The 57,212-nt window shown below is 68.1% G+C and carries 47 protein-coding genes (1 of these 47 only partly in view); 33 read left to right on the plus strand and 14 right to left on the minus strand.

Features of this window, described 5'->3' with window-relative positions:
- The first annotated feature begins 246 nt into the window (after positions 1–246).
- The 4 genes from AC1DFU_RS09360 (at position 247) to AC1DFU_RS09375 (ending at position 5,090) form a co-directional block, all read left to right on the plus strand.
- Positions 247–1,503, plus strand: coding sequence for a cytochrome P450 (locus AC1DFU_RS09360; protein ID WP_441592811.1), 1,257 nt, complete (start codon positions 247–249; stop codon positions 1,501–1,503).
- 66 nt (positions 1,504–1,569) lie between these two features.
- A complete protein-coding gene (gene selD, locus AC1DFU_RS09365) occupies positions 1,570–2,637 on the plus strand; it encodes a selenide, water dikinase SelD (protein ID WP_092294630.1) in 1,068 nt (355 codons plus the stop codon).
- Positions 2,634–3,704 carry a tRNA 2-selenouridine(34) synthase MnmH gene (gene mnmH / locus AC1DFU_RS09370; RefSeq protein ID WP_441592812.1) on the plus strand — a complete coding sequence of 357 codons (1,071 nt, stop codon included), beginning with the start codon at positions 2,634–2,636 and terminating at the stop codon, positions 3,702–3,704. Before selD ends, mnmH begins: the two co-directional genes overlap by 4 nt.
- Before the next feature lie 141 nt (positions 3,705–3,845).
- Positions 3,846–5,090: an MFS transporter gene (locus tag AC1DFU_RS09375; protein ID WP_441592813.1), complete on the plus strand. Its 1,245-nt coding sequence runs from the start codon at positions 3,846–3,848 to the stop codon at positions 5,088–5,090.
- Here AC1DFU_RS09375 and AC1DFU_RS09380 read toward each other — a convergent pair.
- On the minus strand, positions 5,074–6,141 hold the full coding sequence (locus tag AC1DFU_RS09380; protein WP_092294624.1) for a zinc-binding metallopeptidase family protein: 1,068 nt from the start codon (positions 6,139–6,141) through the stop codon (positions 5,074–5,076). The genes AC1DFU_RS09375 and AC1DFU_RS09380 overlap by 17 nt on opposite strands.
- 279 nt (positions 6,142–6,420) lie before the next feature.
- Here AC1DFU_RS09380 and AC1DFU_RS09385 point away from each other — a divergent pair, with 279 nt between their 5' ends.
- The 5 genes from AC1DFU_RS09385 (at position 6,421) to AC1DFU_RS09405 (ending at position 11,668) form a co-directional block, all read left to right on the plus strand.
- The gene (locus tag AC1DFU_RS09385; protein ID WP_441592814.1) at positions 6,421–8,853 is read left to right on the plus strand and encodes a DUF3772 domain-containing protein; all 2,433 of its coding nucleotides are present in this window, start codon (positions 6,421–6,423) and stop codon (positions 8,851–8,853) included.
- Between the two features lie 87 nt (positions 8,854–8,940).
- Positions 8,941–9,351, plus strand: coding sequence for a VOC family protein (locus AC1DFU_RS09390; RefSeq protein WP_441592815.1), 411 nt, complete (start codon positions 8,941–8,943; stop codon positions 9,349–9,351).
- 85 nt (positions 9,352–9,436) lie between these two features.
- Positions 9,437–10,102, plus strand: coding sequence for a DUF2076 family protein (locus AC1DFU_RS09395; RefSeq protein ID WP_092294618.1), 666 nt, complete (start codon positions 9,437–9,439; stop codon positions 10,100–10,102).
- A gap of 55 nt (positions 10,103–10,157) precedes the next feature.
- Positions 10,158–11,114: a prolyl aminopeptidase gene (gene pip / locus AC1DFU_RS09400; protein WP_092294616.1), complete on the plus strand. Its 957-nt coding sequence runs from the start codon at positions 10,158–10,160 to the stop codon at positions 11,112–11,114.
- 203 nt (positions 11,115–11,317) lie between these two features.
- Positions 11,318–11,668 carry a hypothetical protein gene (locus AC1DFU_RS09405; protein WP_092294614.1) on the plus strand — a complete coding sequence of 117 codons (351 nt, stop codon included), beginning with the start codon at positions 11,318–11,320 and terminating at the stop codon, positions 11,666–11,668.
- 45 nt (positions 11,669–11,713) lie between these two features.
- Here AC1DFU_RS09405 and AC1DFU_RS09410 read toward each other — a convergent pair whose 3' ends face one another.
- From AC1DFU_RS09410 to AC1DFU_RS09425, 4 genes are all read right to left on the minus strand, one after another.
- Entirely contained in the window at positions 11,714–13,459 is a 1,746-nt protein-coding gene (locus tag AC1DFU_RS09410; protein WP_477159856.1) for a tannase/feruloyl esterase family alpha/beta hydrolase, read from the minus strand.
- 143 nt (positions 13,460–13,602) lie between these two features.
- On the minus strand, positions 13,603–14,928 hold the full coding sequence (locus AC1DFU_RS09415; protein WP_477159769.1) for a gallate dioxygenase: 1,326 nt from the start codon (positions 14,926–14,928) through the stop codon (positions 13,603–13,605).
- A 9-nt stretch (positions 14,929–14,937) separates the two neighbouring features.
- Positions 14,938–16,266 carry an MFS transporter gene (locus AC1DFU_RS09420; RefSeq protein WP_092294609.1) on the minus strand — a complete coding sequence of 443 codons (1,329 nt, stop codon included), beginning with the start codon at positions 16,264–16,266 and terminating at the stop codon, positions 14,938–14,940.
- 234 nt (positions 16,267–16,500) lie between these two features.
- The gene (locus AC1DFU_RS09425; protein WP_092294607.1) at positions 16,501–17,715 is read right to left on the minus strand and encodes a LysR family transcriptional regulator; all 1,215 of its coding nucleotides are present in this window, start codon (positions 17,713–17,715) and stop codon (positions 16,501–16,503) included.
- A 154-nt stretch (positions 17,716–17,869) separates the two neighbouring features.
- On the opposite strand from AC1DFU_RS09425, the gene AC1DFU_RS09430 reads away from it, so the two are divergent.
- The 11 genes from AC1DFU_RS09430 to AC1DFU_RS09480 all read left to right on the plus strand — a co-directional run bounded on the left by AC1DFU_RS09430 (position 17,870) and on the right by AC1DFU_RS09480 (position 29,987).
- Entirely contained in the window at positions 17,870–19,018 is a 1,149-nt protein-coding gene (locus AC1DFU_RS09430; RefSeq protein WP_441592818.1) for a 4-oxalomesaconate tautomerase, read from the plus strand.
- Between the two features lie 27 nt (positions 19,019–19,045).
- Positions 19,046–20,095 (plus strand): amidohydrolase family protein, encoded by a 1,050-nt coding sequence (locus AC1DFU_RS09435; protein WP_092294604.1) that lies wholly within the window; start codon positions 19,046–19,048, stop codon positions 20,093–20,095.
- 46 nt (positions 20,096–20,141) lie between these two features.
- A complete protein-coding gene (locus AC1DFU_RS09440; RefSeq protein ID WP_092294602.1) occupies positions 20,142–21,257 on the plus strand; it encodes a porin in 1,116 nt (371 codons plus the stop codon).
- Between the two features lie 221 nt (positions 21,258–21,478).
- On the plus strand, positions 21,479–22,648 hold the full coding sequence (locus AC1DFU_RS09445) for an AI-2E family transporter (protein WP_092294600.1): 1,170 nt from the start codon (positions 21,479–21,481) through the stop codon (positions 22,646–22,648).
- A gap of 17 nt (positions 22,649–22,665) precedes the next feature.
- Positions 22,666–24,195, plus strand: a complete 1,530-nt coding sequence (locus tag AC1DFU_RS09450) for an efflux transporter outer membrane subunit (protein WP_441592819.1) — start codon at positions 22,666–22,668, stop codon at positions 24,193–24,195.
- The gene (locus AC1DFU_RS09455; RefSeq protein ID WP_441592820.1) at positions 24,192–25,322 is read left to right on the plus strand and encodes an HlyD family secretion protein; all 1,131 of its coding nucleotides are present in this window, start codon (positions 24,192–24,194) and stop codon (positions 25,320–25,322) included. The genes AC1DFU_RS09450 and AC1DFU_RS09455 overlap by 4 nt, the downstream gene beginning before the upstream one ends.
- Positions 25,323–25,338: 16 nt before the next feature.
- On the plus strand, positions 25,339–26,385 hold the full coding sequence (locus tag AC1DFU_RS09460) for a DUF2955 domain-containing protein (protein ID WP_092294595.1): 1,047 nt from the start codon (positions 25,339–25,341) through the stop codon (positions 26,383–26,385).
- A 120-nt stretch (positions 26,386–26,505) separates the two neighbouring features.
- Positions 26,506–27,786, plus strand: a complete 1,281-nt coding sequence (locus tag AC1DFU_RS09465; protein WP_441592821.1) for a flavin-dependent oxidoreductase — start codon at positions 26,506–26,508, stop codon at positions 27,784–27,786.
- 25 nt (positions 27,787–27,811) lie between these two features.
- Positions 27,812–28,957 carry an ABC transporter substrate-binding protein gene (locus AC1DFU_RS09470; protein ID WP_092294591.1) on the plus strand — a complete coding sequence of 382 codons (1,146 nt, stop codon included), beginning with the start codon at positions 27,812–27,814 and terminating at the stop codon, positions 28,955–28,957.
- On the plus strand, positions 28,954–29,439 hold the full coding sequence (locus AC1DFU_RS09475; RefSeq protein WP_441592822.1) for a DUF3237 domain-containing protein: 486 nt from the start codon (positions 28,954–28,956) through the stop codon (positions 29,437–29,439). The genes AC1DFU_RS09470 and AC1DFU_RS09475 overlap by 4 nt, the downstream gene beginning before the upstream one ends.
- Positions 29,440–29,441: 2 nt before the next feature.
- Positions 29,442–29,987: a MarR family winged helix-turn-helix transcriptional regulator gene (locus AC1DFU_RS09480; RefSeq protein ID WP_092294587.1), complete on the plus strand. Its 546-nt coding sequence runs from the start codon at positions 29,442–29,444 to the stop codon at positions 29,985–29,987.
- Between the two features lie 5 nt (positions 29,988–29,992).
- Here the strand turns inward: AC1DFU_RS09480 and AC1DFU_RS09485 are convergent, their stop codons facing one another.
- A complete protein-coding gene (locus AC1DFU_RS09485; RefSeq protein ID WP_255370811.1) occupies positions 29,993–30,568 on the minus strand; it encodes a cupin domain-containing protein in 576 nt (191 codons plus the stop codon).
- A gap of 163 nt (positions 30,569–30,731) precedes the next feature.
- Between AC1DFU_RS09485 and AC1DFU_RS09490 the strand changes: the two genes are divergently transcribed.
- Both AC1DFU_RS09490 and AC1DFU_RS09495 read left to right on the plus strand, forming a co-directional pair.
- A complete protein-coding gene (locus AC1DFU_RS09490) occupies positions 30,732–31,460 on the plus strand; it encodes a 2OG-Fe(II) oxygenase (protein WP_441592823.1) in 729 nt (242 codons plus the stop codon).
- Positions 31,461–31,511: 51 nt separating this feature from the next.
- Positions 31,512–31,769, plus strand: coding sequence for a DUF3820 family protein (locus AC1DFU_RS09495; RefSeq protein ID WP_092294585.1), 258 nt, complete (start codon positions 31,512–31,514; stop codon positions 31,767–31,769).
- Between the two features lie 40 nt (positions 31,770–31,809).
- Here AC1DFU_RS09495 and AC1DFU_RS09500 read toward each other — a convergent pair whose 3' ends face one another.
- Positions 31,810–33,357: a glucan biosynthesis protein G gene (locus AC1DFU_RS09500; protein ID WP_177219914.1), complete on the minus strand. Its 1,548-nt coding sequence runs from the start codon at positions 33,355–33,357 to the stop codon at positions 31,810–31,812.
- A gap of 273 nt (positions 33,358–33,630) precedes the next feature.
- Between AC1DFU_RS09500 and bglX the strand changes: the two genes are divergently transcribed.
- Complete coding sequence (gene bglX / locus AC1DFU_RS09505; protein ID WP_441592824.1) at positions 33,631–35,928, plus strand: beta-glucosidase BglX; 2,298 nt, start codon at positions 33,631–33,633, stop codon at positions 35,926–35,928.
- A gap of 18 nt (positions 35,929–35,946) precedes the next feature.
- Here bglX and AC1DFU_RS09510 read toward each other — a convergent pair whose 3' ends face one another.
- Complete coding sequence (locus AC1DFU_RS09510; RefSeq protein WP_092294580.1) at positions 35,947–36,180, minus strand: hypothetical protein; 234 nt, start codon at positions 36,178–36,180, stop codon at positions 35,947–35,949.
- Positions 36,181–36,312: 132 nt separating this feature from the next.
- Here AC1DFU_RS09510 and AC1DFU_RS09515 point away from each other — a divergent pair, with 132 nt between their 5' ends.
- From AC1DFU_RS09515 to AC1DFU_RS09535, 5 genes are all read left to right on the plus strand, one after another.
- The gene (locus AC1DFU_RS09515; RefSeq protein ID WP_441592825.1) at positions 36,313–37,239 is read left to right on the plus strand and encodes an alpha/beta hydrolase; all 927 of its coding nucleotides are present in this window, start codon (positions 36,313–36,315) and stop codon (positions 37,237–37,239) included.
- A gap of 10 nt (positions 37,240–37,249) precedes the next feature.
- Positions 37,250–39,316: a penicillin-binding protein 1A gene (locus AC1DFU_RS09520; RefSeq protein WP_441592826.1), complete on the plus strand. Its 2,067-nt coding sequence runs from the start codon at positions 37,250–37,252 to the stop codon at positions 39,314–39,316.
- Between the two features lie 21 nt (positions 39,317–39,337).
- Positions 39,338–40,606, plus strand: a complete 1,269-nt coding sequence (locus AC1DFU_RS09525; RefSeq protein WP_092294574.1) for an arsenic transporter — start codon at positions 39,338–39,340, stop codon at positions 40,604–40,606.
- 90 nt (positions 40,607–40,696) lie between these two features.
- The gene (gene folE / locus AC1DFU_RS09530) at positions 40,697–41,422 is read left to right on the plus strand and encodes a GTP cyclohydrolase I (protein ID WP_441592827.1); all 726 of its coding nucleotides are present in this window, start codon (positions 40,697–40,699) and stop codon (positions 41,420–41,422) included.
- A 10-nt stretch (positions 41,423–41,432) separates the two neighbouring features.
- Positions 41,433–41,882 carry a BLUF domain-containing protein gene (locus tag AC1DFU_RS09535; RefSeq protein ID WP_092294570.1) on the plus strand — a complete coding sequence of 150 codons (450 nt, stop codon included), beginning with the start codon at positions 41,433–41,435 and terminating at the stop codon, positions 41,880–41,882.
- A gap of 62 nt (positions 41,883–41,944) precedes the next feature.
- Here the strand turns inward: AC1DFU_RS09535 and AC1DFU_RS09540 are convergent, their stop codons facing one another.
- The gene (locus AC1DFU_RS09540; protein ID WP_092294568.1) at positions 41,945–42,196 is read right to left on the minus strand and encodes a hypothetical protein; all 252 of its coding nucleotides are present in this window, start codon (positions 42,194–42,196) and stop codon (positions 41,945–41,947) included.
- A gap of 574 nt (positions 42,197–42,770) precedes the next feature.
- Between AC1DFU_RS09540 and AC1DFU_RS09545 the strand changes: the two genes are divergently transcribed.
- From AC1DFU_RS09545 to AC1DFU_RS09555, 3 genes are all read left to right on the plus strand, one after another.
- Positions 42,771–43,415: a response regulator gene (locus tag AC1DFU_RS09545; RefSeq protein ID WP_092294566.1), complete on the plus strand. Its 645-nt coding sequence runs from the start codon at positions 42,771–42,773 to the stop codon at positions 43,413–43,415.
- A gap of 6 nt (positions 43,416–43,421) precedes the next feature.
- The gene (locus AC1DFU_RS09550) at positions 43,422–46,853 is read left to right on the plus strand and encodes an ATP-binding protein (RefSeq protein ID WP_092294564.1); all 3,432 of its coding nucleotides are present in this window, start codon (positions 43,422–43,424) and stop codon (positions 46,851–46,853) included.
- 129 nt (positions 46,854–46,982) lie between these two features.
- Complete coding sequence (locus tag AC1DFU_RS09555; RefSeq protein ID WP_092294562.1) at positions 46,983–48,383, plus strand: MFS transporter; 1,401 nt, start codon at positions 46,983–46,985, stop codon at positions 48,381–48,383.
- Between the two features lie 364 nt (positions 48,384–48,747).
- Here AC1DFU_RS09555 and AC1DFU_RS09560 read toward each other — a convergent pair whose 3' ends face one another.
- The gene (locus AC1DFU_RS09560; RefSeq protein WP_092294560.1) at positions 48,748–51,438 is read right to left on the minus strand and encodes a glycoside hydrolase family 18 protein; all 2,691 of its coding nucleotides are present in this window, start codon (positions 51,436–51,438) and stop codon (positions 48,748–48,750) included.
- Positions 51,439–51,995: 557 nt separating this feature from the next.
- Here AC1DFU_RS09560 and AC1DFU_RS09565 point away from each other — a divergent pair.
- Positions 51,996–52,739, plus strand: coding sequence for a winged helix-turn-helix domain-containing protein (locus AC1DFU_RS09565; RefSeq protein WP_441592828.1), 744 nt, complete (start codon positions 51,996–51,998; stop codon positions 52,737–52,739).
- 9 nt (positions 52,740–52,748) lie between these two features.
- Here the strand turns inward: AC1DFU_RS09565 and AC1DFU_RS09570 are convergent, their stop codons facing one another.
- The 4 genes from AC1DFU_RS09570 to AC1DFU_RS09585 form a co-directional block, all read right to left on the minus strand.
- On the minus strand, positions 52,749–53,723 hold the full coding sequence (locus tag AC1DFU_RS09570; protein WP_369823434.1) for a Bug family tripartite tricarboxylate transporter substrate binding protein: 975 nt from the start codon (positions 53,721–53,723) through the stop codon (positions 52,749–52,751).
- Between the two features lie 107 nt (positions 53,724–53,830).
- Complete coding sequence (locus AC1DFU_RS09575) at positions 53,831–54,643, minus strand: SDR family oxidoreductase (RefSeq protein WP_092294554.1); 813 nt, start codon at positions 54,641–54,643, stop codon at positions 53,831–53,833.
- 50 nt (positions 54,644–54,693) lie between these two features.
- Positions 54,694–55,536, minus strand: coding sequence for an IclR family transcriptional regulator (locus AC1DFU_RS09580; RefSeq protein ID WP_092294552.1), 843 nt, complete (start codon positions 55,534–55,536; stop codon positions 54,694–54,696).
- A 148-nt stretch (positions 55,537–55,684) separates the two neighbouring features.
- Positions 55,685–56,536: a LysR substrate-binding domain-containing protein gene (locus AC1DFU_RS09585; RefSeq protein WP_441592829.1), complete on the minus strand. Its 852-nt coding sequence runs from the start codon at positions 56,534–56,536 to the stop codon at positions 55,685–55,687.
- A gap of 97 nt (positions 56,537–56,633) precedes the next feature.
- Here AC1DFU_RS09585 and AC1DFU_RS09590 point away from each other — a divergent pair, with 97 nt between their 5' ends.
- On the plus strand, positions 56,634–57,212 hold the 5' portion of the coding sequence (locus AC1DFU_RS09590; protein WP_177219912.1) for a LysE family translocator. The gene runs 42 nt beyond the window's last position; the window shows 579 of its 621 coding nt (coding positions 1–579); the start codon lies at positions 56,634–56,636; the stop codon falls past the right edge of the window.

The raw sequence follows: 57,212 nt of genomic DNA on the forward strand, positions 1-57,212 counted from the left end.
GGTTGATTCGCCCAATGCAAAGAAGTGGGCTTGTACGGGGCTTGTACGAACCCACGCAGTGTGACCGCCAAGTGCCCGCCCAACGTGTCGCCAATGCACGGTTTTGGCTCGCCATGTATCCTCACGCGGCCAGATACATTGCGATACAGAGTCGGATGGATGGCGCGCCGGCCGGCTGATATAAATGGCCCGAAATTCGGCACCGGTATTCCCTTCGTCCCCCTCCTCAAGACCAAGAAAAAAGTGATGAACTTCGAATCATTCGCCTCCCCCGCCTTTTTCACGAATCCGTATCCGCTGTACGACCAGATCCGCAGCGCGGGCGCCCTGCTGCCGCTCGGGCGCAACATCTTTGTCACCGGCCACTTCGCGGTCATCGATGCCCTGCTGCGCGACCGCCGCATGGGCAAGACCTACCTCCAGAGCGTGGAGGCGCGCTACGGCGAAGCCGCCACGCAGGACCCGGTGTTCCAGGCGCTGAGCCGCACCTTCCTGATGATGAATCCGCCGGCGCATACCCGGCTGCGCGCGCTGCTCATGCAGGCGTTCAACCGCAAGCAGGTGGAGGGGCTGCGAGAGATTGTCGAAACCACCACGCAGGCGCTGCTCGACCGTATCGGCGACAAACTCGGCGACAAACTCGGCGACAAACTCGGCGACAACCCCGGCGACAACCCCGAATTCGACCTGATTGCGGATTTCGCCTTGCCGCTGCCGGTGGAGATCATCTGCCGGCTGCTGAATATCCCTGCCGCCGATGGCGTCGCACTCGGCACGGCCGCCAGCCGGCTGGCCTCCGCGCTCGACCTCGCGCCGCTCAACGCCACCCAGCTCGCGGCGGCGAACCAAGCCGCGCTCGAGCTGGAGGCCTACTTCCAGACCGTGGTGGCGCAGCGGCGCGCGCATCCCGGGGAGGATCTGATCTCCAGCCTGCTCGGCGCGGAGGACGACGGCGCCACCCTGAGCGAGGCCGAGATCATCTCGAACGTGATCCTGCTGTTCGTGGCCGGCCATGAAACCACCTCGAACATGATCGGCAACAGCATGATTGCGTTGTTCCGGGCGCCCGCCGAGCTGGCGCGCCTGAAGTCGCAGTTGTCTGACGCCACGGCGGTCTCGCAAGCCGTGGCGGAATGCCTGCGCTACGACGGTGCGGTGCAGATGGTGGTGCGCACGGCGTTCGAGGACGTCACGGTCGAAGACGTGACCGTACCGCGCGGCAGCATCGTCTTTATGCTGATCGGCGCCGCCAACCGCGATCCGGCCGTGTACACCGACCCCGACCGCCTCGACCTCGCCCGCGACGCCACGCCCTCGCTCGCCTTCGGCGGCGGCATTCACTACTGCCTCGGCACCCGGCTGGCCACGCTCGAACTCGAATCGGCGATTGCCGGCGTGCTCGCCCGCTTCCCAGCCCTCCAGCCGGTTGACCTCGATCAACTGTCCTGGCACCGCCGCAACAACCTGCGCGGCGTGGAGACGCTGCGGGTTCGCACGCGGTAACGCGGGCGGCGGCTCCCCGGGGCTGGGGTATCCTTGCGTGTCCCTTCCGCACCTACCCCAGCCACCATGACCACCCCCACGCCCAGCACGCCCCCCGATATCCGCCTGACCAGCTTTTCCCATGGGGGCGGGTGCGGGTGCAAGATCGCGCCGGGGGTGCTGTCCGAGATCCTGCGGAGTAGTGGCGGGTTGCCGATGCCGCCGGAGTTGCTGGTCGGCATCGAGACCGCCGATGACGCGGCGGTCTACCAGTTGAACGACGACCAGGCGCTGATCGCGACCACCGATTTCTTCATGCCGATTGTCGACGACCCGTTCGACTTCGGCCGCATTGCCGCCACCAATGCCATCAGCGACGTCTACGCCATGGGCGGGCGGCCGATCATGGCGCTGGCGCTGGTGGCGATGCCGGTGAACCAGTTGCCGTTGGAGGTGATCGGCCGGGTGATGGAAGGTGGGCAGGCGGTGTGCCGGGCGGCCGGCATTCCGATTGCCGGCGGACACACCATCGACTCGGTCGAGCCGATCTACGGGCTGGTGGTGATGGGTCTCGCGCATCCGTCGAAGATCCGCCGCAACCGCGACGCCCGCGCCGGCGACGTGCTCGTGCTCGGCAAGCCGCTCGGCGTGGGCGTGCTGTCCGCCGCGCTGAAGAAAGGCCAGCTTGCCGATGACGGCTACGCGCGGCTGATTGACACCACCACGCGCCTGAACACCCCCGGCATGGCCCTCGCGGCGTTGGACGGCGTGCATGCGCTGACCGACGTCACCGGCTTCGGCATCGCCGGCCACACGCTGGAGCTGGCGCGCGGCGCCGGGCTGCGCGCGGTGCTGGACTGGTCCGCCCTGCCCCTGCTGCCCGAGGTGGCGGCGCTGGCCGGGCAAGGCCATGTCACCGGGGCGTCGCGCCGGAACTGGGAGGGCTATGGCGCCGAGGTGCAACTCGATGCCGGCCTGCCTGCCATCGCCCAGGCTCTGCTGACCGACCCGCAGACCAGCGGCGGCCTGCTGGTCAGTTGCGCGCCGCAGGCGGTGGATGCCGTGCTGCGCATCTTCCGGGAACAGGGTTTCGGCGAGGCCGCCGTGGTCGGCCGCATGGAGGCCGGCACCCCCGGCCTGACGGTCCGCGCATGAAGCCCGTCGTCCGTGTGGAGGATCGGCACGCCTTCGATACGCTGATCGATGCCCGCTCGCCCGCCGAGTTCGCCATCGATCACATTCCCGGGGCCGTGAACTACCCGGTGCTGGACAACGAGGAGCGCCGCATCGTCGGCACGCTCTACAAGCAGGCCGGCGCCTTCGAGGCCCGGCGGGTAGGCGGCGCGATGGTGGCGGCCAACCTCGCCCGCCATCTGCGTGAAGCCTTCGCGGATCGCCCGGCGAACTGGAAGCCGCTGATTTATTGCTGGCGCGGCGGGCTGCGCAGCGGGTCGATGACGACGTGGCTGCGCCTGGTCGGCTGGGATGCCCAGCAACTGGCCGGCGGCTACAAGTCCTGGCGCCGGCATGTCATCGACACCCTCGCCGTGCAGGCCCCGCTGCTGCCGCTGGTGGTGGTGTGCGGCGCCACGGGCAGTGCCAAGACGCGGCTGCTGCATGCGCTGGCCGCGCAGGGCGAGCAAACCCTGGACCTGGAGGGGATGGCGCGGCACAAGGGATCGCTGCTGGGCGCCCTGCCGGATCACCCCCAGCCCTCGCAGACCGCCTTCGAAACCGCCCTCGCGGCGGGGGTCGAAGGGCTGGATTTTTCGCGCCCTCTATATATAGAGGGCGAAGGCCCGCGGATCGGCCAGCTGAACCTGCCGGTGCCGCTGGTCGCCCGGATGCGCGCCGCCCCCTGCGTGGAGATCCAGGCGGCGCTGCCGGCGCGGCTGGACTTCCTGCTGCGGGACTACGCCTACCTCGGCGAGCGGCCCCAATGGCTGGCCGACCAGCTCGCGCATCTCAAGCCGCTGCATGGCAAGGACACCATCACCGCCTGGCAGGCCATGGCCCACGCCGGCAACCTGCCCCAGTTGTTCGCCGAACTGGCGACGCGGCACTACGACCCGGCCTACGCGCGCTCCCAGCGCAAGCACTTCTATGCGTGGGATGCGCGCACCGTGATCACGGCGGACGACCTGTCCCCCGAGGGGATCGTGGCCCTGGCACGGGAGATTGCAGCAAGAGAAGCGGCAAAGCGAGCAAAACAGGGCGGATAAGCCACCGCCAGCAAGCCGGGCGAACTTCCTTCACAATAGCGCCCTGACGCCACACCGGAGCACGCTGGCAGCCCCGAGGCAGGACACAGATCCCGCCCGCCAGTGCGTGGTGATCCATAAATGCTTGCGATCTCTCTCCTTATGTCCGCGCCCTCCGGAAACTTCGACACCCTACCCGACCTCTCCTCCGACTCCGACGCCTCCACCCCCCGCAACCGCTCGGCCGACCGCCGCGCGCTGCTGGCATTGGGCGTGGGCAGCTTCGCCATCGGCACCGGCGAATTCGTCATCATGGGCCTGCTGCCCGATGCCGCCCGCGACCTGGCCATCTCCATTCCCGAAGCCGGCCACCTGATCAGCGCCTACGCGCTGGGCGTGGTCGTCGGCGCCCCGCTGCTGGCCGTGCTCGGCGCGCGCTGGCCGCGCCGCAACCTGCTGATCGCGCTGATGGCGTTCTTCGCCGTCGGCAACTTCGCCAGCGCGCTGGCGCCGTCCTATGCGTCGATGATCGTCGCGCGGCTGGTGACCGGTTTCCCGCATGGCACCTACTTCGGGGTGGCCGCGCTGGTGGCCGCCGGCCTGGTCCCGCGCGAGAAACGCGCGCAGGCCGTGGGGCTGGTCATGCTCGGGCTGACCATCGCCACACTGATCGGGGTGCCGATTGCCGCCGCCATCGGCACATGGCTCGGCTGGCGCGCGGCTTTTGTGATCGTGGGCGCCATCGGCGTGCTGACGGTGCTGCTGGTGCTGGCCTGGGTGCCCTTCGTGCCGGCTGACCGCCACGCCAGCCCGCTGCGGGAGCTGGGCGCGCTGGCGCGCAAGCAGGTCTGGCTGACGCTCGGCATCGGCGCCATCGGCTTCGGCGGCCTGTTCGCCGTGTTCAGCTATATCAAACCGACCATGCTCGAAGTCGCCCACCTGCCCGCCGGCGGCATCCCCGTGGTACTGGCGCTGTTCGGCGTGGGCATGGTGGCGGGCAACCTCGCCGGCGCCAAGCTGGCGGACAAGGCGCTGATGCCGACCATCGGCGGCGTGCTGGTCTGGTCGGCGCTGGTGCTGGCGGCCTTTGTCTTCACCGCGCCGCATCCGTGGCTGGCGTCGATCAACGTGCTGCTGATCGGCACGGGCGTCGCGCTGGGACCGGCCTTGCAGATCCGGCTGATGGATGTGGCGGGGGATGCACAAACCCTGGCCGCCGCGCTCAATCACTCTGCCTTCAACCTGGCCAACGCGCTGGGCGCATGGCTCGGCGGCGTGACGATTGCCGCAGGCTACGGCTGGACCTCCACCGGCTGGGTGGGCCTGCTGCTGGCACTGGGCGGGCTGCTGGTCTTCGGGTGGTCGCTGCGCAGCACGTCCCGCCGGGGCGTTACGGCCGCTGCATAGCGGCGTCTTCCACCACGCGGTGGACGAATTCCAGCTTGGCCACCACCTGCGGGGACAGCGTGAACGGGTAGCTGTCCGGCACGCCCAGGCTCCGGTTCAGGCTGTTCAGCGCGTAGGTGAGCGGAAACCAGCGGTTCATCAGGCTGCGGAAGGACGAATCCTCCACCGGCGTCTGATCGGTCAGCGTCGGCTCCTGCGCCCCCTCGGGCCGCAGCACTAGCCCGCAGGACACGGCGGTATCGAGCGTATCGACGATATGGAGGTAGTGGGCCCAGGTTTCGGCCCAGTCCTCCCACGGATGCATGGTGGCGTAAGCGCTGATGAAGGCGTCCTGCCAGTCTGGCGGCAGGTTGCCCTCGTAGTAGTGCTGCAGGGCCGTGTTGTAGTCCACCCGCTCGTCGCCGAAGCGCGCGCGGAACGGCTCAACCCAGCGCGTGCCCACCACCAGCCGCGTGAAGTAGTAGTGCCCCACCTCGTGCCGGAAGTGGCCCAGCAGCGTGCGATAAGGCTCGTGCATGGCGGTGCGGGTCTGCTCGCGATGGGCGTCATCGGCCTCGGCGATGTTGATCGTGATGCGGCCGTTGTCGTGGCCAGTCAGGACCCTGCTGTGGTCGTCGGCGTCCTGGAGGAAGTCGAACTGCAGGCCGCCATCGGGGTCATCGTCGCGCGAGTCGATCGGCAGGTTCAGGGCCAGCAGGGTATAGAGCAGGCGCCGCTTGGCCACCTCCAGCCGGTACCAGTAGAGCCGGTTGTCCGGCACATCGAGGTTGGGGATGGTATCGGTCAGCACGCAGGACTGGCACAGGGTCTCCTCGTTGTTCGCCGGCACCATCCAGTTGCAGACCGCCTCCACGCGATAGTTATGGCAACGCCGGTAGATCGTGCCGGCCGTGTCCGGTTGCAGGCTGCGCCAACCGGCGTCGTCATCGCCCTCGAACGCGGCGATCTGGGAAATATCCGGCAGGAAACCGAGCGTGGCGTTGCAGCGCTCGCAGGTAACGTTTTCAAAAAAGACGAGGTTGCCGCAGCGATTGCAGTGGAATGTCTTCATGGTCAGAGAGTGTTGGCCAGTCGGACCCGGCCCCGGGTCAGCATATCGCAAGAGCCATGCCGGAGCGGCATGATCGACGCAAGATGACCGAAAAAGCCGTGTGATCCATTCGCTTGCGTATAATCCGGGCTTCCGTGGCCAACGCGCCACGGACCGGCCCCGGGCCATTTCAATACCGGTCGGCGCGCAGCGCCGCCCACCTTCGCGGAAGTGCATCAGCCCCCCCGGCGGCCGTCACTTCTTGTTGTTCCCCTTGTTGCTCCCCTTCGTGCCCCCGACATGCGCAAACTTCCCAGGCTCGCCCTCAGCCTTGTGCTGGTTGCTCTGATCCAGCTACTCCCGTTCTCGTACTCGTCAGCCTTCGCCGCCGAATCGGCGTCGGCCGCCGAGGCCCCCGCAGCCGTCACCCTGACCCACGTCGAGGCGATGGCCGAACTGAAGCGCCTGCAGATTGCGCAGGACGAGATCAAGCAGCAGGCCTCCGGCAATTCGAACAACCCCAAGCTCGACGGGCTGGACGACGCCCTGCGCCAGCTGGCCGCCGATGTGGACAAACTGACCGCCACGCTGACCGCCCAGCGCGCGGCGCTGCAGGCCCAGCTCGATGTGCTGGGTCCGCCACCTGACGCGGGCACAGCCAAGGAAGCGCCCGCCGTGGCGCGGCAGCGTGCCGAGCTGAACGCGCGCAAGGCGCAGCTCGACGAGGAACGCAAGCAGACCGCCGACAGCCAGGAAAACATCGCCAACCTGAAGGATCAGGTGGCCAAGCTGCACCGCAGCCAGTTGCGCGACCAGCTCGCGCTGCGCTCGGACAGCATCCTCAATCCGCAGTTCTGGGCGCCGCTGGTCAAGCGCTCCGCCGAAGACCGCGAGCGGCTGGGCGCGCTGCGGGACGATGTGGTGCCGCTGCTGGCGCTGGCGTGGGAGCCCGCACAGCGCGTGGGCACGGTGCTGTGGCTGGTGTTCGCGCTGGCGGTGTGGTCGCTCGGTCGCCGGCTTTTGGAGCGCGGCGCGGCGTGGTTCTGCCTCACCCAGTTGCCCGAGACCCGGCTGCGGCGCAGCGCGCTGGCGCTGGCCACGGCCCTGACCACGGTGCTGACGACAGCGCTCGCGGCGCAGATCGTCTTCTCTACCTTCACGCGCGGCTACGAACTGACGCCGGAATTCCAGGAACTGATCGCCCAACTGGGCAAGCTGATGATGACCAGCGCGCTGATCGCCGGCCTGGGCCGGGCGCTGCTGTGCACCAAGCATCCGTCCTGGCGCCTGCCGGCGCTGGCCGACCCCGTCGCGCTGGCCATGAAGCCCTTCCCGACCGTGCTGGCCGGGCTGTTGCTGGTCTCGGGCACGCTCGAACTGCTGAGCCGCATGGCCGATACCAGCGTGCAGGTCACGCTGCTGGGCCGGGGGCTGGTCTCGCTGGTGGTGGTGCTGACCATCGGCGCCGCGCTGCTGCGCGCCAACCGCGTGCGGACCGAACTGGCCGCCGCCGGGGAGCGCCCCGAGGCGCGCGCCACGCTGGCCGGCCTGATCCACGCCGCCGTGACCGTGGTGGTGATCGTGTCGATGGTGGCGCTGCTGATCGGCTATATCAGCGTGGCCCGCTTCCTGACCTACGAACTGGTCTGGTTCGACATCGTCCTGTGCACGCTCTACCTGCTCACCCAACTGACGCGCGATGTCTGCGAGACGATGTTCTCGTCGGCGCACCGCAGCGGGCGCGTGATCAAGCAGCTGTTTGGGGTGGATGACAGCCATCTGGACCAGGTATCGACGGTGCTCTCCGGCATCGGCGCCAGCCTGCTGTTGCTGGTGGCCGTGCTGGCGCTGCTCACAGGTGGCTTTGGCACCACACCGGCGGATCTGCTCAACACGCTGCTGACCGTGCTCGGCGGCGAGAAGCTGCGCAGCCTGAACATCATGCCGGACCGCATCCTGAACGCGGTGATCGCGCTCGTGGTGGGGATCTGGCTGATGCGCGCCGTGCGCCGCTGGCTGGACCAGGAACTGCTGCCCAAGGTATGTGGCGAGCCGGGCCTGCGCGCCTCCCTGATCACGCTGTTCAGCAACGTCGGCTACGTGCTGCTGGTGCTGCTCATGCTGTCGCTGCTGGGGGTGAAGTGGGAGAACCTGGCCTGGATCGTCAGCGCGCTGTCGGTGGGTATCGGTTTCGGCCTGCAGGAGATCGTGAAGAACTTCGTCTCGGGCCTGATCCTGCTGACCGAGCGGCCGGTAAAGGTGGGCGACATGGTCAGCCTGGCCGGCGTGGAGGGCGATATCCGCCGCATCAACGTGCGCGCCACCGAGATCCAGCTGGGCGACCGCTCGACGGTGATCGTGCCGAACTCGCAGCTGATCTCCCAGAACCTGCGCAACGTGACGATGAGCAACAGCACGCAGGGGGTGGCCACGCTCCAGCTGACCTTCCCGCTGAACATCGACCCCGAGGAGGTACGCGACCTGCTGCTGGACGCCTACCGCGGGAACGAGGCCATCCTCGACATTCCCGCTCCCTCGGTCACCTTCAGCCAGCTCGCGCCGAACGGCATCACGCTGAGCGTGACGGGCTACGTGAACAGCCCGCGCATCGCCGCCAACACCAAGAGCGACCTGCTGTTCGAGATCCTCAAGCGGCTGCGCGCGGCCGATATCGCCCTGTCGGTGCCGCAGACGCTGCGGCTGGAGAACACCGCCGCCGCGCTGGGCACCTAGCCTGCGGTCCGGGTCGGACACGGTGTAGAGTGCGGGAGGCCGCCAGCCGGCTGCCCTCCCCTCCCCCCCTTCGACAAGGAACCGGACATGACGCTGCAAATCGACCGCCTCGACCATCTCGTCCTCAACGTGAAAGACGTGGAAGCCAGCGCCGCCTGGTACGAGCAGGTGCTCGGCATGCAGCGCGAGGATTTCGCGTCGCGCACGGGCACGCGGGTGGCGGTGAAGTTCGGCCAGCAGAAGATCAACCTGCGCCCGGTGGGCGAAGACACCGTGGCGTGGTTCACCGGCGTGCACCCCACCGCCGGCAGCGACGACCTCTGCTTCATCACGCATATGCCGCCGGCCGAGGTCATGGCCCACTTCCTGGCCCACCGGGTGCCGGTGGAGGTGGGGCCGGTGCAGCGCTCGGGCGCGCTCGGGCCGATGACCTCGGTCTACTGCCGCGACCCGGATGGGAATCTGGTCGAGGTGGCCAGCTATCCGGCTGCGACCTGATTGCGACCTGGCCGGCTTTTAAGTCTGTCTTAAGCTTCCGTACCTACAGTGGGGCCATCCCACCCACCACCACACAGGTGACGCGATGACCCCTCAAGATACCCAGGCACTCGACAACTTCCTGACCCAGCTGACGCAGGCCCGCCTGCAGGCCAAGGACCCGCAGGCCGCCGCGATGATCGCCGACGCCGTGGCGCGGCAGCCAGACGCCGCCTACCTGCTGGTACAGCGCGCCATGCTGCTCGACCACGCGCTGGCCGACGCCCGCGCGCAGATCGCCGGGCTGCAACAGCAAGTCCAGCAACTCCAGCAGGCGCAGGCCGCGCAGGGCTACGGCGCGCGCGGCTTTGCCGATGGCGACGTGGCCTGGGGCAACAGCGTCGGGCGCGGCGTGGCGCCGGCCGCTCCGGTCCAGCCGGTTTCCGTCGCCCCCGCAGCTCCGATGCAGCCGGCCCCGCCCGCGCGCGGCGGTTTCCTCAGTGGCGGGTTCGGCAGCGCGCTGGGCAGCATCGCCACCACCGCGGCCGGCGTGGCCGGCGGCGCGTTCCTGTTCCAGGGGATCGAACACCTGTTTAACGGCAGTGGCAGCGGCGCCGGTAACAGTGGCAACGGCTTCCTCGGAGGCCAGCCGTCGGAAACCGTCGTCAACAATTACTTCGACGATGGGCAGGGCTTCGGCAGCGGCACGGCCGACAGCGGCAACCTCGATGCCGGGCTGGACGACTACCTGGACGACTCGTCGCAGGTCTGAGGGCGGAGGAAGGTGGCGCTACACTGGCGCCACCGCCCACCTTCGCGAGCCCCTCATGTCCGAACAGCGCCTGCTCTATCCCCCGATCGAACCCTACGCCACTGGCATGCTGGATGTGGGCGACGGGCACGTGGTGTATTACGAACGCGTGGGCACGCCCGGCGCCAAGCCGGCCGTGTTCCTCCATGGCGGCCCCGGCGGCGGGATCTCGCCCGACCATCGCCGCCTGTTCGACCCGGCGCGCTACGACGTGCTGCTGTTCGACCAGCGCGGCTGCGGGCGCTCCACCCCGCATGCCGGGCTGGAAGCCAACACCACCTGGCACCTCGTGGACGACATCGAACGGCTGCGCGAACTGGCCGGCGTGGAGCGCTGGCTCGTGTTTGGTGGCTCGTGGGGGTCCTCGCTGGCGCTGGCCTATGCCGAGACGCATCCCGAACGGACCAGCGCGCTGGTGCTGCGCGGCGTGTACACGGTCTCGCAGGCGGAGCTGGACTGGTATTACCAGTACGGCGTCTCCGAGATGTTCCCGGACAAGTGGGCGCGCTTTCAGGCGCCTGTGCCGGAAGCCGAGCGCGGCAACATGATGGCCGCCTACCGCAAGCTGCTGACCGGCGCCGACGAGGCGAAGCAGCTCGAGGCCGCGCAGGCGTGGAGCGTCTGGGAAGGGGAAACCATCACGCTGCTGCCCAGCCCGGACAACAGCGCCAAGCATGCCGACGCGCATTTCGCGCTGGCCTTCGCCCGGCTCGAGAATCATTACTTCACGCACCGCTGCTGGTTCGAGGACGGCCAACTGTTGCGCGATGCGCATCGGCTGGCCGGCATCCCCGGCGTGATCGTGCATGGCCGCTACGACATGCCGTGCCCGGCGCGCTACGCGTTCGCGCTGCACGCCGCGTGGCCCGAGGCGGAGTTCCATCTGATCGAGGGTGCCGGGCATGCCTGGACCGAGCCGGCCATCATGGACCAACTGATCGCCGCCACCGACAAGTTCGCCGTGCAGCCCTGACGACTGCCGGTTTCCGATGACTGCAAGGGCGTCGCCGCACGCCCGTGTTGGGTAGCTCACAGACCCCTCGCGCGCGTGTCCGGCGCGAGCTTTCCCCCCCCACGGCAGCGACCTATCCTGAACTCACGGGCGCCCCCGGCACCATGCGGCACCATGCGGCACCAAGCGGCGGCAGCCCGGATTCATCGAATGCGGGAGCGGTCATGACGCTGCGTAGCCTGTTGTTCATCGCCTCCATCGGACTCGCCTGGGCATCGCCCGCCCCGGCCGCCGGATGCCAGTACGACATGCAGTGCAAAGGGGAACGGATCTGCCAGATGGGGCAGTGCGTCTCCCCCGATGCCGAGGAGGCCGCCGAGCCCGCGCCCAAACCACCCGCCGCGCCCGCCGCCCGCGCCACCCCTGCCCCCGCGCCCGCCGCTGCCCCGCGCCTGTGCTGCACCGTCGCCGGCAAGCTCAAGCTGGCCCCCGGCACCGACAACGGCCTCGCGGCCGGCGAGGCCTGCCAGGGCATGACCAGCTCGGGCAAGCCCGTGCCGGGGTCGATCTGCTAAGGATTGGCGGAGCGACGCGCGGCGGCACGGGCTGGCCCTCGGCGCTCAGCTCGTCGTGGCGGTACAGCTGAAGTTTGCCGCGTCGTTCTGCTGCGCCTGCGTCGGATTGGCCGGCCCCGTGTACTTCGGATAGCTGCCGTAGACGCACACCGGCCGCGTGCGACCGTTGGTCGCCGTGGTGCTGGCGCCCTTGTTGCCGTCCGTCGCCACCAGGCCCGCCGGCGCCGCGCCGTTGACCACCCATCCGTCCAGCGCCGCGAGCCAGTCCACCGTGCTCTGGAACTGCCCGCTGCCGTGCCCAAAGCCCGGAATCAGGTAGAAGCGCGAGAACGTGTCCGCCGTGGCTTGCGTGTAGCGCTGCACGAGCCGCGTGTAGTAGTCGATCGAGTTATACGGCGTGATCGACGAATCGTTGGTGCCGTGGAACATCAGCACCTTGCCGCCCTTGGCGCGGAACGCGTCGAGGTCCACGTAGCTCGCGTCCAGCATGTCGCTGACCTGTGTGATGCGATTCTTCCAGTCGGCCGGATCGAAGCCCTGGATCGAATCGATCGACAGATTCCTGGTGATGATGTACCGCACCGTCGTGTCCGAGATGGTGTACTGGAACGCGTCGCCGCTGGGCGGGGTGCTATAGGCCGGCTTGCTGCCGAAGCCTTGCTCGGTGAACGTCGTGCCGTCCAGGATCGGCCACTTGCCGTAACTGCTGATGCCGCCAGGCAGCGTGAAGCCGAGGTTGAAGCGCGAGTTCAGGTGCGCCACCGTGGCGATCTGCGCGTCGGAGAGGCAGGTGTCCCCGGTGTCGGTGCCGCCGGCGCAGCGCAGCGGGTTGCTGACATCGGTCAGGACGAACTTGCTGGTGAGTGCGGTGCAGGCCGCGCCGTTGGGGTTGCTCACGACGCCGTCGGCCACGCCATCCAGCGTGTCGCAGGCATTCATCGCCGCCGTGAACAGCGTCTTCATCTTCGCCGCACTGATCCAGCCGGCACCGCCATTGAGATACAGCGCCTTGGCGAAGTCGTTGCTGGCCACGTGCATCATCGTCACGTTGTAGGCGGGATAGCCGGCCACCACGCCGTCGTAGTCCTCGGGGTAGAACTGCGCCGCAATCAGCGCCTCATGCCCGCCCTGCGAGCCGCCGACGAAGTAGCTGCGTGCAGGGGCAGCGCCATAGCGCGCCTTGACGATGGCCGCCACGGCGTCGTGCGTCTTCTTGATCTGCAGGCGCCCGAAGTTGGCGAGCGCCTCGTCGTTGAGCGCAAATGCGCCACCGCCCGAAGCATCGTGGCCGCTGTCGCTGCCGTAGGTGACGTAGCCCTGCCGGATGGCATTGGCCACGCTGGCCGGCTGCGCCGTGAACGCACCGTCGCCGGTGACGACAGTGCCGTCGAGCCCGCCACCGCCCATCTGCAGCGTCTTGCTGTTCCAACTGGTGGGCAGGTTGACCTGGAAGTTGATGTCGGGCRCCGTCACGTCGACGGGGCGGATCGCGCCGAGCACCTTGCAGTACTCGCCATTGACGTTGCCCGCGGCGTCGGCCGCGATCCATTGCGCCGACTGGACCACCGCGCCGCTGGTGCTCAGGCCGATGTCCGGCGCACCAATCCTCATCGTCGCCAAGGCGTTGCACTTCTCGGCGGCGCTGGCGTTGGTGGGTGTACTGGGGACGGTGGTCGTCGTGCTCTGGGAGGGGGTGGCGGCGTCATCGCCGCCACATGCGGCCAGCGACGCCGCGACTGCCGTGGCCAGCGAGAACGCGCCGACCGAGAAAACCTTTCGGGAATACGCCATGCTCAAGTCTCCTTCTCATCTCTTTTTGGACGACAACAGGCCACACCGTGCGCGCGGGGCGCACAGTGCAGTGGAAACCGTGAAGAGGGATGACGGGCCGCGCACGCGTCGTGGGCGACGCGGCGGGCCGGCTAGGTGGCGATCTACCTGGGCGTCGGGCCGCCGGCAGCCTGCCCGGCCCAGTCGGCGCCCTGGCCTGCCCCGCCGCTCACCGAGTAGAGCGCGCCGGGCGCGTTGCGGGTCATCTGAAAGTCTTCGAGCGATTGCCCGCGCATCGCCGCGTAGATGTGGAGGTTCGAGACCCCGCTGACGGCGCCGAGCTTCTCCAGCAGGAAGAAGATCACGCCGTAGTGGATCATGCCGCGCCAGTCGCGCCGGGTGATGAGGTCGCGCTCCTCGGCGGTGAGGTCGGCTTCGTCGAACGTGGCCGCCGGATCGGCCCGGAAACGCTCGCGGAACGCCGGCAGCACCAGCTGGTGCAGGTAGCGGTTGATGCGGTAGGCGCGCACGCTGGTTTCCAGCGAGAACGGGTAGGTGCCTTCCAGCTGCTCGATGCCGCGTAGCTGGTGGCCGATGCGTTCGCGCTGGCGCTCGGCCCGGGCTTCCTGCATCGCGCGGTCGTCGGCGGCATGGTTTTCGTAGACGGCTACGGCGATGCCAGTCATCGACGGCAGGTAGTAGTCGCGATGCTTGCATTCGATGCGGGCCGCCATCGCGCCGCGCATCACCATCCACATCACCACCTCGGCGCTCTCGAAACCGCCCAGGCGCGCGTAGTCGGCATGGGTCAGCTCAAGCAGCGCCTCCGGGTCGGACTCGAACAGGTCCAGGAACTTGTGGTCCCACGCGGTGTTGTTAAAGCCGCAGCGCTCGCCATGCACCTGGTGCGACAGCCCGCCGGTGGCCACCACGGCCACGCGCAGGTCTTCCGGATAGCTCTCCACCGCCCGGCGGATGGCCTGACCAAGCTTGTAGCAGCGGCGCGCGGACGGCGCCGGGGCCTGCAGCACGCCCACCTGCAGCGGAATCACGCTGACCGGCCAGCCGGCCTCCGCGTCGTGCGGCACCATCACGGACAGCGGCGAGAAGCAGCCGTGATCCAGCGCCTTGTGCTGGAAGAACGACATGTCGAACTCGTCCGCCATCAGCGACGCGCCAACGTGCCGCGCCAGCGCCGGATGCCCGCTGACCGGCGGCAGCGCGCGCGGCCCGCCGCCCTCGTCGGCCGGCGACCACGACTCCCCCACGCCCAGCGCGAACGCCGAGTAGTGATCGAAGAAGAACGACGTGACGTGGTCGTTGTAGATGACCAGCAGGACGTCGGGCCTGGCTTCGGCCAGCCACGTGCTCACCGGCGCGTACGCCGCGAAAATGGGCGCCCAGGCGGGGTCCTGTTGCTTGCCTGCATCCAGGGCGAAGCCGATGGTCGGTGTATGGGAGGACGCAATCGCGCCGATGATGGTGGCCATATCAAGCTGTCAGGCAGTCACGGCGCGAGGCTGCGCCTTGGTCGAAACAATGGAGATCGCCGCCATGGTGGCGGGAATCGCCAGGATGGCGATCACCGCGCTGAAGCCCCAGCCCATGGACAGCAGCACGCCGCCCGCCATGGAGCCGGTAATGCTGCCGAAGCGGCCGATACCGAGCATCCAGCTTACGCCGGTTGCCCGCACCGGGGTCGGGTAGCAGGACGGGGCGAAGGCGTTCAGGCCGGTCTGCGCGCCGCTCATGCAGAAGCCGGCCATCAGCACGTAGAACGCGAACATGGCCGAGGTCACAGAGCCGGAGGCCAGCATCAGGATGAACACGGCGCCCAGCACGTAGGCGGTGCCGATCACGCGGCTCGGCGTGATGCGGTCCATCAGGAAGCCCACCACCAGCGCGCCAACGGTGCCGCCGAGCTGGAACAGCGCGGTGAGGTTGGCGGCACGGTCGATCGGCAGGCCGGCGTCCTTGATCAGCGTGGGCAGCCAGCCGCTCAGCAGGTAGATCACCAGCAGGCCCATGAAGTAGGTGATCCACAGCGACAGCGTCATGCCACGGAACGCGTTGGAGAGCAGCGTGCGCACCGGCTGCTTGCCCGAGACCTGGACCTCGCTGATGGTGAACGTCGTGTCCGGGGCGATGGTGCTGCCGCAGACGCGGCGCAGCGTGCGCGCAATCCGCTCCGGCGACATGTTCTTCACGACCATGAAGCGCGCCGACTCCGGAATCAGCAGCAGGTAGATCGGCAGGCAGGCCAGCGGAATCGCGCCGCCCACCATCAGCACCGTGCGCCAGCCGTAGTGCGGCAGCAGCGCGGCGGCGCCGAAGCCCACCAGCGCCGAGCCGAGGTTGAAGCCCGTGAACATGGTGGCCAGCAGCATGCTGCGCGAGCGCTCCGGCACATACTCGGAGAGCAGCGTGGTGGTGCTCGGCATGGCGGCACCCAGGCCCAGGCCGGTCAGGAAGCGCAGGAAGGACAGCATCGCCACGCTGTCGGCAAACCCGCTCAGCAGGTTGAAGGTCCCGAACAGCGCGATGGAGCCAATCAGCAGCTTCTTGCGGCCGAAGCGGTCCGACATCGGCCCCACCAGCAGCGCGCCGATGGCCAGGCCGATCGGGGCGGCGCTCATCACCATGCCGAAGGCGGCCTTGGAGATGCCCCACTCCCGGGTGATGTCCGGGGCCAGGAAGCCCATGATGGCCACGTCCATGCCATCGGTGGCCACGATCATGAAGCACAGCACCAGCAACAGCCACTGGTACCCCGACATTTTTCGCTCGTTGATATGGGCCCGGATATCGAGCCGTTGTCTGGTTGTCATGCCGTCTCCTGCAGCAAACCGCTCAGCGGTTCTTGTTATCGAGATGTCTAATCGCCGCGGGCGCGGCCCGCCGTGACGCAGCGGCTCACGGCAACGGCAGTCTACGTTTGGGGCGGCCGGGCAGTATTGCTTTCTGACTTGGGCCGCGTTGCCGTTTGCTTATCGAGACGGGAAAACGGGGGTGTGGGAAACCCTGATGTTGGCGGGCGAGGTGCCAGGGGTGTGCCGGGCGCCTCAGCGCCAGACGGCGCTGGACGCCCGCAGCTGGGCGATCAGCGCGTCGGCGCCAGGCGAGAGCCGCGCCCCCATCCGCGTGGTGATGCCGATGTTCCGGGAGGTGCCCGGCATCGGCAGGTCCAGCACGCGCAGCCAGCCGGCCTCGATCTCGTAGTGCAACTGGAGCGCGGACAGCGCGGTGACCATGTCGCCACGCAGCAGCAGGCCGCGCACCAGGGCGAGGTCGCCGGTTTCCACCAGCGGCTGCGGCAGGGGGTGGCCGTGGGCGGCGAAGACGTCGTCCAGCGCCTGGCGCGAGGGCGAGCCGCCGCGCGAGACCACCCACGGGTACGGCGCCAGATCGTCGAGCGAAAGCCGCTTGCGGCTGGCCAGCGGATGCGCGGCGCGCGCGATCAGCGAGATGCGATCCTCGAACAGCACTTCCGTGGCCAGCCCCTGCGACGGGTCCGGACGCAGCGCGCCGAGGATGAAATCGATGCGGCCGCTGAGCAGGCCGGCCGTCAACTCCTCATAGGGGCTTTCCAGCGACTGGAAGCGCAGCTTCGGATGCCGCCCGTGGACCTCGGCAATCGCCATCGGCAGCAGCTGGGTCCGCCCCAGCGGCAGCGCGCCGATGGTCACCGCGCCTTCCAGCACGCCCTGCAGCGCCGCCATGTCCGCGCGGATATGGCGCAGATCGGCCAGCGCGCGCTCGAAGCGCACCACCCAGCGCGCGCCGTGGTCGGTCGGCACCATGCCGCGCGCCGTGCGCGTGAAGATCTGCTGGCCCAGCGCGTCCTCAAGCCGGGCAATCGCCTGGCTCACCGCCGACTGCGACACCCCGATGGCCGCCGCCACGCTGGGCATGTGATGCACCTCCGCCAGCAGCGCGGCCACCTCCAGGCGCCGTTCATTGTGCAGCGCTTCCAGGCTGGCCACGGGGGCGCCCTGCCGGCCCCGCATGCGCATGGCGTCGTCCCGCACCTCGCGCAGCGCGGCCTCGATATGCTGCGCCCGCACCAGCACGATCTCCCCCGCCCGCGTCAGCAGCATGCCGCGCCCCTTGCGCTCGAACAGCGCCACGCCCAACGCCGATTCCAGCGCGGCCACGGAGCGGGCGATGGCCGACGAGGCCCGGTGCAGCGATTCCGACGAACGGCGCACGCCCCCTGCCGCCGCGACTCCGGCGAAGACGTGGAGGTGATGCAGGCTGACGGTATCGGTGGAGAGCATGGGGGCGGATCGGGGCGGAGGGCTGGGGCGGTTGGCCGGTTGGCACCCGGCGCGATAAGCAGATTAGAACAGTTGTCATGCGACATCGCAACCAAGCCCGCCGGGTGCGCGCCGATACTCGCTGCACCTTGTCGTACCCGGAAACCCGCCGCCCATGACGCACGCTTTCACCCTGGATTCGGATCTGCGCGCCGTGCCCTGCATGCTGATGCGGGGCGGCACCTCGCGCGGCCCGTTCTTCCTCGCCAGCGACCTGCCGGCCGACATCGCCGCGCGCAACCGCGCCCTGCTGGCCGCCATGGGCAGCCCCGACCCGCGCCAGATCGACGGCCTGGGCGGCGCACATCCGCTGACCAGCAAGGCCGGCATCGTCACGCGCGGCAAGCCCGGCCAGGCCGACCTCGATTTCACGTTCGCCCAGTTGCAGCCGGCCAACGACACCGTGGACACCACGCCGAACTGCGGCAACATGCTCGCGGCGGTGCTCCCGTTCGCGCTGGAGAGCGGCCTGCTGGTCGCCGAAGGCGACGTGACCCGCGCGCGTGTGCTGACGCGCAACACCGGCATGCTGTGCGACATCACCATGCAGACGCCCGGCCGCAGGCCGCGCTATGCCGGCGACGCCCATATCGATGGTGTGCCGGGCACCGCCGCGCCCATCGTGATCGACTTCCTCGATACCGCCGGCTCGGTGTGCAGCGCGCTGCTGCCCACCGGCAACGCCATCGACACCCTCGCCATCCGCGACCCGCAGACCGGCGAGCCGCTTCGCGTGGCCGCCACGCTGATCGACAACGGCATGCCGATGGTGCTGCTGCGCGCCGCCGATCTCCAGCGCACCGCCTACGAGTCCGTTGCCGAACTGAACGCCGACAGCGCGCTCAAGGCGGTGATCGAGGCGCTGCGGCTGGTGGCCGGCGAGAGGATGGGCCTGGGGGACGTGTCGGCCAAGAGCTATCCGAAGATGTGCCTGATCGCGCCACCGCGCGACGCCGCCGCGAGCATCGCCACGCGCTGCTTTATCCCCCGCGTCTGCCACGAGGCGATTGGCGTGCTGGCCGCGATCACTGTCGGCACCGCCTGCGTGCTGCCGGGCACCGTCGCGGCGGGCGTAGCCGTGCTGCGCGGCGCCGGGCCGGTCCACACCATCAGCGTGGCGCACCCGACCGGCGAATTCACCGTAGAACTCGAGACCGACCCGGCACGCCCGGGGTCGATCGTCAGAAGCGCGCTGGTGCGTACCGCGCGTCCCATCATGCGCGGCGAGGTGCTGATTCCCGCCAGCGCGTGGCCCCTCCCCTGACTGGATTTCGGACTGGACCTGTAACGCATGATCATCGACTGCCACGGCCATTTCACCACGGCACCCAAAGCCCTCGAAGCCTGGCGCCAGCGCCAGATCGCCAGCCTGACCGCGCCGGCGCTGGCGCCCTCGCCGGACGCCCTGCACATCAGCGACGACGAACTGGCCGAGGCCATCGCCCAGAACCAGCTGCGGCTGATGCGCGAGCGCGGCTTGGACCTGACGATCTTCTCCCCGCGCGCCTCGTTCATGGCGCACCACATCGGCACCTTCGAGACCAGCGCCACCTGGGCGGCCATCTGCAACACGCTCTGTTACCGGGTCAGCCAGCTGTTTCCCGATCACTTCGTCGGCGCGGCCATGCTGCCGCAGTCGCCGGGCGTGGACATCGCCACCTGCATTCCCGAGCTGGAACGCTGCGTGCGCGACTACAACTTCGTCGGCGTGAACCTGAACCCGGATCCCTCGGGCGGCCACTGGACCTCGCCGCCGCTGTCGGACCCGTACTGGTTCCCGATCTACGAGAAGCTGGTCGAGTACGACCTGCCGGCGATGATCCACGTCAGCACGAGCTGCAACGCCTGCTTCCACACCACCGGCGCGCACTACCTCAACGCCGACACCACGGCCTTCATGCAGGTGCTGACCAGCGACCTGTTCCGGCGCTTCCCGACCCTGAAGTTCGTGATTCCGCACGGCGGCGGCGCGGTGCCCTACCACTGGGGGCGCTTCCGGGGGCTGGCGCAGGAGATGAAGCTGCCACCGCTGCGCGAGCACCTGCTCAACAACGTGTTCTTCGATACCTGCGTCTACCACCAGCCCGGCATCGACCTGCTGACGCGGGTGATGCCGGTCGAGAACGTGCTGTTTGCCTCCGAGATGATCGGCGCCGTGCGCGGCATCGATCCGGAGACCGGCCACTACTACGACGACACGCGCCGCTACATCGACCAGGCCGCGCTGACCGACGCCGAGCGCCAGCTGATCTACGAAGGCAACGCGCGGCGGGTCTACGGGCGGCTGGATGCCCAACTCAAGGCCAAAGAGCAGGCCAGGGAGCAGCGCACGGCCAGCTAGAACGATCTTTCACACGAGCCTTAAAAAAACCATAAGGAGGAGAAGCATGAAACTGGGAAAACTGGGAAAACGAGGAACGGCGGCAGCGGCGCTTGCGCTGGCGGCCGGCGTGCCGGCGGTGACGAGTGCACAATCCGTCACCTTGTACGGGGTGGTCGACACCGGGGTCGAGTACATCAACCACGTCGGCGCGGCCGGCAACTCCGTCGTCAAGATGGCCAACCTGAGCGGCACGGTGCCGTCCCGCTGGGGCCTGCGCGGCACGGAGGACCTCGGCAGCGGCATGAAGGCCAACTTCGTGCTGGAGTCCGGCTTCGCGCCGGACAGCGGCACCTCCAACCAGGGCGGCCGCCTGTTCGGCCGGCAGGCGTGGGTGGGTCTCTCCAGCAACTGGGGGCAGGTCAGCTTCGGCCGCCAGTACACCATGCTGTTCTGGGCCACGCTGGACTCGGACATCCTCGGGCCGAACGCCTACGGCTCCAGCTCGCTCGACAACTATCTCCCCAATACGCGCGCCGATAATTCGATCGCCTACAAGGGCAAGTTCGGCGGCTTCACGGTGGGCGCCACCTACAGTTTCGGGCGCGATACGGTGAACGCCGGCCCGAGCCCCTCCGGCGCCAACTGCGCCGGCGAGAACGCGGCGGACAGCAAGGCGTGCCGCGAATGGTCGGCGCTGCTGATGTACGAGACCAACTGGTGGTCGGTGCACGCCGCATACGATTCCCTGCGCGGCGGCCCCGGCGCCTTTGCCGGGCTGACCTCGAGCGGCCTCAAGGACGACCGCCTCTCGCTGGGCGGCTACATGCTGGTCGGCAAGGCCAAGGCCGGCCTCGGCTGGATCGGCCGCCGCAACGAGGCGCTGGCCGCCCCGCGCAGCAACCTGTTCTACGCGGGCGTGGCGTACGACATCGCACCGGCCGTCACGCTGGCGGCGGAGGGCTACTATCTCCAGTACCGCCACAGCAACGACAAGGCCTGGCTGGGCGCGCTGCGCGCCAGTTACGCGTTCTCCAAGCGCACGTCCGTCTATGCCACCGGCGGCTATATCGACAATCATGGTTCGCTGTCGCTGTCCGTCGACAGCGCGTCTACCGGGGCCAACCCGGTGGCGGGCGGCAACCAGCTCGGGGCAATGGTGGGGGTCAAGCACACATTCTGATGTGCAAGAGCGGTAGCAAATAGCAGCCACAGTGGTAGCGGCATGCGGGCCCCGCCCCCCTTGGGCGGGGTTCCGTAGCCTGGTCCCGGCCAAAGTGCAGCAAAAAGCCAATGAATACTTTGGCGGGCCGATGTGACTGTTTTCGCGGAGGGTGACGCACTGGTTGTACCTGCCGGATCGCTGGTCTAGACTGCACTCGGCGGCCTGTCAGGAGACCAACGATGCTGCCTACGCCCCTCTCGGAACGGATGCTCTCCCGCGGCATGCTCGACGTGCTGATACGGGCCGGCCTGATCGCCGTGCTCTCGGTGTTCTGCTTCCGGATCTTCTACCCCTTCCTCGACCTCGTCCTGTGGTCGGTCATCCTCGCCATCACGATCTATCCGCTACACGTCCGGCTACGCGCCCGCATGGGCAACCGCAGCGGCCGTGCGGCCACGCTCATCGTCCTGCTCTCGCTGGCGTTGATCATGGTGCCGGCCTACCTGCTCGGGATCGCGCTGCTCCAGTCAGCGGAGGAGGCCATGAACGCCGTGCGCGGCGGCAACATGCGCATTCCGCAGCCGCCGGACTTCGTGGCCGGCTGGCCGCTGATCGGTCAGCGCCTGCACGATGTCTGGATGCAGGCCGCCACCGACATGACCAGCCTGGTGCAGAAGTTCCTGCCCGAGTTGCGCGACACGAGCCTGCTGCTGCTGGGCAAGCTGGCCGGGCTGGGTGTGGCCATGCTGGTGTTCATCTTCGCGCTGATCATTGCCGGCGTGATCATGGCCTATGGCGAGACAGGACACCGCAGCTCGGAGCAGATCGCCTCGCGCATCTTCGGGCTGGACCGTGGGCCGCGCATCGCCGCGCTGTGCACCGCCACCATCCGCGCCGTGGCGCAGGGCGTGGTGGGCATCGCCTTCATCCAGATGCTGCTGATCGGCATCGGCTTCATCATGAAGGGCGTGCCGGGCGCCGGGGTGCTGGCGCTGGTGGTGCTGCTCCTGGGCATCATGCAGCTGCCGGCCACGCTGATCACCCTGCCCGTGATCGCCTACGTGCTCTACAAGGAAGGGCCGAACGTGGCGACCATTACCTTCGCGATCTACGAGTTCATCGCCGGGCTGGCCGACAACGTGCTCAAGCCACTGATGCTCGGGCGTGGCGTGGATGTGCCGATGCCCGTGGTGCTGATCGGCGCCCTGGGCGGCATGGTCACCGGAGGCGTCATCGGCCTGTTCATCGGCCCCGTGATGCTGTCCGTGGGCTATCGACTGTTCTGGCTGTGGGTAGAAGAGCCGCCCGTGGCCAGCGAGCCCGTGGCCATCGAGGTGGTGTCCGGCGCGCCCCTGCCCGGCGCACCTGGCACACCCACCGTTGCCCCCGTAGAGATCCCGCGGGCCTGACGCGGACGTGCGCGTCCATGCCCGGCCCGCTCCGCACAAGGCATCTGGTGCTGCTTGGCGTCTGTTGCCTGCACGGCTGCGCGCGGCTGGGCCCCGACATGACGCCACAGCGCGAGGACTGGACCGCGACTTGGCGCAGCGAGGCCATCGACACGGTCACGGAAACCGGCGCGCAGCCTGACCTCCGCGAGTGGTGGCAGGTCTTTGCCGACCCGGCGCTCGAACGGCTTATGGCCGAGGCCGATGCCCACAATGCCGGGCTTCAGATTGCCGGCCTGCGCGTGCTGGAGGCGCGCGCCCAGCTTGGCATCGCGCAGGCTGGCCGCTTTCCGCAGGTGCAGCAGGTGGGCGCCGACGTGCTGTACACGGACCGCCGCCAGTCCGGCGGCCGAAATCCCGCCAACAGCCGCTTCTGGCAGTACAGCGCCAACTTCGATATCGGCTGGGAACTGGACTTCTGGGGACGCTTCGCGCGCGCCATCGAGTCCGCCGATGCCGCCTACTTCGCCGCGCAGGCCAATCGTGACGATGTGCTGGTCCTGCTCCACGCGCAGATGGCCGAGACCTACTACGCGCTGCGCACGGCCGAAGCGCGCCTGCGCATCGCGCGGGACAACGCGGCGCTGCAGCATCGCAGCTTCGAGATCACCGAGAAGCTGTTCCGCAGCGGCCAGACCGACGAACTGGACCTGCAGCAGGCGCGCACCCAGTACCTCGGCACCCTGAGCACCATTCCCGAATTCGAAGGCCAGATCCTGCGCACGCGCAACGCGCTGGCCGTGCTGATCGGCCGCCCGCCCGGCACGCTGCCGAACCTGCCGGAGCTGGCCGCGCACGAGGGCGAGCTGCCGCTGATCGGCCGTGCCGTGCTGCAGGACGTGCCCGCCAACCTGCTGCTGCGCCGGCCCGACGTGCGCGCCGCCGAATGGCAGATCGCCGCGCAGTCGGCGCTGATTGGCGTGGCGCTGGCGGACCTCTATCCGTCGCTGACGCTGATCGGCAGCATCGGCTGGTCCGCCAGCACGCTCGGCGGCACGCCCAACAACTTCACGCTACTGGGTGGGCCGAGCCTGCGCTGGAACGTATTCGACTACGGACGCATCCGCAACAACGTGCGGATGCAGGACGCGCGGCTCCAGCAGCTGATCGTGGCCTACCAGGAGAGCGTGCGGCAGGCCGCGCGCGAGGCCGACGACGCGGCGAGCGGGCTGATCAAGGCGTTCGAGCGGGACGTGATCCTGCGCGATGCGGCCATTTCGGCGCGGCGCTCGCTGACGCTGGCCAATGCGCTGTACCGCGAGGGCTATTCCGATTTCCAGCGCGTGCTCGACGCGCAGCGCGCGCTGTCGGCCCAGCAGGACACCTATCTGGTCAACCGCGGCAGCGCCGTGTCGAACCTGATCGCGCTGTACAAGGCGCTCGGCGGCGGCTGGCACACGGACCAGATGCTCGTGGACGCCGCCACGCGCACCCAGATGCAGCAGCGCACCGACTGGGGCGTGCTGCTCGACGAACCGCGCCGCGTACCCACCGGTGCCGCCCCATGACAGACACCACGCAGGCCCCACCCCCGCCGACCTCGCCAACCGCTCCGCCTCCGCCCGCCGATCCGGCGCGCAAGGGCATCCGCTGGGTCGTCGTGCTGATCGTGATCAGCCTGGTCTGGTACCTGCTCGCCGACCGGCTCACTCCCTACACCCAGCAGGCGCGGATCCAGGCGTTCATCGTGCCGGTGGCCTCGGAGGTGTCCGGCCGCGTCACGCGCGTGCATGTGCGCAACAACCAGGACGTGCAGGCCGGCGCCATGCTGTTCGAGGTGGACCCGGGGCAATATCGGATTGCCGTGGACCGCGCCCGTGCGGACCTGGAGGCCACGCGCCGGCAGATCGGGGCCAGCACGGCCGGCATCGAATCGGCACGCGCCTCGCTGCGCGCCGCGCAGGCGCTGGAGGTCAAGGCGCGGCAGGACAGCGACCGGCTCGAACGGCTCTATCGGGAGGACGCCGGCACCATCTCGCTGCGCCGGCTCGAAATCGCCCGTGCCGATCTGGAACAGGCCACCAGCAAGGTGGCGGCGTCCCGCGCCGAGGTGCAGCGCGCCATCGAGCAGGAAGGCGGCAGCGCGGAAGACAACGCCAAGCTGCGCAGCGCGGCGGGCGCGGTGGAGAAGGCCGAACTCGACCTGTCGAACACCCAGGTGCGCGCGCGTTCCGCCGGGCTGGTGACGGACCTGCGCACCGATACCGGCCAGTTCGCCGCCGCCGGCAACCCGGTGATGACGCTGATCACGATCCACGACATCTGGGTCACGGCCGAGATGACCGAGAACAACCTCGGCCATGTGCAGCCGGGCACGCCGGTGTCGGTGGTGCTCGACGCCCTGCCGGGGCGCATCTTCGAAGGCCGCGTGCGCAGCGTCGGCTATGGCGTCAGTGTCGGGCAGCCCGCCCCGCCCGGCACCCTGCCCACGGTGCAGAACAGCCGCGACTGGCTGCGTCCGGCGCAGCGCTTCCCGGTGATCATCGAACTGGATACGGCGGAGCTGCGTGGACTGACCGGCATCCGCATCGGCGGCCAGGCCGAAGTCATGGCCTTCCCCACGCAGGGCAATCCGCTCAATCCGCTGGGCCGCGCGTTCCTCTACGTGATGAGCTGGCTGTCCTACATCTATTGATCGCCCACGCGCCGCCATGCCTCTCGCCCGCCCACCCCGGCAGCAACGTCCCATCCGGCTGGCGTTCGGCACGGCGCTGTGCATGGCGATCAGCTTCGGGCTGGCGCTGCCCGTGCCGATGCTCGCGCCCGTGCTGTGCGCCTTCCTGCTGGCGATGGTCAACCAGCCGCTGTCCTGGAAGGCCGGCGTGGCGCTGACGCTACTGGTCATGCTGACCACCGGCGTGGGCCTGCTGCTGATTCCCCTGTTGCAGTACGCGCCGTTCAGCGGCGTGCTGGTGGTCGCGCTGGGGCTGTTCGTCACCTTCCGCTATGGCCTGCGCGGCGGGAGCAACCTCGTGGGGACCTTCCTCGCCGTCGGCCTCACCTTGATTCCCTCCGCCGGCGTATTCGAGTTCAGCCTGGCGCTGGAGGTGGTCAGCGCGCTGGCCAAGGGCATGCTGATGGCGGTGGCGGTGCTGGCGCTCTGCCACTGGCTGTTTCCGGAGGCCGGCGGCGCGGCGGCGCCCAAGCCCGCTGCGCTGCCCGAACTACAGGCCACGTGGATTGCCCTGCGCGCCGCGCTGGTGGTGATGCCCGCGTTCCTGCTGGCGCTGACCGACCCGTCTGGCTATACCCCGGTGTTGATGAAGGCCGTGAGCCTGGGCCGGCAGACCTGCACGACCACCGCGCGCGACGCCGGGCGCGAACTGCTCGGCTCCACGCTGCTCGGCGGCGTGCTGGCCATCCTGTTCTGGTGCGCGCTGAGCCTGTTCGTGCACCTGTGGATGCTCTTCCTGTGGATGCTGCTGTTCGCGCTGCTGCTGGCGCGCAAGCTCTACCGGCTCAGCCCCACGCGGCTGACGCCCGGGTTCTGGCTCAACACCCTCGTGACGCTGATCATCCTGCTGGGCCAGTCGATCCAGGACAGCGCCGCCGGCAAGGACGTCTACACGGCCTTTGCCGTGCGGATGGCGCTGTTCATCGGCATCACGCTGTATGCGTGGGGGATGGTTTACTGGCTCGAACGCAGCCGCTGGGCGCAGGCCGAGGCGCACCCCTCCGCCACGCCGCCACCCGGGTAAACACGGGCGATCTGGCACCCCGGACTTGCGAGCCATTTAGTTATACTCCATAACAATTTCGGCATCGCAGATAACGGCCACCGGCGCGCCACGCCCGGACAAAAGGCCGCGGAGGAGACCATGAAGACCCCGAAGATCGCCATCGCCGGCGGCGGCATTGGCGGGCTGACGCTCGCCTTGCTCTGCCATCGGCACGGCATGGATGTGGAAGTCTGGGAAGCCAGCGAGCAGATCCGCCCGCTTGGCGTCGGCATCAACCTGCTGCCGCATGCGGTGCGGGAACTCGCCGCGCTGGGGCTGCAGGACGCGCTGGCCGAGATCGCCATCGAGACATCCTCCCTTTCCTACTACAACAAGCTCGGGCAGCAGATCTGGCACGAGCCGCGCGGCATGGCCGCTGGCTATGCCTGGCCGCAGTTCTCGGTGCATCGCGGGCAGTTCCAGATGTTGCTGTACGAGACGGCGGTGCAGCGGCTGGGCGCGGACCGGGTGCATACCGGCCATGCGATCGAGTCCATCGCCTCGGTGGGCGGCGGCAAGGCGGGCGAGCGCGCGCGCTTCGTGCTGCGGCGCCGCAGCGACGGCGCCACCGTCGAGGCCGACGCCGACGTGCTGGTGGGCGCCGACGGCATCCACTCGGCCGTGCGCCGGCACTTCTATCCGACCGGCGACGCACCGCGCTTCTCCCGCCGCCTGCTCTGGCGCGCCACCACCGAGGCCGCGCCCTACCTCGATGGGCGTTCGATGTTCATGGCCGGCCATCAGGACCAGAAGTTCGTCGCCTATCCGATCTCCGCGCCGCTGCACCGGCAGGGCCGCTCGCTGATCAACTGGATTGCCGAGCTGCGCGTGCCGGACAGCTACCCGGACGAGCCGCCGCGCAGCGACTGGAACCGTGAGGTGGACAAATCCGTGTTCCGCGACGCCTTTGCCGACTGGCGCTGGGACTGGATCGACATTCCCGCGCTGATCGACGGCGCGCCGGCCATCTACGAGTTCCCGATGGTGGACAAGGACTGCCTGCCGCGCTGGACCTTCGGCCGCGTGACGCTGCTGGGTGATGCGGCGCATCCGATGTACCCGATCGGCTCCAACGGCAGCGCCCAGGCGATTGTCGATGCCCGCTACCTGACCGACTGCCTGCTCGGCCACGCCGACCTGGACTACGCGCTGCGCGAGTACGAGGCGGAACGGCTGCCGCGCACCGCCGGCATCGTGCTGCGCAACCGGATGAACGGCCCCGAGCAGGTCATGCAGATGGCCGAGGAGCGCGCGCCGCAGGGGTTTTCCCAGATCGATGCGGTGATTCCGCGCGCCGAGCTGGAGGCCATCGCCCAGCGCTACAAGAACCTGGCCGGCTTCGGCCAGCAGCAACTCCAGGCCGACGCCCCGCGCGCCTGACATCACAACAAAACAGGGAGACAACATGAAGCCGCACCCCATCCGCCTCAGCCTGAATGCCCTGCCGGCCCTGCTGCTGGCCGCCGGCCTCGCCCATGCCGAGGTCACCGTCGGCGTCAGCATTTCCTCGACCGGCCCGTCCGCCTCGCTCGGCATTCCGCAGAAGAACACCATGCCGTTCCTGCCCGAGACCATCGGCGGCGAGAAGATCCGCTACATCCTCATGGACGACGCCTCGGACCCCACGCAGGGCACCAAGGTGGCGCGGCGCTTTGTGACCGAGGACAAGGTCGACATCATCCTGGGCTCGTCGTCGGTGGCGCCGTCCATCGCCATCTCGGAAGTGGCGGACGAGAGCCAGACCGTACAGCTCGCCTTCTCGCCCATCGAACTGAAGCCCGGGCGCGGCGCGTGGACCTACCGGCTGGCCCAGCCAGTGAAGCTGATGGCCGACGCAGTGGCCGCCCGGGCGCAGGCCAATGGCGTCAAGAGCGTCGCCTTTATCGGCTTTGCCGACGCCTACGGCGAAACGTGGCTCAAGGAGTTCACCAGCGCCGCGTCGGCCAAGGGCATCCGCATCCTGGCCACCGAGCGCTACGCGCGCTCCGACACCAGCGTGACCGCCCAGGTGCTCAAGATGATGGCTGCCAAGCCTGACGCGATGCTGATTGCCGGCGCCGGCACCGGCGCGGCGCTGCCGCACACCACGCTGCGCGAGCGCGGCTACACCGGCCCGGTCTACCAGACGCACGGCGCGGCCACGCGCGACCTGATCCGCATCGGCGGCAAGGCTGTCAACGGGGCGATCCTGCCGGCGGGGCCGGTGATCGTGGCCGAGCAGCTGCCGGCGGACAGCGCGCCGCGCAAACCGGGCCTCGACTACGTCACGCGCTACGAGAAGCAGTACGGGCCGGAAACCCGCACACAGTTCGGCGCCCATCCGTATGACGCGGGGCTGGTGCTGCAGCGCATCGTGCCTGTGGCGCTCAAGCACGCCAAGCCGGGCACGCCCGAGTTCCGCAAGGCGCTGCGCGACGCCCTGGAAAGCGAGCGCGACATCGTCGTCTCCCACGGCGTACTGAACTACACGGCGCAGGACCATTTCGGCTTCGACAATCGCGGCCGGGTGATGCTGACCATCGACAACGGCAACTGGAAGCTGCTGAAATGACGCTCGCCCTGCCCACGCCGGCGCTGGAACTGGTGGCGGACTTTGAGATCGCGGTGGCACCCGCCACGGATCTCGGCGCCGGGCCGCTCGGCCAGCGCCGCGTGATCCCGATCCTGTCCGGCACGGCGTCCGGGCCGTTGCTCAATGGCCGCATCCTGCCCGGCGGCGCTGACTTCCAGCTGATCCGCCCCGGCAGCGGCGACGGCTGGACCACGGCCGACATCGAAGCGCGCTATGTGCTGGAAACCGACGACGGCGCGCGCATCTATATCGTCAACGCCGGCGTGCGCAGCGGCACGGAGGCCGATATCGCCCAGCTCAACGCGGGCGGCACGGTGGACCCGTCCCGCCTCTATTTCCGCACCGCACCACGCTTCGAAACCGCCGCGCCCGCCTACCTCTGGCTGGTGCGCCACACCTTCGTGGCCACTGGCGCGCGCTACCCGGACCGCGTGGTGCTGCGCTATTTCGTCGTGCGCTGACGATGACGGCAACAGGTAAGGGGTCTAGCACGCGCAAGACGCGCGAGCCGCTGGCGCCGGATCCGGCCCTCGGCGAGGGCGCAGACGGCGAGGGGCACTTCAACCCCCATCTGCCCGACGTGGACTACGGCGTGCTGGACACGCTGACCGGCTACGCCATCCGCCGCGCGCAGATCCGCATCTACGAGGATTTCGTCCGTTCGCTCGCGGCGTGGCAGATCACGCCGCCGCGTTTCTCGGCGTTGCAGATCATCGCGCGGAATCCCGGCGTGCGGCTGACGGACCTCGCGCGCATCCTCGGCATCGCCCGCTCCGGGGCGGTGATGCTGTTCGATGCGCTCGAAGCCATGCAGCTGGTCGCGCGCGAGCCTTCGCCCACGGACCGGCGTGCGTACGCGCTGGCGCTGACGGCCACGGGCCGCCAGACGCTGGCCGCCGTGACCGAGGCGGTCTGCGACCACGACGCCCGCATCGGCGCGCAGCTCTCCGAGGCAGAGCGGCAGACGCTGCTGCGCCTGCTGGACAAGCTGGCGCCGGGCGAACCCTAGCCGTCTTACGTGGCCGCGATGGCCCCGACAGCCGCCGCCAGCATCAGCATCAACGCCGCCGCGCGCTTGCGCGTGATGGCGCCGGTGACCTGGCCCCTGGCGCGCAGGCGGCGCAGCAGCCGCCCATCGAGGTTGATCCGCGCCAGCAAGCGCGTGGCCAGGCGCAGGCCGACAGGCACCTCGCGCCGGCAGATCGCCACCTTGCGTACGTACTGGTCTACCTCCCAGTACCACGTGGTATGCGCCGGAAAGTAGCCAATCGAGCCAGCCCGCAGCGTGTGGGTGCGCCCGTGGGCATCCGTCACGCGGGTCTCCCCTTCGAGGATGTAGACGATCTCGTCGAGCGCGTAGTGCCACTCGAAGGCGCCTTGTGTGCAGTCCCACACAGAGGTCCAGGCAAGTTCATCCGCCGCGGTCGAATGCTCGCTGTAGTGCGTCACGGGTTGGCCGCTGCGCACCCAGCCGGGCTGGATCTCGCAGGGCTTCATCGGGAGGGCACTGGCCTTGCTGAAGGCCCCGGTTTCGCGAATGGATGCAGGTGCCTGGTCAGCTCCGTGGGCCGCCATATGCTCGTCTTTCATCGGCAATCATTCCTGTTTGAGGTTGCTGACCGACGAAAGATAAGCCAGCGTGACACCCACGCTCCGTGCGGGGCCGCACCATCGGTGACATTTGGAACAACAGTTTGGAACGGGGGTCCGAATCCGGCGAGCGCGGCGCCCGCCGGTGGCTTAAGGTATGCGGATGCGGACATCTTCCTACCAGCACGATCCGGCGCAGCGCGTGAGCGCGCTCGACTGGGACGCCATCACGCAAGACCTCGACGCGCAGGGCTGCGCGACCATCCCGGGCCTGCTCTCGGCCGCCGAATGCGACGCCCTGGCGGCGCGCTACGACGAAGACGCCCTGTACCGGTCGCACATCGTCATGGGCCGGCACGGCTTCGGGCTGGGCGAGTACAAGTACTTCCGCTACCCGCTGCCGCCGCTGGTCGAAGGGCTGCGCACGGCGCTCTATCCGCATCTGGTGCCCGTGGCCAACCGCTGGCACGCGGCCATGGGCATCGAACGGCAATTTCCGCCCGAGCACGCCGTCTTTCTCGACGCGTGCCACCGCGCCGGCCAGCGCCGGCCCACGCCGCTGCTGCTGGCCTATGGAGAGGGGGACTACAACTGCCTGCACCAGGACCTGTACGGCGCACAGGTGTTCCCGCTCCAGGTGGCGATCCTGCTGTCGGCGCCCGGCACCGGCTTCACCGGCGGCGAGTTCGTGATGACGGAGCAGCGCCCGCGCATGCAGTCGCGCGCGGAAGTGGTGGCGCTGGCGCAGGGCGACGCGGTGGTCTTCGCGGTCAGCCAGCGGCCCGTGCAGGGCACGCGCGGGCCCTACAGGGTGAACATGCGTCACGGCGTGAGCCGCCTGCGCTCGGGCATGCGCCACACGCTCGGCATCATCTTCCACGACGCCGAGTGACCGGCGGCGGCGCTACAATGCCCGCTTTCCCGACCCAACCGATAGCCGCCCATGCTTCCCGACGCCGAAGCCCTGCGCCTGCTCGTCACGCGCACCATGCCGTTTGGCAAGCACAAGGGCACGCTGATTGCCGACCTGCCCGGCAACTACCTGAACTGGTTCGCGCGCGAGGGCTTCCCGCCCGGCGAGATTGGCCGCCTGCTGGCGCTGATGCACGAACTCGACCACAACGGGCTGTCGGACCTGCTCAAGCCGCTGCGGGAAGGCGCCGGGCGCATCCCCCTCCCCAAGAAAAACGGGCCGCGCTAAGGCGGCCCGCTCGGGTGCATCGCCGTACGGCGATCCGTGATCAGTTGGCCGGCATCGAATCCGGCGGCAGTTGGTAGCTCCACGTCTCGCTGAGCACCTTGTCGCCGGAAACCAGCGCCTCGCGCATCTCCACCACCTTCTTCGGGTCCTTGACCTTGATCCGCAGCGTCACCCGGTAGCCCTTGGTCACCGGGTTCGGCTGCAGGATGTTCTCGATGACCTCGGCGTTGTCGCTGACGCTGAACGACGCGCGCACCGGCGCGTTCGGCGGCAGCTTGGCCAGTGCGCCGCCCTCGAAGTCGACCACGAAGCCCAGACTGCCATCCAGATGGCGGATCAGGTTGGCCTGCATGATCTCGCCCGCGCTGCGCAGCGTCTGCTTGACCCAGGCGAGGTCCTTGTCGACCATCGCGCGCTCGTCCATGGTCCAGTGCATGGTGTAGTCGGCCCTGATCGGCTGGCCCTTCGGCGGCAGCTGGTCAGGCGTCCAGAACGCGACGATGTTGTCGTTGGTCTCGTCCGGCGTGGGAATCTCCACCAGCTCGACCTTGCCGCGGCCCCAGTCGCCCTGCGGCTCGATCCACGCGCTCGGGCGCAGGTCGTAGCGGTCCTTGAGGTCCTCGTAGGCCGAGAACTCACGGCCGCGCTGCATCAGGCCAAACCCACGCGGGTTGTTCACCTGGAAGGTGCTGATCGCCAGATGCTTGGGGTTGTTCAGCGGGCGCCACAGCCATTCGCCGTCGCCGGTGTGGATGGAGAGCCCGTTCGAGTCATGCAGCGCCGGGCGGAAGTTGTTGGCGTCGCGCTGCTGGTTCGGGCCGAACAGGAACATGCTGGTCAGCGGCGCAATGCCGAGCTTGGTCACCGCGCCGCGCATGAACACGCGCGCCTGGACCTTAAGCGTTGCGTCCGTGCCCGGCATCAGCTCGAAGCGGTAGGCGCCCGTGGCGCGCTGGGAATCCATCAGCGCGAAGAACACCAGCGGCTTGCCCGGCGCCGTAGGCCGCTCGATCCAGAATTCGCGGAAGGCCGGGAACTCCTCGGCCACGGGCAGGCCGGTATCGATCGCCAGCCCGCGCGCGGAGAGCCCGTAGACCTGGCCCTTGCCGATCACGCGGAAGTAGCTCGCGCCCAGGATGCTCATCACTTCATCGAGCTTGTCTGGCCGGTTCAGCGGGTAGAGCACGCGGAAACCCGCGTAGCCGAGGTTGTTGGTCGCGGCCTTGTCGAGCTTGAGGTCGCCGAAATCGAAACGAGTGGGCGAGTAGCGGATCTCCTGCACGTTCCTGCCGACGATCTCGTTGATCTTGACCGGCGTGCTGAAGTGCATGCCCTGATGGTAGAAGCCCAGCCGGTACGGCGTGGGCTGGTCTTTCCACTCCACCGCATCCATCTTCGGCTGGATCTTGATGTAGTCGGCAAACTGCATCTTCGAGAAGGCCGGCGGCAGGTTGCTGACCGGGGCCACATAGGGCTGGTCCGCCATCGATCTGGCGCGGGTGGTCACGTCGTCGAGCGAGAAGGCGGCGGCTGGCGTGCTGGCCACGAACGCGCCCGCGAGCGCGATGGCCGGCAAGGCAAGTTGCATCTTGTTACGTAATGACGCGGCAAAGACGGCAAGAACCACGAATCCCTCCAGAAAAATCGAATCGAAAACAGGCTGACAGCGCCCGGGAGGCAAAGTTGCCGTCCTATTTGGGTAAACTGCCGACGCAGTCCACAAAAATAACCGATTTCGCCCGACGTGCCGATCAGACGTTGGACGACAGCCGGCCAGCGCCGCTTCCTGCACCCTTGTGCACACTTTCAGGGCACTTCGGGGCATGATTGCGGGCCTGGCTCATTGGGGAAGACTCACCACATGCGATTGCTTTCGACGCTGGCCCTTGCGGCCAGCCTGGTTTGTACGCCGGCGCTGGCCGGCGCCGCACCGGTCGCCGCCGGCGACAAGAACGCGTTCATCGCCGACCTGATCGGCAAGATGACCCTGGAGGAGAAGATCGGCCAGCTGCGGCTCATCAGCATCGGCCAGGACATGCCGCAGCCGCAGTTGATCAAGGAAATCGCCGCCGGCCGCGTGGGGGGCACCTTCAACTCGGTGACCCGCGCCGACAACCGCCCGCTCCAGGACGCCGCCGCGCAGCAGAGCCGCCTGAAGATTCCCATTTTCTTCGCCTATGACGTGGTGCACGGCCATCGCACGGTGTTCCCGATCAGCCTCGGCCTGGCGTCGAGCTGGGACATGGCCGTGGTCGAGCAGGCCGCGCGCATCTCGGGCAAGGAAGCCAGCGCCGACGGCCTGGATGCCACCTTCGCGCCGATGGTCGATATCTCCCGCGATCCGCGCTGGGGGCGCACCTCCGAGGGCTTTGGCGAAGACCCGTACCTCGTCTCCCAATGCGCGCGCGCCAGCGTGCGCGGCTTCCAGGGCGCCACGCCGGCCAACCCGGACAGCGTGATGGCCTTCGTCAAGCACTTCGCGCTGTATGGCGCCGTGGAGGGCGGGCGCGATTACAACACCGTGGACATGAGCCCGCAGCGTATGTACCAGGACTACCTGCCGCCCTACCGCGCCGGGCTGGATGCGGGTGCCGGCGGGGTGATGATCGCGCTGAACTCGGTGAACGGCGTGCCGGCCACGTCGAACAAATGGCTGCTGCGCGACCTCCTCCGCAAGGAATGGGGCTTCAAGGGCGTGACCGTGAGCGACCACGGTGCCATCGACGAGTTGCTGCGCCACGGCGTGGCCGACAACGGCCGCCAGGCCGCCCGCCTCGCCATCGAGGCCGGCGTGGACATGAGCATGGCGGATTCGCGCTACCTGGAGCAGTTGCCCGACCTCGTGAAGACAGGCGAGGTGCCGGTGCGGCTGATCGACGAGGCCGTGCGCGAGGTGCTGGGCGCCAAGTACGACATGGGCCTGTTCCAGGACCCGTATCGCCGCATCGGCACGGCGGCACAGGACCCGGCCGACGTGAACGCCGAGAGCCGCCTGCACCGCGCGGAGGCCCGCACCGCGGCGCGCAAGTCGCTCGTGCTGCTGGAAAACCGCAACCAGACGCTGCCGCTGAAGAAGGGCGGCACGGTGGCCGTGATCGGCCCGCTGGCTGACGCGCCCATCGACATCATGGGTAGCTGGTCGGCGGCAGGCAAGGCCACCCAGTCCGTGACGCTGCTGCAGGGCATGCGCGACGCGCTGGCCGGAAGCGGCCAGGTGCGGTACGCGCGCGGCGCCAACATGACCGACGACGAACGCGTGGTCGGCTACCTGAACTTCCTGAACTGGGATAACCCCGAGGTGGTGCAGGACAAGCGCTCGCCGGGCGAGATGATTGCCGAGGCCGTGGAGACGGCGCGGCAGGCCGATACCATCGTGGTGGCCGTGGGCGAGTCGCGCGGGATGTCGCACGAGGCTTCCAGCCGCACCACGCTGTCCCTGCCGGGCAGCCAGCAGACGCTGCTGCGGGCGCTGCGCACCACCGGCAAGCCGCTGGTGGTGGTGCTGATGAACGGCCGCCCGCTGACCATCAACTGGGAGCGCGACAACGCCGACGCGCTGCTGGAAGCCTGGTATCCGGGCACCGAGGGCGGCCACGCCATCGCCGATGTGCTGTTTGGCGACGAAAACCCGTCCGGCAAGCTGCCGATCTCGTTCCCGCGCTCGCTCGGCCAGATTCCCACGTACTACAACCACCTGCGCATTGGACGGCCGTTCACGCCGGGCAAGCCGCCGAACTACACCTCCCAGTACTTCGAGGAGGAATCCGGCCCGCTGTATCCGTTCGGCTATGGCCTGAGCTACACCACGTTCAGTCTCTCCGACGTGGCGCTCTCGGGCCAGGCGCTGCCGCGCAACGGCCAGATCACCGCCAGCGTGACCGTGAAGAATACCGGCACGCGCGAAGGCGAGACCGTGGTGCAGCTCTACATTCAGGACGTGACCGCCTCGGTGGTACGGCCGGTGAAGGAGCTGAAGGACTTCCGCAAGGTGATGCTCAAGCCGGGCGAGTCCCGCGTGGTGAGCTTCCCGATCGGCGAAGACAAGCTGCGCTTCTACAACGGCAAGCTGGAGTACGTGGCCGAGCCGGGCGATTTCAACGTGCAGGTCGGCCTGGATTCGGCCTCGGTGCGGCAGCAGCGGTTCACGCTGCAACCGTAGATGACGCGTGACCGGGAGTCAGCGGTTGCCGTCGAGCAGTTCGTTCAGCAGATCGTCGAAGCCGGCCTGTGCGTCTTCGAGCGCCTGGAGCGCGGCGTCGAAGGTCTGGAGCGCCATCTTCGACGGCTTGCCGCTGCCCTGCGGCGGATACTGGCTCTGCAGCGCGGCAAACGCCACCTGTACCTGGCGCGTGGCGTTGACCACGCGTTCCATCGCCTCGTTTTCTTCCGCGCGCTTCTGTTCGTCGTTCATGCCAAGGTTCCTTCCATGTTTGTGAGGCGTATCGTACAAGAACTCGGCGGCGCCTCTGGCGGTCGAACGCCCTCATCCTTCAAAATCAGGTAGCTTCGTCGCCACCTGCCGCCGCGCCTGCCCCATCGCCCCATGTCTGCCCTCGACGCCCCCCGCCTCACCACGCTGCTCCGCCGCTCGGTCGCCGCCACGCTGCTGACCGCCGGCGGCTTTGTCTGCTACTGGACCTACCTGGCCGTGAACCAGGAAAAGCTGCTGTTCGATGCCCGCCGGCGCCCGCCGCGCGACCTGCCCGAAGGCATCGTCGCCTATTCGCACACCGTGCCGGGCGGCCTGTTCCGGGGCTACGTCTACCACGCGGACCACGAAGGCGTGCGGGACCTGCTGTTCTACCTGCCGGGCCGTGGCGAGGACGTGCTGGAAACCCTGCAATACGTGAAGTGGCTGGCGCCGGGCATGGGCTTCGCCACATTCGACTATCGCGGCCTGGGCCATTCTGACGGCATGCCTTCAGAGGCCGCCGCCGTGGCCGATGCCAGCCAGTTCCTGCTCCATATCCGCCGCGCCTTTCCCGGCGTGCGCGTGCACGTGGTGGGCCGCTCGCTCGGGACCGGGGTGGCCATCCAGCTCGCCGATCTGCAGGATTTCGAAAGCCTGCAGCTGATCACCCCCTACGACTCGCTGCTGGAAATCGTCCGCAAGCGCTTTCCGCTGGTGCCGCTGCGCCAGCTCATGCGTCACCATTTCGACTCGATTTCGCACTGCAAGAAGGTCGTGCAGAGCACCAAGGTGCTGCTGGCCGAGACGGACGACGTGGTCCCGCACGAGTGCTCGGAACGGCTGATGGCGGCCTGGCCGGGGCCGGTTTCGCTCCAGACCATTCCCGGCGTGGACCACTTCACCATCGTCGAACGGCCCGAGACGTGGCAGGCCCTCTGCGAATTCGCGCAACAAGTGCCTCATAATCCACACGAACGACCGACCGTCCGTGTGGATAAGGTGCCACCCACCGATCATTCAGATACCGGAGTGGCGTTGCCGCTACCTGCAGCACGGTAGAATGCGCGCCATGAAAAGATTTGCAGTCAAGGCTGCCGCCGTCACCGCGGCGCTGGCAGCGAGCGGCGTGTTGCTCGCCGGTTTTGCCGCGGTCATCAGCCTGCGGCAGCTCCCCAATGTCGATGCCTTGCGCGACTACCGCCCCGACGTGCCGCTGCGTGTCTACACCAGCGACGACGTGCTGATCGGCGAGTTCGGCACCGAGCACCGCGAGTTCATCCCGATCGAGCACGTGCCGCAGCGCATGTCCAATGCACTGCTCGCCGCCGAGGACGACCAGTTCTTCCATCATGTGGGCGTGGACGTGCCGGGCCTGTTCCGCGCCGCGCTGGCCAATCTGGGCGAAGGCTACGCGCAGGGCGCCTCCACCATCACCATGCAGGTGGCGCGCAATTTCTACCTCTCGCGCGAGAAAACGCTGTCCCGCAAGTGGTACGAGATCCTGCTGGCCTGGCAGATCGACCGCACGCTGCCCAAGGCGCGCATCCTCGAGCTGTACATGAACCAGGTCTACCTGGGCGAGCACGCCTACGGCTTTGGCAGTGCCGCGCAGACCTACTTCGGCAAGCCGCTCGCGGCGTTGTCGCTGGCGGAGTCCGCGATGCTGGCCGGGCTGCCCAAGGCGCCCTCCACGATGAATCCGGTGGTCAACTTCCCGCGCGCCAAGCGGCGGCAGGAGTACGTGCTGGGGCGCATGCTGGCGCTCGGCATGATCAACCAGGATGAATACCGCGAGGCGCGCGCCGCCCGGCTGGTGGTCAGCAACGCCGGCAATGGCCGCTTCGCGGGCCATGCCGAGTACGTGGCCGAACTCGCCCGGCAACTGGCGCACGACCGCTTTGGCGACGACGCCTATACACGCGGGCTGAATGTCTACACCACGGTGTCGTCGATGCGCCAGACGCTGGCCTACGACGCCGTGCAGGCCGGCCTGGAGCGCTATGGCAAGCGCCACGGCGCCAAGCCTGCCGATGCCCCTAACGCCGCCCTGCCCCAGGCCGCGCTGGTCTCGCTGGACAGCCGCACCGGCGCCATCGAGGCCATGATCGGCGGCGCGGACTTCGCCACCAATCGCTTCAACCACGCCACGCAGGCCCAGCGCCAGCCCGGCTCGACCTTCAAGCCCTTTATCTATTCCGCGGCGCTGGAGCGCGGCATCTCGCCGGCCACGCTGATCAACGACGCGCCGCTGGACAATCCGCGCTGGCAGCCGTCGAACGACGACAACCGCTTCGTGGGCCCGATCACGGTGCGCCAGGCGCTGGCCGAGTCGCGCAACCTGCCGGCCATCCGCACCTTGCAGGCCGTGGGCGTGCCGTACGCCATCGAGCATGCCGGCAAGTTCGGTTTCGCCACCAAGCGGCTGCCGCCCTACCTGCCGCTGGCGCTGGGTACCGGCAGCACCTCCCCGCTGCGGCTGGCGGCCGCCTATGGCGTGTTTGCCAACCACGGCCATCGCGTGGAGCCGTACCTGATCGACAAGATCACCGATGGCGAAGGCAACGTGCTGTTTACCGCCGGCACGGGCGATGCAGGTGCGGAACCGCCGCAAGTGATTTCCGCGCGCAACGCTTTCGTGATGGACAGCCTGTTGCAGAGCGTGGTCGATGCCGGCACCGGCAACGGCGTGCGGCGCTACCTGCGGCGCGGCGACATCGCCGGCAAGACCGGTACGACCAACGATGCCGTGGACGGCTGGTTCGCCGGCTATGCGGCCGACGTGGTCACGGTGACGTGGATGGGCTTCGACGACAACCACAGCCTGGGCCGGCACGAGTTCGGCGCCACCACGGCGCTGCCGATCTGGGCCGCCTATATGGAAGGCCGGCTGGCCGGCGTGCCGGAAGCCCCCTTCCCCCCGCCTGCGGACCTCGCCAAGTTCAACGGCGACTGGGCCTATGCCGAGAACGCGGACGGCGCGCACGGCATCGCGGCGCTGGGCTTCCCGCCCCCGCCAGCGGTGGCGGACCTGCCTGCCGATGCCGGCGTGCCGGTGACGCCGGGCCCGGCCGGCCCCACGCCCGCCGCGACCAGTTTGCCGCCCGCTGCCCTGGCCAGCCCCGCCGCGCCGCTCTGAACCGACGACACGCTCCCTCCCATGCCCGGTGAACATGCCTCGATGATCTGGACGGTGGCCGCGGCGGCCACCGCCGGCGTGCTGCTGCGTCCGTTCCGTCTGCCCGAAGCCTTCTGGGCCATGGCCGGCGCGCTGCTGCTCTGCGTGGCGGGCCTGCTGCCCTGGCGCGAGGCGCTGGCCGCCGTGGCGCGCGGCAACGACGTCTACCTGTTCCTGGCCGGGATGATGCTGATCTCGGAACTGGCCCGCAAGACCGGCCTGTTCGACCATGTGGCCGCGCTGGCCGTGCGCGGCGCGAGGGGCTCGGCGCGCCGGCTGTTCCTGCTGGTCTACGGCTTCGGCACGGCGGTCACGGTGTTCATGTCGAACGACGCCACCGCCGTGGTGCTGACGCCGGCGGTGCTGGCGGCCACGCGCGCCGCGCGGGTCAAGCATCCGCTGCCCTACCTCTACGCCTGCGCATTCATCGCCAACGCGGCGAGCTTCGTGCTGCCGATCTCGAACCCGGCCAATCTCGTGCTGTTCGGCGAGCGGATGCCGCCGCTGGCGGGCTGGCTCGCACGCTTCACACTGCCGTCCGTGGTCGCCATCGTCATGACCTTCGTCGTCCTGTACTGGACGCAGCGCCATGCGCTGGCGGAACGCATCGATTCAGACGTACCCGTGCCGCCGCTGACGCCGCAGGCATGGCTGACCACGCTCGGCATCGTCGGTACCGGGCTGGCGCTGCTGGTGGCCTCGCTGCGCGGCCAGGACCTGGGCTGGCCGAGTTGCCTCGGCGGGCTGGCCACGCTGGCCGCCGTCTGCGCCACGCGGCCCCGCCTGCTGGTGCCGGCGCTGAAAGAGGTTTCCTGGGGCGTGCTGCCGCTGGTGGCGGGGCTGTTCGTGCTGGTGGCGGGCCTGGAGCGCACCGGGCTGGTCGATACGCTGGCGCACTGGGTGCGCGATCTTTCCACGATGTCCGCGCAGGGTGGCCCGGCCGGCCTGCTCGGTGCCGGGCTGGCCGGCGTGATGGTGGGCGTAATCAGCAATATCGTGAACAACCTGCCGGCGGGGCTGCTGTCGGCCTCGGCGCTGGCGGCCGGCCACGCCTCGGACACCGTGACGGCAGCGGTGCTGATCGGCGTGGATCTGGGCCCGAACCTCTCCGTTACCGGCTCGCTGGCCACGCTGCTGTGGCTGACCGCCCTACGGCGTGAGGGCCATGCCGTGGGCGCCGGCACATTCCTGAAGACTGGCGCCCTTGTCATGCCGCTGGCGCTGCTGCCGGCATTGGCCGTGCTGCGCTAGCCGGTTTGCCCACGCGGATGGGGCCGGTTGTGGCGCCCTGCCATCTGCCATATAGTGAAGCACCGCGCACCACTGCCCCAGCACCCGCTCATGCCACACAAGGATCATTCCGGGGATTCCCTCCCCGCGCCCGCCTCCACACCAGTCTCGGAACGCATCCGGGGCCGCCTGCAAGCCGCCGGCGAGCGTTTCCACGCCAACGACAACATCGCCCGCTATATCGAGCACGGCGAGCTGGACGCGTTGCAGGCCGAAGTCGAGGCGCGCATGGAAGAGGTGCTGCGCACGCTCGTCATCGACGTGGACCAGGATCACAACACGCGCGAGACCGCGCGCCGCGTGGCCAAGATGTACCTGAAGGAGATTTTCGCGGGCCGCTACGCCAAGGCGCCGGAGGTCACCGAGTTTCCGAACGTCGAGCAGCTCAACGAACTGATGATCGTGGGCCCGATCCGCGTGCGCAGCGCGTGCTCGCACCACCTGTGCCCGATCATCGGCAGTCTCTGGGTCGGCGTGATGCCGAACCGCCATTCCAACCTGATCGGCCTGTCCAAGTACGCGCGCATGGCCGAATGGATCATGTGCCGTCCGCAGATCCAGGAGGAAGCGGTGGCGCAGATCGCCGATCTGCTCCAGGAGAAGATGAACCCTGATGGCCTGGCCATCGTCATGGAGGCCGAGCATTTCTGCATGCACTGGCGCGGCGTGCGCGACACCGACGCCAAGATGACCAACAGCGTCATGCGCGGCTCGTTCCTCAAGGACGACAAGCTGCGCCGTGAGTTCCTGACGCTGCTCAACCTGAATCGCCGCTGAGGATTTGCCGATGCTAGTCCGCCTGATCTACGCCAGCCGCGCCAGCGCGCCGATGGAACCGGCCATGCTGGACGATATTCTCGAAACCAGCCTCGCGCAGAACCTGCGCCATGGCATTACCGGGGTGCTCTGCCACGGCAACGGGGTGTTCCTGCAGGCGCTCGAAGGCGACCGCGAGGCGGTTTCGCGCCTGTACCTCAGCATTGGCCGGGACAAGCGCCACCACGACGTGGTGCTGCTGCACTACGAGGAAATCGCCGAGCGGGCCTTCGCGGGCTGGTCGATGGGCCGCGTCAACGCGAGCAAGATCAACGCCGCCACGCTGCTGCGCTACTCCGCCCAGGGCGAGCTGGACCCGTGCCGGATGCCCGGCGCGTCGTCGCTGGCGCTGCTGAAGGAGTTGATCGCGGGCGCCGCCATTGTCGGCCGCGCGCCGGAACGCGGGCGGCACACATCCTAGCGTCGGTCAGGACGCTGGCAGGCTGGCACTCCTGGGTGCCTGATCATGCACCGCCAGCGCCGTCAGACCGAGACCTGGCCGAACAGGCCGCACTCGAGATCGCTCTCGAACTCCTCGACCCATACGTTGCCGGGGCTGGCGTCGTAGACGCTTTCGGCCCCGGTGCGCTGCCTTCGCACGGTGACCTGCCGGGCCGACGTGCCATTGACGTCTGAGATCTCGAACTCTTGTGACGCAAGACCGACTTGCCGGAACACGGCCTCGACGTCTTGCCGTTCATGGGCGGGAAACTCGGAGAATGGGCGGTTTGCCATGGCACACCTCACCGTGGAAGAGCGTCGCGCCAGGATTGCGCGAGCGCCGCCACAGCATGCCACCAATCTGCCCGGCACGTGATGGCGGGCCAATGACCCCAATGGCGGTAGATGTATTCCCGGCGGGCCCTGGCGGGCGCCGCCCGGCACCGCCCCCTTCGCCAGCACCATCCCAGCCCCTTTCCAGCCCCACGCCAGACTGCGAACAGCGTCGAGTAGAAATCGATGATGCAATCAATTTTTCGCCAAATTACGATTCTCTTCGTATCGAATTTATTGCGAAAATATCTTATCTTTCCGAATCTGAAATCGCCGGCGTCAACAATCTGCAAAGGGTCGATCATCGCGTTCCACGCCGCGGCATTGCAACAACACTGTTGCAATTGTCATGGACTTCGCAGATACGTCATCGATATCGGACTGGTCCTAATTCATCGGAAATTCAAGATAGACATCATCGATATCCAGCAGGCATTTTCCTAAGCATTGCGAAAGCACTACACTTCACGCAACGCGCTGTCATTTCACTGTTTTATACCGAATGCGCTGCCAGTCAGCGAGAGGAAATCGAGGCATGTCCGGAAGAATCATTCGAGTTGCACTGGCCGATGATCACCCACTCGTGGTGGCAGCCCTGCGAGACTGCTTCCAGCGCACGCCTGGCTTTGTCATTGCGTGCGAATGCACGAATGGCAGCGAGCTGACCAGCGCCCTGAGCCACACCCCGGCGGACGTCGCCGTGACCGATTTCAGCATGGGCCACGGCGACCGCTCGCTGGACGGCTTCAACCTGCTGCGCCGGCTGGTGCGGCTGCATCCGAAGACGCCGGTCGTCGTGATCAGCGCCCAGACCAATACCGGTGTCATTCATCGCTCGATGAAACTCGGCGCGCGCGCCTTCGTGAGCAAGGAGGACGATCCGCACGAGGTGATCCGCGCGTGCATCCAGGTCACGTCCACCAGCGGCGATTTCTTTTCCCCCTCCATCCGCGCCGTGCTGGAGGCCGCGAGCACCGCCGCGCCATCCACCGAACTGACCGTGCGCGAACTGGAGATCGTGCGGCTCTACGCGCAGGGGCTGCAGCTCAACGAGATTGCCAGCAAGCTCGGCCGCTCGGTCAGCACGGTCTCGAGCCAGAAGACCGTGGCCATGCGCAAGCTCAGCATCCAGACCAACACGGACCTCATCCGGTATGCCTACGAGCACGGGTTGATCTGATCCTTCATGCAGCAGATTCTCGACCGCACGCAAGAATCGCTCGCCCAGGCCTTCGCCTCGCTCGCGCGCAATGCCCGGCGGCAGCAGCACCTCTACTACACCACCATCGGCCTGCTGATCGCCATTGTCGTCGTCTCCGCGGTGCTGCTTGCCGTGCTGGCGGCGGCGCGGGAGATCGACTACCGTCGCGGGCATGTCGCCCAGTATGTCAGCGCAATCTCGCTGCAATTGCAGGGCGAGGCGACCTTCCTGCGGCGCACCGCCCTGACCGTGGTGAATGTGCAGCGGTACCGGCCGGCCCCCAACCCGGCGCACGCCGATGCCGACCTGCCCCGGGCGCTGCTCCAGCAGGTCCACGCCAGCGGGATTGCCTCGCCGCCCGACGGCCGCTACACCCTGCTGATTCCCCCCGAGACGCGCGCCGCCTGGGGTGCGGCGCTGCCTGATCGACTCTGGCAACTGCAGCAGGTAGCCAATGCCGCGCTGACCACCCAACAGGCGCTCGATCTCCATCACCCGGCCTATATCGTCGATGCCGACGCGGCCTACGCGATCGTCCTGTCGCCGGGCAGTACCTCGGCCACGGCCCTTGCGCTGCAACCGGGGCTTGTGACGACGTTGCGCGACAGCTTCGCCGAGGCGCTGCGGGCTTTGCCCGCCGGCCCGGCGCCGGGCACGCGAGGGGAGCCCCGCTGGATCGGCCCGACCGTCGACCCCATGCTCCAGTTGCCAGCGATGACGGCCCTCATGTCCGTTAGCGACGGGGAACGACCCGTCGCCTTCGTCGCCGCGAGCGTCCCGGTGGGCGCTTTCCTTGCCCAGTTGCAGCGGCCCAGCGACCCCGCCACCTTGATGCTGGTGAACCACGCGCAGGCGCAGATCGACGTGTCACCGCCGTCCCCGCCCGCCCCGCCGGCGGTGGTTCGGCGCATCTTGACTGACGCGCGCGATCGCTCGTCCGACGCCTTTGCCTTCACCCGCGCCGGTATGGTGCTGATCCAGCCGCTGGGTCACGGCTTCGGCGCGCTGGTCTATCTGCTCTCGTACGGCCTCCTGTTCAGCGCCGTGGCGCAGGCGCTGGGGCTGATCGGTCTGATCGGGGCGCTGCTGATCGCTGCCATTGTCGTGACGGCGCGATATTGGGATGTCCACCTGCTGCGCCGCAGCCACGCGGAAGCCGCCCGTGCGCTGGAGAGCGAGACGATCAACCATATCCTGGTCAGCGCCACGCCGATCGGGCTGTGCATCGTCCGGCTCCAGGACGACGTGGTGCTGACGTCGAATCAGGTCGCCGATTCGCTGTTGAGCCTGAACAAGGGCGGCCGGCTGCCCGCGCACGTGGTGCAGGCGCTGCGGCATGGCGCACGCCGTGACACGCCGGGCGATATCGTGTCGGTCGCGCAGGTGGTGGTACCCGCCCGGGAGCCGGACGACGCCCCCAAGCCGCACGACGAAGCACAGCAGTTCCTCCAGATCACGCACGCGCGCGCCCGGTATCAGGAGGAGGACGTGCTGTTCTGTGCGATTCAGGACGTGACGGCGCAACAGCAGATCGAGCACGAACTGCGCGCGGCACAGCAGACCTCCGAGGCGATGATGCGGGCCCGCTCGAACTTCTTCGCGTCGATGAGCCACGAGATCCGCACGCCGCTGAATGCGCTGCTCGGCAACCTCGAACTGCTGGCGCGCGACGAGGGCCTGGAAGCCCACGCGCCGCGCCTGCGCGCGCTGAATGCGGCGTCGGAGGGCTTGCGGCGCATCGTCAACGACATCCTCGATTTCTCCAAGATCGACGCCGGCGAGATGACGCTGGCCGCAGCGCCGTTCCGGCCCATCGACGAACTGGAAAGCGTGGCGCTGGCCTTCGCCCCGCTGGCGGCGGACCGGCCGATCCGCTTCCATGCCAACCTGATGCCGTCGCTCGATACCGTGCTCGTGGGCGATCGGACCCGGCTGGCGCAGATCGCCAACAACCTGCTCAGCAACGCGTTCAAGTTCACGTCCTGCGGCAAGATCACGCTGGCCGCCGAGGTCGGCACCGATCCCCGGGGCAGGACGACGCTGGTGTGCCGCGTGCTGGATTCCGGCGTCGGCATGCCGCCCGAACTGGTCGCGCGGGTGTTCCAGCCATTCGTGCAAGGGGACGCCGGAGCGACCAGCCGCCATGGCGGGACGGGCCTCGGGCTGTCCATCTGCGCCCGGCTTTGCGAACTGATGGACGGCCGCATCGCCGTGGAGAGCGTGGAGGGCGTCGGCACGGCGTTCACCGTGGCGATTCCGCTCGAACGGGCCGCCGGCTGGGCCGCCCAGCCCCCGCCCGCGCCGGGCGGCCGCGCCATGGTCCTGTGCCAAGAAGCCGAGTCCGGCGAGGCCATCGACGCCTGGCTGCAATCGGCCGGATGGCAAACCCATGTCGCGTACACCCTGGGCGGCGCGCTGGCATACCTGCGCGGGAACCGGCCCCATGTACTGGTCGCAACCGGGGACTACGGCCTGCCGGAGCTCGCGGCCCTGCGCGAGATCCGCCCTGCCGGCGTGGCGTGGCTCACGCGCAACGGTCCTGATCGTCCCGCGCGCCGTGCACCGGGCGTGCATGAGGCGATGGTTTACAGCCACAGCGCGATCTTCGCAGCCATCGAGGCGGCGCTGGGCGATTCCGGCGAGGATGAGGGCGACGCCGACAATGCAGAGGACGAAGCCTCGGCAGCCCTCGCCAACGATGACAACCCCGCCCCGGGCCGGACGATCCTGGTCGTGGAGGACAACGCGCTGAACCAGACGCTGGTCGCCGAACAGTTGCAGACGCTGGGCTGGCATCCGGTGGTGGTGGGCGACGGGCGTCAGGCGCTGGCGATGCTGGAGCAGATGTCCGCCGAGCCCGACCTCGTGCTGACCGACATCCACATGCCGGTGATGGATGGCTACGCGCTGCTCGAGTCCCTGCGGCGCACGCGGCCCGCCCTGCCCGTGCTCGCCTTCAGCGCCGTGACCCAGACCGGACAGGCCGTGGATTGGGATACGCTGGGCTTCGCTGGCCATATCGGCAAACCTGCCTCGCTGCGGGAGATGGAACAGGTGCTGCGGACGTTCGCGATGCCGCTCCCCTCGGCACCGGCCGCGCCACCGGCCCCGCCCGTGCTGCCGCCCGCCGACATCTCGCGCTACCAGTCGCTGCTGCGCGAACACCTGCAGACCGATCTGCCCGACCTCACCCGGATCATCGCCGCGCACGACCCCGCCGGGTTGCGGCACTGGGCGCACCGGTCGGCGGGCGCGTTCCAGATCGTCCAGGCCCACGATATCGTGGGCGTGTGCCGAAACGTCGAACACCTGTGCGAGGCCGCTGCCACGTGGACGCCCGAGGTGGCTGGCCTCGCCGACCAGCTCCATACCGTGGTGCAGCACTATGCCGAGGGCGACACCGCGCCGCAGGTCTGAGGCCACCCGCGCCTACCACAAAAGCGCGATTTGCGGGGACGGCGGCACCGGACGATAATGGCGCGGCCGCGCCGGTCCGGTTCCCCCGGGGCCGGGGCGCGGCACGAATACGCCAGTCGCCCCCCTTTCATGCCGCCCGATCAAGGTCTTCCCCAGCCCCAGCGCACCTGGGCCATCCTCACGGTTTTCTGCGGCCTGATCATGGCCGTGCTGGACGGCTCCATCGCCAATATCGCGCTGCCGTCCATCTCGCGGGCGCTCGATTCCGATCCCGCCCGGACCATCTGGGTCGTCAACGCCTACCAGCTCACGGTCACCGTCTGCCTGCTGCCGCTGTCGTCGCTGGGCGACATCCTCGGCTACAAGCGCGTGTACCGGGTCGGGCTGGCCACCTTCCTGGTCGGCTCGGTGCTCTGCGCACTGGCCACCAACCTGCCGATGCTGGTGGCGGCGCGGGTGCTGCAGGGCATTGGCGGCGCCGGCATCATGAGTGTGAACACCGCGCTGGTACGGTTCATCTACCCGCCGACCAAGCTCGGGCGCGGTATCGGGCTCAACGCGCTGGTCGTGGGGGTGACGATTGCGGTGGGCCCGTCGCTCGGCGCGCTGATCCTCGCCGTGGGCAGCTGGCCATGGCTGTTCGCCGTGAATATTCCCGTGGCGTTCGCCGCGCTGGCGATCTCGCGTACCGCGCTGCCGGAGACGCCCGCCCAGCCGCGCGAATTCGACTACCCCAGCGCCGTGCTGTCAGCCATCGTGTTCGGGATGTTTGTGCTGGGCGTGGACGCGCTCGGGCATGCCCCGCTGCGGCTGGCCGGCGCGGCGGGCCTGGTCGCGGCGATCGGGCTCGGCTGGCTGCTGGTGCGGCGCCAGCGCGGGCGCCTCGCGCCGCTCGTGCCGGTGGACCTGTTCGCCAGCCGGGCCTTCACGCTGGCGGTGGGCACGTCGTTCTGCTCGTTCATGACCCAGATGCTGGCGTTTGTGTCGCTGCCGTTCTATCTGGAATACCAGCTTGCACGCAGTCTCCAGGAGACCGGACTGCTGATCACGCCCTGGCCGCTGATGGTGGCCGCGATGGCGCTGGTATCGGGACGCCTCTCCGAGCGGTATCCGGCGTCGATCCTGGCCGGTGCCGGCCTGATCTGCCTGTCCGGCGGCCTGATCGGACTGGCCCTGCTCGGCAAGGATGCCTCCAGCCTCGACATCGCCTGGCGCACGGCGCTCTGCGGCATCGGCTTCGGGTTCTTCCAGTCGCCGAACAATCGCGCGATGATCACCGCCACGCCGCCCGAGCGCAGCGGCGGCGCGAGCGGCGCGCAAGCTACAACGCGACTGCTGGGACAGACCACCGGCACGGCCGTGGTGGCGCTGCTGTTCGGGCTCGATCCGACCGGCGCCGCGCGCGGCGCGCTGTGCGTGGCCGCGGCAGTCGCCGCCATCGGCGCCGCCATCAGCCTGAGCCGCCTGCGCAGCCAGGACGACGCGCGACCCGCGGTTGCCCGCCCGGAACCGCCGGAACCCGACGCGTAGGCGATAGCCTAGGGCCCCCGGCCGCCCTCACGATGGCGCGCCTGACCGTCAGGTTGATGGCGGGTCGGGCTGTCATCGTGCCGAAGGTCGGGCAGCATGATCTTGCCGTGCCCGCCGGCATCCTGCACGCGGTTGTGGTCGCCACGGATGCAGATCATCGTGCAGCCGGAGAGCGCCAGGAGGCATGCCGCGCACGCCCACCGGCTCCATCCCACCCACCACCTCCGCCGCCGCCGCAGTCTGGCCATGGCGCCTCGCCCCACATCAGGTAGCCCGAAACAAAAAGCCGGGTGGGCGTCATCCTGCCGATGACCCGCCACCCGGAACCGCTACCGGGTCTTCACCCGGCCGTCTTCCCGGTTTGTCAGACCGGTCCCATGTCGTACCAGACCTTGGCGTCGCCCTCCGCATGGGTGGTCGTCACGTCAGGATCGCCCGGCTCCTGATCGGCGCCCGCCCACCACTTGGCCTTGTACTGATGCAGCCCCTGGCCCTGGTAGTTGTTGGTCACGATGGCATCGCCCGGATAGCCCTCGGGACGCCACGTGCCCTCGTCGCCGCTACTGCCGCCGGCCAGCACCAGGAGTTCCACGGTATCCGAGTCCCGGTCGCCGCTGCCGCCCGCGCCAGTCACCGTCACCGTCACCTGGATGGTGGTGTCGCGGTCGACGATCGGCGCGTTCCCGGTCACGGAGATCGTGTCGGCGCCATCGAACGACAGGCCGTTCGCGTCCCACGCATACAGCAGCGGCGCGGGGCCGGTCGAGTCGACGGCCGACAGCGAAATCGGCGCGCCCGCCTCCACCTGCAAGCGACCCGTGATCTTGGCCACCACCCCGCCGGACGGCGTCTCGCCAGGCACCACGGAGAGGAAGATCGCGCTCTGGTCGGTCTGCGTGCCATCGTTCACGGTCAGCTTGACCCAGTAGTCGGTCTGCTCGTCCACCGACGGTGCCGTACCCTCCACCAGCTCCTCGGTACTCCCGGAGAACGGCAGGCCCGGCGCGTCCCAGAGGTAGGTCAGCGGATCGTTGTCGGGATCGAACGACGCTTCCCCGGAGAGCGCGAAGGGCGTGCCGGCCTCCAGCACCACCGAAATGCGCGACGTGGGCGGCGCCGCGGTGCGCGCCTTGACCTTCAGCGTCTGTGTCGCCGTGCTGGTGCGGTTGCTCCCGTCACGCACGGTCAGCGTGATGGTGTACGAACGGGCCACGGTGGGCAGCAGGCCACCCACCGTCGACGTGGTCTTGTCGTCGATGAAGGTCAGGCCCGGCGCGCTCCAGCTGTACGTCAGGTCAGAGCCCACCGAACGCAGCGCCGTGAATTCCACGTCGTCGCCCTCGAACGCCTCCGTGGGGCCGTCGATCACCGCTACCGGTGCCCTGCCGCCGTCCTGCACGTTGATACCGGAGAAGTAGAACGGGTCCATGTCGACGACGCGCGTCTGCACGGGTGCGCCCAACCCCTCACGCGCGGCGTTGACCAGCACGCCGCTGTCCATGTCGATGGTCCACGTGAACAGGCCGCCGAGGTTGTGCTTGCGCACGTACTCGCCCTTGGCGTACACCGAGCGCGGGGTATCGACGGACAGGAACAGGCCGCTCTCCGGGCTGTACAGATAGTCCGCGTCGGCCACCTCGTCCGTATAGACGTTGAAGCCGTTGATGCCGGTCTGGTGCTCCAGGTCGAGGTAGTTGTAGAGCAGGTCGAAGAATTCCGTGGTGCCCGACTCGAACGTGCCGGTGGTGGTGCCGGAGCCCGGGTTGTACGTACCCTGCAGCGGCGACCAGCTGTCGATCACGGCGTTGCGCCCGCTACGGCTGTAGGCGGCGAAGCCAATGTTGATATTGGTCGACGGCACGCCCTGTCCGAGCAGGTACTTCACGGCACGGTCAATGCTGTGGCCTTCGGGGTCCGCCGGATCGACATCGAACAAGTTCGAGTGATGGGCGAGCTTGGGCGCCCACGGCGTGCCGAAGTAATCGTAGGTCATCAGGTTGATGCCTTCCACGCCCGACGCGATCATCCCCTTGATATCGGACGTCAGCAGCGTCGACATGGACGCGCCCGCGGCAATGCTGACCCGGATGCTTGGCAGGCGCTGCTTGAGTTCGCGCACCAGCGTCTGGAAGTTGCCAGCGTCCTCGGGGCCGTGCGGATTGCCGGCGCCCGCGTTGCCCGGATACTCCCAGTCCAGGTCGATCTCGGTGAACATCGGAAAACGCTGGACGATGAACGCCAGGCTGTCGATCAGCGTCTTGCGCTGGCTCGGATTCGCCGCCACTGCGTGGAACGCCTCGCTCATCGTCCAGCCGCCCAGACTGAGCGACAACTTCAGGTTGGGGTTCTTGTCCTTCAGCTTTTTCAGGCCGCCGAGCACGCCCTGGGCCTTGCTCTGGATGAAGAGATCCTGGTAGTCATTGCTGACCCAGCTGGTGAACCCCACGTTCAGGAACGACGCCACATCGCCCCAGGGATCAACGAAGGTGGCTTCGTGCAGCTTCTTGCCGAAGTCCACGGCGGCGTTGTCGATCACGTACTGCTTCTCGCCCTTGTCGCCGACGATGCCGGCGAAGCCGATGATGATCTTGTCGTAGGCGGCCGCGTTCACCAGCATCATGTCCAGGCCGCGCCCGGCCGATGCATTGTTGAAGTTGCCCTCGAGGCGACCGTCGTACTGCGACCAATCCGTGAAATACCCAAACACCTTCCTGCCTTGGGGCACGGCCCCGTAGGTGTTGTAGACACGCTTGACCACGCGCGTCGCCGTGTACGAATAGTCCTCGGTCTCCGTGGCCGGATCGAACTTGTTTTGCTGGTAAGTGCGCTCCGTGGCACCTACCGATTGCGGCTTGGCGGGATCGCCAGGGTCGCCGTTGTACACCAGCGCACTGCCGGCGCGCCCGCCCTTCAATGCTTGCCTGCGGCCCTTGAAGCGCGACAGCGGCGTTTTCGGCGGCGCCTGCTCATCGGGAGCCCCATTCCGATATCCCGTGGATGCGAATCCTGTCCGCCCTTGCTGGCCCGGGGTGCTGTTGTCCGATACTTTTGCCATGACTATCTGTCCTTGCAGAATTGGATGAATGCCGCCGGTTCCCTTCGCGTTGACAAAACCCTCGCCAGGCGGCCATGCCATCTTTCTCTCGGGCCAGACTTAATGACATGGAATGGGGATGGAATATTCTGTGTCAGGATTAATCGCAGGCTATAAAAAAAATCGATGCGAAGAATCATGTTTCTACGCCAAAGAAATGGATGACGTGGATTTCCGGGAATCCATCCGGTTATGCACTGGCAGTTTTGAGTGTGCGGACGCACAAGGATGCCGGACCCGAATGGGTTATGATCGCCGCCATAAGCGGGAACGCGCGATGTTAGAGAGTTCGCGCGCGGCGCTGGGTTACGCCGCGTGGACAACGTGAATTCCTGAAAAGAATGACGACAACCATTGCGCGTCCGGCCGCATTGTTTCAACCCCGTGTGATATTGCGCGTGCCCGGTGCGATGGCGTCACCCGCTCGGGGCACATCGCCGCGAAAATATCTTCCATGGGAGCCGGTGAATCGCGCCCGTACGCTTGTCGTCCATCGCAGACGACATGAGGGTTGCGAAATGATCCGTAATGGCGATTCGGTATTTTTTGACTGGGACAATGACCGCGTGATTCGCGGCGGCGTGGAGACAACGATAACCGGCCAGCAAAAGCGATTGCTGCGGTTATTGGTAGAGGAAAAACCAGCGGTTAAGCCGAAGGATTATTTACTGAATGGCGTCTGGGGCAAGCGTGCCGAACTGGTGGACGAGCTTTACCTCGTGCAACTGGTCTACCGGCTGCGCAAGGCACTGAGCGCCGTCGGTCTGGACGGGCACATCGTGACCGTGCCGCGCGAGGGCTACCGTTTCATCCCGGTGCCGCACACCGTGCTGGCGCCCGATCCCGCCGGCCAGGCCCGTGCGGAACTCGAACAGGCGCGCGGCCTGGCGCATGTGCTGGCCCGGCTGGGCATGCCGCCCGCCACCCAGCCCTTGCCGGCCACGGAGGACGACCTCCATGTCGATGAGACACAGGGCGTCATTTCCTACGGCGGGGTGGTCGCCAAGGTCACGCGCTTTGAGTTACGCCTGCTGGCCGCCTTGATCGAGCACCGCGACACCGTGATGTCGCGGCAGCAGATTATCGAGGCGGTGTGGGGCGCCGAGGCGATGGTCGATGAGAATTGCCTCACGCAGCTGGTGTCGCGGTTGCGGCGGGCGTTGCACCCGCTCGGCCTCGACAACTGCGTGGCGGCGGTGCCCAAGGTGGGCTACCGCTTCCGCCAGCAGGGGTATGGCGGGGCGCGCCCGCCCGCCATGTAGCGCCGCGCCTTACTCCGCCTTGGCGCCCGAGTCCTTCACCACCTTGGCCCATTTGGCGATTTCGCTACGCTGGTACGTGGCCAGCGCCTCGGGCGTTCCGAGCACGGGATCGAGCCCCAGCGTCTTCAGCTTGGCCTGCACGTCGGGCAGCTTGAAGATGCGGTTCAGCTCGGTGTTGAGCTTGGCCACCACGTCCTTGGGCGTGTTGGCTGGCGCGAAGACGGCGAACCAGGACTCGGCCTCGTAGCCGGGCAGGCCCTGCTCGGCAATGGTGGGGATGTCCGGCGCGGACGGCGAGCGCTTGGCGCTGGTCACGCCGAGCGCGCGCAGCTTGCCCTCCTTCACCACCGGCAGCGCCGAGGGCAGGTTGTCAAACATCATGGGAATGTGTCCGCCCAGCAGGTCCGGGATGGCCATCGCCCGGCCCTTGTACGGCACGTGGGTGATCTTGACTTGCGCCATCGTGTTGAACAGTTCCCCGGCCACGTGCAGTGACGTGCCGACACCGGGCGTGCCGAACTGCAGCGCGCCGGGCTTGGACTTGGCCAGCGCAATCAGCTCCTGCACGTTCTTGGCCGGCACGGACGGATTGACCACCAGCACATTGGGCGTGGACGCCAGCAGGATCACCGGCGCGAAGTCCTTGACCATGTCGTACGGCATCTTGCTGTACAGCGCGCCGTTGATCGAGTGCGTGCCGACAGTGCCGAGCGCCAGCGTGTAGCCGTCCGGCGCCGCATGGGCCACGGCCTCGCCGCCGATGTTGCCGCCCGCGCCGGGCTTGTTGTCCACCACCACGGGCTGGCCCCACGACGGGGAGATCTTCTCGGAAAAAATCCGCGCGAGGATGTCCGGCGCGCCACCGCTCGGAAATCCCACCACCATGCGGATCGGCTTGTTCGGATAGTTCTGGGCCTGGGCCTGGGCCGCCCCCGGCACCGCGGAGAACGCCGCCGTCACTGCCACGCCCGCCATCGTGGCCATGGCGGCCATAAAGCGGCGGCGCGGGTATACACGTACTCGCATGAAGTTGTCTCCTGATTGTCTTGTCTTTTTTTGGGATGGGCGGCGATCTTCTGCCGCCTGTCATCTTATACGGCGATATTTCCGAATTCCTTAGACACCTGGTCGTGCAGGCGGCGCATGCCGCGCAGCCAGCGGTCGTAATCCTGGCCCTTGCGGCGGTAGTACTCGAGCACCTCCGGGTGCGGCAAAATCAGGAAACTCTCATTGGCCACGCCTTCGAGCGTCTTCTCGGCAACATGCTCCGGCGTGACGGAACCTGCCTGCAGGAAGCCCTTGCGCTCGCCGCCCTCGCCAAACAGCATTTTGGTCTGCACGCCCTGCGGGCAGATGCAGCTGACCCGGATGCCCTGCTCTCCATAGGTAATCGACAGCCATTCCGCAAAGCCGATGGCCGCGTGCTTGGTCACCGCATAGGGCGCCGAGCCGATCTGCGACAGCAAACCCGCCGCCGACACCGTGTTGACGAAGTAGCCCTCGCCGCGCTCGAGCATCTGCGGCAGTACCGCCTTGGCCGCGTGGATATGGGCCATGACGTTGATCTCCCAGATGCGCTGCCATTCGGCGTCAGTGGCGTCCAGCCCCTTGCGCAGGATGATGCCGGCGTTCGAGCAGAAGATGTCTACCTGACCAAAGCGCTCCGTGGCCGTATCGACAAGCCCCTGCACGGCGGCCGCATCGGCCACATCCACGCGCTGGGCGAAGATCTGGCAGTCGGGCGCCGCCGCCGCGGCCTCGGCGGCCACCTGGGCAGCGCCGGCGTGGTCGATGTCCGCCACGGCCACGCCGCGCGCGCCGGCCTGTGCGAACGCCAGCACCAGCGCCCGGCCGATGCCCGTGCCGCCGCCCGTCACGATGACGGTCTTGTTACGAATCTCCATGCTTGTCTCCTCTTGGTGTTCGAATGTTCGAGCGTTCGCGTGTTCGGTCGTCAGGCCGCCTGCCAGAGCCGTGCGGCCAGCGTATCGGCCAGTTCGCGGATGCGCGGGCCGAGATTGGTTTCGAGAATTTCGGGCGAAAGACGCGTGGACGCCCCGCCGATATTGATCGACAGTACCTCCGCGCCATCCTGCAGGCGCACCGGCGCGGCCACGCCGCTGACCGTGCGGTCCCACTCCGCATGGGCCAGGCAGAAGCCGCGCCGCGCGTGGTCGCGCAAGGCGCGATCCAGCTTGGCGCGCAGACCCGGCCAGCGCGGGCCGTGGTGCCGCTCCAGTTCCGCCAGCACCGCCGTGCGGCGTGCCGGGGCCAGCCCGGCCAGCCACGCACGCCCGATGGCGGACGTGGCCATGGGCAGCCGCGAGCCCGGCGTCAGGCGCATAACCAGCGCGCCGCGCGGCTGGCAGACTTCCAGGTACAGCATGTCGTGGCGGTCCGGGGCCGCCAGCGCCACGGTGCAGTCGGTCGCGAAGGCCAGCGACTGCATCAGCGGCTGGGCAATGTCACGGATGCCTGCGCCGGAAAGGTAACGCTGTCCGGGCAGCATCGCGCCCTGCCCGATGCGGTACTTCTCCTGTCCCTCCACATAGACCAGATAGCCGAGACTCGCCAGCGTGTAGGTCAGCCGCGACACCGTGGGACGCGGAATGCCGGTCCGGCGCGACAGCTCCGCATTCCCGAGGAAATCGTCATTCGGGCCGAACGCGCGCAGCAGCTCCAGCCCGCGCGCCAGCGCCGTCACGAAATTGCGGTCCTCGCCGTCAGCGGGATGGGCCGCGTCGCCGGACAGGAGTCCGGCATCGGCCGGTTGCGGAATCGAGGTGGTGCGCTTCATGGCAGATTCATAACAGTTTCCGCGCGGCGGCACGCCCGCTATGCAGCGAAAACATGTGACCCGGAAACGGCGCTTATGACAACCGGACAGTCAACGCGACGTGTCTTATAGATAGCTTTTAGCTGAGTGATTACGCGTTCCAGACCCCTCACCCCTTCAAATTAGCCAGCAACTGTTCGGCCAGGAAATCGCATGGCGGGCGGGCGGAGCCGGCGCTTCGGGCGAGGATCACTTCGAGCGGCGGCAGTTCCGGCAGCCCTTCCGCCGCCCCGAGGGCATCTAGCTGCGCCGGGATGCTGCAACGGGCGAGCGGGGCGACGGCCAGGCCGGCGTCGACCATGCTGATCAGGCCAAGCAGGCTCGGGCTCTCGTAGGACATGCGAAACGGGATGCCGGCCTGCTGCAGCGCGTGGATGGCGCTGGCGCGCCCCGCGCTGCCCTGCGGAAAGACGGCGATCGGCAATGGCCGCTCCTTCCAGATCTGGGTTGCCCCTCGCGCGGCCACCCAGTCCATCGGCTCATATCGGAGGAACTCGCCGCTCACGCCATGCGACCTGGTCATGCAGGCGAGGTCGAGCGTGTTGTCCTTCAGGAGGGGAACCAGCGCGTGGCTGGGCATGCCGATGACGCGGATCTCCACGCGCGGATGGGCGGCTGCGAACTTGCGCAGGACGGAAGGCAGCAGGGACGACGCGTAGTCGTCCGGCACGCCAATCGTCACGCGGCCGCGAATCTCCGGCCGCACCACCGCCGACCAGGCCTCCTCGCGCAGGGCCAGCATCTGCCGGCCGTAGTCGGTGAGCATCCGGCCGTCGTCGGTCAGCGCGACGTTGCGGGTATTCCGCACGAACAGCGGCTTGCCCAGGACATCCTCGATCGCCTTGATCTGCATGCTGACGGCCGAGGGCGAGCGGTGCAGCGCCTCCGCCGCGCGAGCGAAGGAGCCCGCATCCGCCACGGCAACGATCATTTCCAGCACATCGAGGTCGAGCTTGCGCATGCGATTCAGATAATCTGATGAATCGCTTCAGTATATTCCGTTTTACTTAGGGATCGGTCCCCCCGACACTGTCTTCATCTCTCGGACGGTGGCAGACATGAAAGCAATGGTGGATTTCCTGGTGGTGGGCGGGCTGCTCGCCGTGACCCCGGGGCCGAACATGGTCTATGTGATGGCGCGCTCGATTTCGCAAGGCACCCGGGCGGGCCTGATCTCGCTGGCGGGCGTCATGCTCGGTTATCTCTCGTACATGTTCGGCGCGGCCTTTGGCATCAGCGCGCTGTTCCTGGCGATACCCGGCGCCGCGCGCCTGCTGACGCTGTTCGGCAGCGGCTATCTGCTTTACATGGCGTGGCGGATCCTGCGCCCCGGCGGCCGTTCCCCGCTCCAGGTGGCGCAGGCGGATGCGCAGCCGACACGCAGGCTGCTGGCGATGGGGGCCGTGACCAGCCTGCTCAACCCCAAGCTCGCCCTGGTCTTCATCTCCGTGCTGCCGCAATTCATCGACTACCAGGCCGGCGACGTGCTGAGGCAATCGCTCACGCTGGGATTGGCGCTCACGGCCGCCTTTGCCTCGGTGAATGCCTGCGTGGCGATTGCTTCGGGAAGTGCGGCCACGGCGATGGCCGGCCGTCCGGGCCTGCTCACCGCCCAGCGCTGGATCGTTGGCGTGTTG

This window comes from Cupriavidus sp. 10L45, assembly GCF_056395225.1.

Excerpts from the sequence above, each read along its gene's own strand:
- AC1DFU_RS09360 (WP_441592811.1), top strand. The coding sequence starts at position 247 with ATGAACTTCGAATCATTCGCCTCCCCCGCCTTTTTCACGAATCCGTAT.
- selD (WP_092294630.1), top strand. The coding sequence starts at position 1,570 with ATGACCACCCCCACGCCCAGCACGCCCCCCGATATCCGCCTGACCAGC.
- mnmH (WP_441592812.1), top strand. The coding sequence starts at position 2,634 with ATGAAGCCCGTCGTCCGTGTGGAGGATCGGCACGCCTTCGATACGCTG.
- AC1DFU_RS09375 (WP_441592813.1), top strand. The coding sequence starts at position 3,846 with ATGTCCGCGCCCTCCGGAAACTTCGACACCCTACCCGACCTCTCCTCC.
- AC1DFU_RS09380 (WP_092294624.1), bottom strand. The coding sequence starts at position 6,141 with ATGAAGACATTCCACTGCAATCGCTGCGGCAACCTCGTCTTTTTTGAA.
- AC1DFU_RS09385 (WP_441592814.1), top strand. The coding sequence starts at position 6,421 with ATGCGCAAACTTCCCAGGCTCGCCCTCAGCCTTGTGCTGGTTGCTCTG.
- AC1DFU_RS09390 (WP_441592815.1), top strand. The coding sequence starts at position 8,941 with ATGACGCTGCAAATCGACCGCCTCGACCATCTCGTCCTCAACGTGAAA.
- AC1DFU_RS09395 (WP_092294618.1), top strand. The coding sequence starts at position 9,437 with ATGACCCCTCAAGATACCCAGGCACTCGACAACTTCCTGACCCAGCTG.
- pip (WP_092294616.1), top strand. The coding sequence starts at position 10,158 with ATGTCCGAACAGCGCCTGCTCTATCCCCCGATCGAACCCTACGCCACT.
- AC1DFU_RS09405 (WP_092294614.1), top strand. The coding sequence starts at position 11,318 with ATGACGCTGCGTAGCCTGTTGTTCATCGCCTCCATCGGACTCGCCTGG.
- AC1DFU_RS09415 (WP_477159769.1), bottom strand. The coding sequence starts at position 14,928 with ATGGCCACCATCATCGGCGCGATTGCGTCCTCCCATACACCGACCATC.
- AC1DFU_RS09420 (WP_092294609.1), bottom strand. The coding sequence starts at position 16,266 with ATGACAACCAGACAACGGCTCGATATCCGGGCCCATATCAACGAGCGA.
- AC1DFU_RS09425 (WP_092294607.1), bottom strand. The coding sequence starts at position 17,715 with ATGCTCTCCACCGATACCGTCAGCCTGCATCACCTCCACGTCTTCGCC.
- AC1DFU_RS09430 (WP_441592818.1), top strand. The coding sequence starts at position 17,870 with ATGACGCACGCTTTCACCCTGGATTCGGATCTGCGCGCCGTGCCCTGC.
- AC1DFU_RS09435 (WP_092294604.1), top strand. The coding sequence starts at position 19,046 with ATGATCATCGACTGCCACGGCCATTTCACCACGGCACCCAAAGCCCTC.
- AC1DFU_RS09440 (WP_092294602.1), top strand. The coding sequence starts at position 20,142 with ATGAAACTGGGAAAACTGGGAAAACGAGGAACGGCGGCAGCGGCGCTT.
- AC1DFU_RS09445 (WP_092294600.1), top strand. The coding sequence starts at position 21,479 with ATGCTGCCTACGCCCCTCTCGGAACGGATGCTCTCCCGCGGCATGCTC.
- AC1DFU_RS09450 (WP_441592819.1), top strand. The coding sequence starts at position 22,666 with ATGCCCGGCCCGCTCCGCACAAGGCATCTGGTGCTGCTTGGCGTCTGT.
- AC1DFU_RS09455 (WP_441592820.1), top strand. The coding sequence starts at position 24,192 with ATGACAGACACCACGCAGGCCCCACCCCCGCCGACCTCGCCAACCGCT.
- AC1DFU_RS09460 (WP_092294595.1), top strand. The coding sequence starts at position 25,339 with ATGCCTCTCGCCCGCCCACCCCGGCAGCAACGTCCCATCCGGCTGGCG.
- AC1DFU_RS09465 (WP_441592821.1), top strand. The coding sequence starts at position 26,506 with ATGAAGACCCCGAAGATCGCCATCGCCGGCGGCGGCATTGGCGGGCTG.
- AC1DFU_RS09470 (WP_092294591.1), top strand. The coding sequence starts at position 27,812 with ATGAAGCCGCACCCCATCCGCCTCAGCCTGAATGCCCTGCCGGCCCTG.
- AC1DFU_RS09475 (WP_441592822.1), top strand. The coding sequence starts at position 28,954 with ATGACGCTCGCCCTGCCCACGCCGGCGCTGGAACTGGTGGCGGACTTT.
- AC1DFU_RS09480 (WP_092294587.1), top strand. The coding sequence starts at position 29,442 with ATGACGGCAACAGGTAAGGGGTCTAGCACGCGCAAGACGCGCGAGCCG.
- AC1DFU_RS09485 (WP_255370811.1), bottom strand. The coding sequence starts at position 30,568 with ATGAAAGACGAGCATATGGCGGCCCACGGAGCTGACCAGGCACCTGCA.
- AC1DFU_RS09490 (WP_441592823.1), top strand. The coding sequence starts at position 30,732 with ATGCGGACATCTTCCTACCAGCACGATCCGGCGCAGCGCGTGAGCGCG.
- AC1DFU_RS09495 (WP_092294585.1), top strand. The coding sequence starts at position 31,512 with ATGCTTCCCGACGCCGAAGCCCTGCGCCTGCTCGTCACGCGCACCATG.
- AC1DFU_RS09500 (WP_177219914.1), bottom strand. The coding sequence starts at position 33,357 with ATGCAACTTGCCTTGCCGGCCATCGCGCTCGCGGGCGCGTTCGTGGCC.
- bglX (WP_441592824.1), top strand. The coding sequence starts at position 33,631 with ATGCGATTGCTTTCGACGCTGGCCCTTGCGGCCAGCCTGGTTTGTACG.
- AC1DFU_RS09510 (WP_092294580.1), bottom strand. The coding sequence starts at position 36,180 with ATGAACGACGAACAGAAGCGCGCGGAAGAAAACGAGGCGATGGAACGC.
- AC1DFU_RS09515 (WP_441592825.1), top strand. The coding sequence starts at position 36,313 with ATGTCTGCCCTCGACGCCCCCCGCCTCACCACGCTGCTCCGCCGCTCG.
- AC1DFU_RS09520 (WP_441592826.1), top strand. The coding sequence starts at position 37,250 with ATGAAAAGATTTGCAGTCAAGGCTGCCGCCGTCACCGCGGCGCTGGCA.
- AC1DFU_RS09525 (WP_092294574.1), top strand. The coding sequence starts at position 39,338 with ATGCCCGGTGAACATGCCTCGATGATCTGGACGGTGGCCGCGGCGGCC.
- folE (WP_441592827.1), top strand. The coding sequence starts at position 40,697 with ATGCCACACAAGGATCATTCCGGGGATTCCCTCCCCGCGCCCGCCTCC.
- AC1DFU_RS09535 (WP_092294570.1), top strand. The coding sequence starts at position 41,433 with ATGCTAGTCCGCCTGATCTACGCCAGCCGCGCCAGCGCGCCGATGGAA.
- AC1DFU_RS09540 (WP_092294568.1), bottom strand. The coding sequence starts at position 42,196 with ATGGCAAACCGCCCATTCTCCGAGTTTCCCGCCCATGAACGGCAAGAC.
- AC1DFU_RS09545 (WP_092294566.1), top strand. The coding sequence starts at position 42,771 with ATGTCCGGAAGAATCATTCGAGTTGCACTGGCCGATGATCACCCACTC.
- AC1DFU_RS09550 (WP_092294564.1), top strand. The coding sequence starts at position 43,422 with ATGCAGCAGATTCTCGACCGCACGCAAGAATCGCTCGCCCAGGCCTTC.
- AC1DFU_RS09555 (WP_092294562.1), top strand. The coding sequence starts at position 46,983 with ATGCCGCCCGATCAAGGTCTTCCCCAGCCCCAGCGCACCTGGGCCATC.
- AC1DFU_RS09560 (WP_092294560.1), bottom strand. The coding sequence starts at position 51,438 with ATGGCAAAAGTATCGGACAACAGCACCCCGGGCCAGCAAGGGCGGACA.
- AC1DFU_RS09565 (WP_441592828.1), top strand. The coding sequence starts at position 51,996 with ATGATCCGTAATGGCGATTCGGTATTTTTTGACTGGGACAATGACCGC.
- AC1DFU_RS09570 (WP_369823434.1), bottom strand. The coding sequence starts at position 53,723 with ATGGCCACGATGGCGGGCGTGGCAGTGACGGCGGCGTTCTCCGCGGTG.
- AC1DFU_RS09575 (WP_092294554.1), bottom strand. The coding sequence starts at position 54,643 with ATGGAGATTCGTAACAAGACCGTCATCGTGACGGGCGGCGGCACGGGC.
- AC1DFU_RS09580 (WP_092294552.1), bottom strand. The coding sequence starts at position 55,536 with ATGAAGCGCACCACCTCGATTCCGCAACCGGCCGATGCCGGACTCCTG.
- AC1DFU_RS09585 (WP_441592829.1), bottom strand. The coding sequence starts at position 56,536 with ATGCGCAAGCTCGACCTCGATGTGCTGGAAATGATCGTTGCCGTGGCG.